Source organism: Nocardia cyriacigeorgica, assembly GCF_010858045.1.
Classification (GTDB): domain Bacteria; phylum Actinomycetota; class Actinomycetes; order Mycobacteriales; family Mycobacteriaceae; genus Nocardia; species Nocardia cyriacigeorgica_E.
The window spans coordinates 113,986-170,871 of record NZ_JAAGVC010000003.1; the positions used below are offsets into that span (position 1 = coordinate 113,986).

The 56,886-nt window shown below is 69.6% G+C and carries 54 protein-coding genes (2 of these 54 cut by a window edge); 30 read left to right on the top strand and 24 right to left on the bottom strand.

What is annotated here, in order from left to right; all coding sequences use genetic code 11:
* Positions 1-395 carry the final stretch of a M56 family metallopeptidase gene (locus GV790_RS31725; protein ID WP_163810753.1) on the top strand. The gene continues 553 nt to the left of window position 1, outside the view, so the window shows 395 of its 948 coding nt (coding positions 554-948); its start codon lies beyond the left edge, outside the window; it ends in the stop codon at positions 393-395.
* Positions 396-518: 123 nt separating this feature from the next.
* The gene (locus tag GV790_RS04440; protein ID WP_163810755.1) at positions 519-1,628 is read left to right on the top strand and encodes a DNA glycosylase AlkZ-like family protein; all 1,110 of its coding nucleotides are present in this window, start codon (positions 519-521) and stop codon (positions 1,626-1,628) included.
* A 16-nt stretch (positions 1,629-1,644) separates the two neighbouring features.
* Here GV790_RS04440 and GV790_RS04445 read toward each other — a convergent pair whose 3' ends face one another.
* Complete coding sequence (locus GV790_RS04445; protein ID WP_163810757.1) at positions 1,645-2,394, bottom strand: TetR/AcrR family transcriptional regulator; 750 nt, start codon at positions 2,392-2,394, stop codon at positions 1,645-1,647.
* Positions 2,395-2,525: 131 nt separating this feature from the next.
* Here GV790_RS04445 and GV790_RS04450 point away from each other — a divergent pair, with 131 nt between their 5' ends.
* The 3 genes from GV790_RS04450 to GV790_RS04460 are packed head-to-tail and all read left to right on the top strand — an operon-like array spanning position 2,526 to position 4,748.
* A complete protein-coding gene (locus GV790_RS04450) occupies positions 2,526-3,470 on the top strand; it encodes an ATP-binding cassette domain-containing protein (RefSeq protein ID WP_175585805.1) in 945 nt (314 codons plus the stop codon).
* Entirely contained in the window at positions 3,467-4,294 is an 828-nt protein-coding gene (locus tag GV790_RS04455; protein ID WP_163810761.1) for an ABC transporter permease, read from the top strand. The genes GV790_RS04450 and GV790_RS04455 overlap by 4 nt, the downstream gene beginning before the upstream one ends.
* A 49-nt stretch (positions 4,295-4,343) precedes the next feature.
* Positions 4,344-4,748 (top strand): NUDIX hydrolase, encoded by a 405-nt coding sequence (locus GV790_RS04460; RefSeq protein ID WP_309138978.1) that lies wholly within the window; start codon positions 4,344-4,346, stop codon positions 4,746-4,748.
* 21 nt (positions 4,749-4,769) lie between these two features.
* On the opposite strand, the gene GV790_RS04465 is transcribed toward GV790_RS04460, so the two are convergent.
* Entirely contained in the window at positions 4,770-4,970 is a 201-nt protein-coding gene (locus GV790_RS04465; protein ID WP_163810763.1) for a hypothetical protein, read from the bottom strand.
* 470 nt (positions 4,971-5,440) lie between these two features.
* Here GV790_RS04465 and GV790_RS04470 point away from each other — a divergent pair, with 470 nt between their 5' ends.
* Genes GV790_RS04470 through GV790_RS04480 form a run of 3 tightly spaced genes read left to right on the top strand, consistent with a single transcriptional unit; the run spans position 5,441 to position 8,469 of the window.
* The gene (locus tag GV790_RS04470) at positions 5,441-7,582 is read left to right on the top strand and encodes a PEP/pyruvate-binding domain-containing protein (RefSeq protein WP_163810765.1); all 2,142 of its coding nucleotides are present in this window, start codon (positions 5,441-5,443) and stop codon (positions 7,580-7,582) included.
* Positions 7,579-8,100: a hypothetical protein gene (locus tag GV790_RS04475; RefSeq protein ID WP_163810767.1), complete on the top strand. Its 522-nt coding sequence runs from the start codon at positions 7,579-7,581 to the stop codon at positions 8,098-8,100. The genes GV790_RS04470 and GV790_RS04475 overlap by 4 nt, the downstream gene beginning before the upstream one ends.
* A 3-nt stretch (positions 8,101-8,103) precedes the next feature.
* On the top strand, positions 8,104-8,469 hold the full coding sequence (locus GV790_RS04480; protein WP_163810769.1) for a hypothetical protein: 366 nt from the start codon (positions 8,104-8,106) through the stop codon (positions 8,467-8,469).
* Positions 8,470-8,763: 294 nt separating this feature from the next.
* Here the strand turns inward: GV790_RS04480 and GV790_RS04485 are convergent, their stop codons facing one another.
* Genes GV790_RS04485 through GV790_RS04500 form a run of 4 tightly spaced genes read right to left on the bottom strand, consistent with a single transcriptional unit; the run spans position 8,764 to position 12,565 of the window.
* Positions 8,764-9,378 carry a GTP-binding protein gene (locus tag GV790_RS04485; RefSeq protein WP_048833441.1) on the bottom strand — a complete coding sequence of 205 codons (615 nt, stop codon included), beginning with the start codon at positions 9,376-9,378 and terminating at the stop codon, positions 8,764-8,766.
* Positions 9,359-9,733 carry a DUF742 domain-containing protein gene (locus GV790_RS04490; protein ID WP_036536933.1) on the bottom strand — a complete coding sequence of 125 codons (375 nt, stop codon included), beginning with the start codon at positions 9,731-9,733 and terminating at the stop codon, positions 9,359-9,361. Before GV790_RS04490 ends, GV790_RS04485 begins: the two co-directional genes overlap by 20 nt.
* Positions 9,734-9,748: 15 nt before the next feature.
* Entirely contained in the window at positions 9,749-10,168 is a 420-nt protein-coding gene (locus GV790_RS04495; protein WP_163810771.1) for a roadblock/LC7 domain-containing protein, read from the bottom strand.
* Positions 10,169-12,565 carry a sensor histidine kinase gene (locus GV790_RS04500; RefSeq protein ID WP_163810773.1) on the bottom strand — a complete coding sequence of 799 codons (2,397 nt, stop codon included), beginning with the start codon at positions 12,563-12,565 and terminating at the stop codon, positions 10,169-10,171. It abuts the gene before it with no gap.
* 197 nt (positions 12,566-12,762) lie between these two features.
* On the opposite strand from GV790_RS04500, the gene GV790_RS04505 reads away from it, so the two are divergent.
* Complete coding sequence (locus tag GV790_RS04505) at positions 12,763-14,316, top strand: succinic semialdehyde dehydrogenase (protein WP_163810775.1); 1,554 nt, start codon at positions 12,763-12,765, stop codon at positions 14,314-14,316.
* A 40-nt stretch (positions 14,317-14,356) separates the two neighbouring features.
* Positions 14,357-14,782, top strand: a complete 426-nt coding sequence (locus tag GV790_RS04510) for an MmcQ/YjbR family DNA-binding protein (RefSeq protein ID WP_163810777.1) — start codon at positions 14,357-14,359, stop codon at positions 14,780-14,782.
* A 5-nt stretch (positions 14,783-14,787) separates the two neighbouring features.
* On the opposite strand, the gene GV790_RS04515 is transcribed toward GV790_RS04510, so the two are convergent.
* Positions 14,788-15,432, bottom strand: a complete 645-nt coding sequence (locus tag GV790_RS04515; protein WP_163810779.1) for a maleylpyruvate isomerase family mycothiol-dependent enzyme — start codon at positions 15,430-15,432, stop codon at positions 14,788-14,790.
* A 122-nt stretch (positions 15,433-15,554) separates the two neighbouring features.
* Here GV790_RS04515 and GV790_RS04520 point away from each other — a divergent pair, with 122 nt between their 5' ends.
* Positions 15,555-15,998, top strand: coding sequence for a MarR family winged helix-turn-helix transcriptional regulator (locus tag GV790_RS04520; protein WP_375139366.1), 444 nt, complete (start codon positions 15,555-15,557; stop codon positions 15,996-15,998).
* A gap of 1 nt (position 15,999) precedes the next feature.
* Here the strand turns inward: GV790_RS04520 and GV790_RS04525 are convergent, their stop codons facing one another.
* The gene (locus GV790_RS04525) at positions 16,000-16,401 is read right to left on the bottom strand and encodes a DUF779 domain-containing protein (protein ID WP_163810781.1); all 402 of its coding nucleotides are present in this window, start codon (positions 16,399-16,401) and stop codon (positions 16,000-16,002) included.
* 150 nt (positions 16,402-16,551) lie between these two features.
* Entirely contained in the window at positions 16,552-17,517 is a 966-nt protein-coding gene (locus tag GV790_RS04530) for a LysR family transcriptional regulator (protein WP_163810783.1), read from the bottom strand.
* Between the two features lie 65 nt (positions 17,518-17,582).
* On the opposite strand from GV790_RS04530, the gene GV790_RS04535 reads away from it, so the two are divergent.
* The 4 genes from GV790_RS04535 (at position 17,583) to GV790_RS04550 (ending at position 22,482) form a co-directional block, all read left to right on the top strand.
* Positions 17,583-17,993, top strand: coding sequence for a DUF5997 family protein (locus GV790_RS04535; protein WP_163810785.1), 411 nt, complete (start codon positions 17,583-17,585; stop codon positions 17,991-17,993).
* 6 nt (positions 17,994-17,999) lie between these two features.
* Positions 18,000-18,734: a TetR/AcrR family transcriptional regulator gene (locus GV790_RS04540; protein WP_163810787.1), complete on the top strand. Its 735-nt coding sequence runs from the start codon at positions 18,000-18,002 to the stop codon at positions 18,732-18,734.
* Between the two features lie 251 nt (positions 18,735-18,985).
* A complete protein-coding gene (locus GV790_RS04545) occupies positions 18,986-20,752 on the top strand; it encodes an ABC transporter ATP-binding protein (RefSeq protein WP_163810789.1) in 1,767 nt (588 codons plus the stop codon).
* On the top strand, positions 20,749-22,482 hold the full coding sequence (locus GV790_RS04550) for an ABC transporter ATP-binding protein (protein ID WP_163810791.1): 1,734 nt from the start codon (positions 20,749-20,751) through the stop codon (positions 22,480-22,482). Before GV790_RS04545 ends, GV790_RS04550 begins: the two co-directional genes overlap by 4 nt.
* A 138-nt stretch (positions 22,483-22,620) precedes the next feature.
* Here GV790_RS04550 and GV790_RS04555 read toward each other — a convergent pair whose 3' ends face one another.
* The 4 genes from GV790_RS04555 to GV790_RS04570 form a co-directional block, all read right to left on the bottom strand.
* The gene (locus GV790_RS04555) at positions 22,621-23,835 is read right to left on the bottom strand and encodes a helix-turn-helix domain-containing protein (protein WP_175585799.1); all 1,215 of its coding nucleotides are present in this window, start codon (positions 23,833-23,835) and stop codon (positions 22,621-22,623) included.
* Between the two features lie 120 nt (positions 23,836-23,955).
* On the bottom strand, positions 23,956-24,276 hold the full coding sequence (locus GV790_RS04560) for a hypothetical protein (protein ID WP_163810794.1): 321 nt from the start codon (positions 24,274-24,276) through the stop codon (positions 23,956-23,958).
* Between the two features lie 85 nt (positions 24,277-24,361).
* On the bottom strand, positions 24,362-25,501 hold the full coding sequence (locus tag GV790_RS04565) for an alkaline phosphatase family protein (RefSeq protein ID WP_175585800.1): 1,140 nt from the start codon (positions 25,499-25,501) through the stop codon (positions 24,362-24,364).
* Positions 25,502-25,546: 45 nt separating this feature from the next.
* Positions 25,547-26,161, bottom strand: a complete 615-nt coding sequence (locus tag GV790_RS04570) for a TetR/AcrR family transcriptional regulator (RefSeq protein ID WP_163810796.1) — start codon at positions 26,159-26,161, stop codon at positions 25,547-25,549.
* A 110-nt stretch (positions 26,162-26,271) separates the two neighbouring features.
* On the opposite strand from GV790_RS04570, the gene GV790_RS04575 reads away from it, so the two are divergent.
* The 3 genes from GV790_RS04575 (at position 26,272) to GV790_RS04585 (ending at position 28,665) form a co-directional block, all read left to right on the top strand.
* Complete coding sequence (locus GV790_RS04575) at positions 26,272-27,333, top strand: SDR family oxidoreductase (RefSeq protein ID WP_163810798.1); 1,062 nt, start codon at positions 26,272-26,274, stop codon at positions 27,331-27,333.
* 11 nt (positions 27,334-27,344) lie between these two features.
* Positions 27,345-27,536, top strand: coding sequence for a hypothetical protein (locus tag GV790_RS04580; RefSeq protein ID WP_163810800.1), 192 nt, complete (start codon positions 27,345-27,347; stop codon positions 27,534-27,536).
* Positions 27,537-27,792: 256 nt separating this feature from the next.
* Complete coding sequence (locus GV790_RS04585) at positions 27,793-28,665, top strand: LLM class F420-dependent oxidoreductase (protein ID WP_163810802.1); 873 nt, start codon at positions 27,793-27,795, stop codon at positions 28,663-28,665.
* Here GV790_RS04585 and GV790_RS04590 read toward each other — a convergent pair whose 3' ends face one another.
* Both GV790_RS04590 and GV790_RS04595 read right to left on the bottom strand, forming a co-directional pair.
* On the bottom strand, positions 28,666-29,244 hold the full coding sequence (locus tag GV790_RS04590) for a class I SAM-dependent methyltransferase (protein WP_163810804.1): 579 nt from the start codon (positions 29,242-29,244) through the stop codon (positions 28,666-28,668).
* A gap of 118 nt (positions 29,245-29,362) precedes the next feature.
* Positions 29,363-30,535 (bottom strand): helix-turn-helix domain-containing protein, encoded by a 1,173-nt coding sequence (locus tag GV790_RS04595; protein WP_163810806.1) that lies wholly within the window; start codon positions 30,533-30,535, stop codon positions 29,363-29,365.
* 197 nt (positions 30,536-30,732) lie between these two features.
* On the opposite strand from GV790_RS04595, the gene GV790_RS04600 reads away from it, so the two are divergent.
* Positions 30,733-31,038, top strand: a complete 306-nt coding sequence (locus tag GV790_RS04600; protein WP_163810808.1) for a hypothetical protein — start codon at positions 30,733-30,735, stop codon at positions 31,036-31,038.
* Between the two features lie 343 nt (positions 31,039-31,381).
* Here the strand turns inward: GV790_RS04600 and GV790_RS04605 are convergent, their stop codons facing one another.
* Together GV790_RS04605 and GV790_RS04610 are read right to left on the bottom strand one after the other, a co-directional pair.
* Positions 31,382-32,011: an HAD family hydrolase gene (locus GV790_RS04605; RefSeq protein WP_163810810.1), complete on the bottom strand. Its 630-nt coding sequence runs from the start codon at positions 32,009-32,011 to the stop codon at positions 31,382-31,384.
* Between the two features lie 96 nt (positions 32,012-32,107).
* Complete coding sequence (locus GV790_RS04610) at positions 32,108-32,962, bottom strand: helix-turn-helix transcriptional regulator (RefSeq protein WP_163810811.1); 855 nt, start codon at positions 32,960-32,962, stop codon at positions 32,108-32,110.
* A 159-nt stretch (positions 32,963-33,121) separates the two neighbouring features.
* Here GV790_RS04610 and GV790_RS04615 point away from each other — a divergent pair, with 159 nt between their 5' ends.
* Positions 33,122-33,847, top strand: a complete 726-nt coding sequence (locus tag GV790_RS04615) for an SDR family NAD(P)-dependent oxidoreductase (RefSeq protein WP_163810813.1) — start codon at positions 33,122-33,124, stop codon at positions 33,845-33,847.
* 324 nt (positions 33,848-34,171) lie between these two features.
* On the opposite strand, the gene GV790_RS04620 is transcribed toward GV790_RS04615, so the two are convergent.
* The 3 genes from GV790_RS04620 to GV790_RS04630 form a co-directional block, all read right to left on the bottom strand.
* A complete protein-coding gene (locus GV790_RS04620) occupies positions 34,172-40,369 on the bottom strand; it encodes a non-ribosomal peptide synthetase (RefSeq protein WP_163810815.1) in 6,198 nt (2,065 codons plus the stop codon).
* Between the two features lie 313 nt (positions 40,370-40,682).
* Positions 40,683-41,828 (bottom strand): LLM class flavin-dependent oxidoreductase, encoded by a 1,146-nt coding sequence (locus GV790_RS04625; protein ID WP_163810817.1) that lies wholly within the window; start codon positions 41,826-41,828, stop codon positions 40,683-40,685.
* Between the two features lie 55 nt (positions 41,829-41,883).
* The gene (locus GV790_RS04630; protein ID WP_375139367.1) at positions 41,884-42,519 is read right to left on the bottom strand and encodes a TetR/AcrR family transcriptional regulator; all 636 of its coding nucleotides are present in this window, start codon (positions 42,517-42,519) and stop codon (positions 41,884-41,886) included.
* Positions 42,520-42,614: 95 nt separating this feature from the next.
* Between GV790_RS04630 and GV790_RS04635 the strand changes: the two genes are divergently transcribed.
* The 3 genes from GV790_RS04635 to GV790_RS04645 all read left to right on the top strand — a co-directional run bounded on the left by GV790_RS04635 (position 42,615) and on the right by GV790_RS04645 (position 46,886).
* Complete coding sequence (locus GV790_RS04635; protein ID WP_163810822.1) at positions 42,615-44,171, top strand: flavin-containing monooxygenase; 1,557 nt, start codon at positions 42,615-42,617, stop codon at positions 44,169-44,171.
* Positions 44,172-44,292: 121 nt separating this feature from the next.
* The gene (locus GV790_RS04640) at positions 44,293-45,666 is read left to right on the top strand and encodes an FAD-dependent oxidoreductase (protein WP_163810824.1); all 1,374 of its coding nucleotides are present in this window, start codon (positions 44,293-44,295) and stop codon (positions 45,664-45,666) included.
* 203 nt (positions 45,667-45,869) lie between these two features.
* On the top strand, positions 45,870-46,886 hold the full coding sequence (locus GV790_RS04645; protein WP_163810826.1) for a PP2C family protein-serine/threonine phosphatase: 1,017 nt from the start codon (positions 45,870-45,872) through the stop codon (positions 46,884-46,886).
* Between the two features lie 27 nt (positions 46,887-46,913).
* Here GV790_RS04645 and GV790_RS04650 read toward each other — a convergent pair whose 3' ends face one another.
* Entirely contained in the window at positions 46,914-47,252 is a 339-nt protein-coding gene (locus tag GV790_RS04650; RefSeq protein ID WP_014351415.1) for a hypothetical protein, read from the bottom strand.
* A 238-nt stretch (positions 47,253-47,490) separates the two neighbouring features.
* On the opposite strand from GV790_RS04650, the gene GV790_RS04655 reads away from it, so the two are divergent.
* The 7 genes from GV790_RS04655 to thpD all read left to right on the top strand — a co-directional run bounded on the left by GV790_RS04655 (position 47,491) and on the right by thpD (position 53,050).
* Complete coding sequence (locus tag GV790_RS04655; RefSeq protein WP_014351414.1) at positions 47,491-47,802, top strand: hypothetical protein; 312 nt, start codon at positions 47,491-47,493, stop codon at positions 47,800-47,802.
* A gap of 155 nt (positions 47,803-47,957) precedes the next feature.
* Entirely contained in the window at positions 47,958-48,668 is a 711-nt protein-coding gene (locus GV790_RS04660) for a response regulator transcription factor (protein WP_163810828.1), read from the top strand.
* Between the two features lie 23 nt (positions 48,669-48,691).
* Positions 48,692-49,750 carry a HAMP domain-containing sensor histidine kinase gene (locus GV790_RS04665; RefSeq protein ID WP_163810830.1) on the top strand — a complete coding sequence of 353 codons (1,059 nt, stop codon included), beginning with the start codon at positions 48,692-48,694 and terminating at the stop codon, positions 49,748-49,750.
* Positions 49,751-49,894: 144 nt separating this feature from the next.
* A complete protein-coding gene (gene ectA / locus GV790_RS04670) occupies positions 49,895-50,494 on the top strand; it encodes a diaminobutyrate acetyltransferase (RefSeq protein WP_163810832.1) in 600 nt (199 codons plus the stop codon).
* Complete coding sequence (gene ectB / locus GV790_RS04675; RefSeq protein WP_163810834.1) at positions 50,494-51,756, top strand: diaminobutyrate--2-oxoglutarate transaminase; 1,263 nt, start codon at positions 50,494-50,496, stop codon at positions 51,754-51,756. Before ectA ends, ectB begins: the two co-directional genes overlap by 1 nt.
* An 11-nt stretch (positions 51,757-51,767) precedes the next feature.
* Positions 51,768-52,163 (top strand): ectoine synthase, encoded by a 396-nt coding sequence (locus tag GV790_RS04680; protein WP_014351408.1) that lies wholly within the window; start codon positions 51,768-51,770, stop codon positions 52,161-52,163.
* A 14-nt stretch (positions 52,164-52,177) separates the two neighbouring features.
* On the top strand, positions 52,178-53,050 hold the full coding sequence (thpD, locus tag GV790_RS04685; RefSeq protein ID WP_175585801.1) for an ectoine hydroxylase: 873 nt from the start codon (positions 52,178-52,180) through the stop codon (positions 53,048-53,050).
* Positions 53,051-53,109: 59 nt separating this feature from the next.
* Here thpD and erm read toward each other — a convergent pair whose 3' ends face one another.
* From erm to GV790_RS04700, 3 genes are all read right to left on the bottom strand, one after another.
* Positions 53,110-53,925 (bottom strand): 23S ribosomal RNA methyltransferase Erm, encoded by an 816-nt coding sequence (gene erm, locus GV790_RS04690; protein ID WP_163810836.1) that lies wholly within the window; start codon positions 53,923-53,925, stop codon positions 53,110-53,112.
* A 276-nt stretch (positions 53,926-54,201) separates the two neighbouring features.
* Positions 54,202-55,137, bottom strand: coding sequence for a tetratricopeptide repeat protein (locus GV790_RS04695; RefSeq protein WP_163810838.1), 936 nt, complete (start codon positions 55,135-55,137; stop codon positions 54,202-54,204).
* A 94-nt stretch (positions 55,138-55,231) separates the two neighbouring features.
* On the bottom strand, positions 55,232-56,886 hold the 3' portion of the coding sequence (locus tag GV790_RS04700) for a serine/threonine-protein kinase (RefSeq protein WP_163810841.1). 595 nt of this gene lie beyond the right edge of the window; only the last 1,655 of its 2,250 coding nucleotides appear in the window; its start codon lies beyond the right edge, outside the window; the stop codon is at positions 55,232-55,234.

Below are 56,886 nucleotides of genomic sequence, written 5' to 3' on the forward strand. Positions count from 1 at the left end.
AGCGCGCGCATCTGTCCGGCAGGCATGGTGTGTTGAGCGCCGCGCTCACCGGTATCGCCGCGATGGCGCCGCGCCTGAGCGTGCTGCGGCAGGGATCGGCCGAGGTCGCGCGGTTGCTGGAAATGTGTGCCGATGACGCCGCCGCACGCGAACACGGACGTGAGCCGCTGCTCGGCGGGCTGCTCGCCATCGTCGACGCCGGCCCGAGCGCCCCGGCCGGTGCGCTGGGCGCCGCGGGTACCGCGGTGCTGGCGCGGGCCGAGCGCTTGGCTTCGCCTGCGGGTGCGGTGCGCCGGGCGACCACCAGGACCGCCTTGCTCGGCGTGATCCTGACGACCGTCGGCGGTCTGGTGACGGCGACAGCCTGCGTGGCGTTGTGCGTGAGCGTGTTCTGAACCGCCGTCGGCAGCGAACCTTCCCGTCCGGCTGCACCATCGGCTGACGACGGTGAGATGTCGGTGCTGCCCGTTAAGGTCTGAGCCAGGCCGGAAGCCGGGCGGTGGGAGAAGGATGAGCGGATGCAGGTGAGCTGGGACCAGGCCTTCGCGTGGCGGTTGCGGCGGCAGTACGTGCGGCCGCGAGCGGCCGTCGGCGTGGTCGGCATCGCGGCGCGACTGTGCGGGCTGCAAGCCCAGGTGGCGTCCTCGGCCGAACTCGCGGCGGCGCTGCGCACGACCACACCGGAAACCGGCGCCGTCGCACGCGCCCTCACCGCGGGCGAGCTGATCAAGACCTGGGCGATGCGGGGCACCCTGCACGCCATGACACCCGATACCGCCGCTGCCTGCCTTACCCTGCTCGCCGCCGCGCGGACCTGGGAGAAGCCGTCCTGGCAGCGCACCTTCGGCGCCACCCCCGCCCAGGTCGCGGCGCTCGCGGACAAGGTCGGCGAACTGCTCGAATCCCAGATCCTCACCCGCGAGGAATTGGTCGAGCAGATCGCCGCCGATCCCGCGTTCGCGGTGCACGAAGCCGAATTGCGTTCGGGCTGGGGCGCCTTGCTCAAACCACTGGCCTGGCAAGGAGTGCTGTGCCACGGTCCGGCACGCGGCACCAAGGTGAGTTTCACCAGCCCGTCCACCCTGCCCGGCTGGCGGCCGGTGACCGACGTCGACGCGGCCGCGCGCACCGCGGTCACGGCCTACCTCGGCGCCTACGGCCCGGCCACCCCCGAAGCGTTCGATGCCTGGCTCAGCCGCGGCGCGCACCGCAAGACCAGGGTGCGCGGCTGGTTCGCCGATCTGGGGGAGGAGCTCACCGAGGTCGACGTCGACGGCCGGCGCGCCTACATCCTGACCGAACACGCCGACGAACTCGCCGCCACCGAACCCGACGATGCGGTGCAATTGCTCGGCGCGTTCGACCAGTACGTGCTCGGACCCGGCACCGGCGACCCGCAACTGCTCCCCGCCGAGCATCGGGCGAAGGTGAGCCGGACCGCCGGCTGGATCGCGCCCATCGTGGTCGCACGCGGCCGGATCGCGGGTACCTGGGAACTCGCCGACGCGGACGAGGTCGTCGTCGCCATGTTCGACGGCGCCGCCGTGCCCCGCGTCGGACTCGCCGAGTCACTTGCCCATCTGGCCGCGGCCACCGGACGGGATCGGCTCACCATCCGGGCGAGCTGACCACCGCTGGAATCGATCAGCCGCGCCCGCGTTCGGCGACCAGGTCCGCCAGCCCGTCCAGGATGCGCCGCAACCCGAACCCGAAGTGATCGAAGTCCTGATCGAAGGCGTTCTCCTCGAGACCGGCCATGATCGGATACCGCCCACTGTTCATCGCTCGTTCCAGCATCGGCAGCTGCGCCTGCCAGAACTCCGCGTCGGTCATGCCGGTGGTGCGCAAGGCCTCCTGCTGGAAGACCTCGGCGCGGGCGGCGCCGACGACGAAGTTGTCGATCATGACGATCACCGAGATCAGTTCGACATCGGTCAATCCCATCGGCTTGATCGCCGACAGCACCACCTCCATGCTCTCCACAGCGCCGGGGCCCATGATCGGGCGCGCCTGGTTGACGTAGAGCAGCCAGGGGTGGCGGCGATACAGCGCCAGCGTCCCGTGGGCGACCTGCTCGAGCGCGGCCCGCCAGCCGTCGGCGGCCGTCACGTCGTGATCGGGACGTTGAACCCGGTCGAGCATGAGGTCGAGCAGCTCGGCCTTGCCCGGCAGATAGCGATACAGCGTCATGGTGCCGGTGCCCAATTCGGTGGCGACCCGCCGCATGGTCACGGCCTCGAGGCCCTCGGCGTCGGCCACCTGCACAGCGGCCTCGACGATGCGGTCCAGGGTCAAACCCGGCTTCGGCCCTCGGCTCGGCCGGGGACCGGTGTCCCACAGCAGTTCGAGCGTGCGGTTGATGTCGCCGCTGCCGCTGGTCTCCGTGCTCGCCATGGTCGTCACCCTATCGCCCGGATCGGGCCCCGAAAATTAACTGGGTACATCGTACTCGTATTAGGGTACGATGTACCCAGTTCCGATTCGTTCTGCTGGGTACGGAGGGTTGTGTGAGCGAATACGCCGTGATGGCCGAGGGTTTGAGGAAGAGATACGGGGACAAGCACGCGCTCGATGGATTCGATCTGACGGTGCGTCGCGGGACCGTGCACGGCTTGCTCGGGCCCAACGGTGCCGGCAAGACCACCGCGGTGCGGATTCTGTCGACGCTGATCCGGCTCGACGGCGGCCGGGCGACGGTGGCCGGACTCGATGTCGCGCGCCACCCGCGCGAGGTGCGCTCCCGGATCGGGCTGACCGGGCAGTACGCGGCCGTCGACGAAGTGTTGACCGGCCGGCAGAACCTGGAGATGTTCGGCAGGCTGTTCCACCTGGGCGCCCGTCGCGCCCGCAGCCGCGCGACCGAACTGCTCGAGCGTTTCGATCTGGTCGAGGCCGCCGATCGCGGGGTCGGCAAGTACAGCGGCGGCATGCGGCGCAGGCTCGACCTGGCCGCGTCGATGATCCTCGCGCCGGATGTGCTGTTCCTCGACGAGCCCACCACCGGTCTCGATCCACGCAGTCGCGGTGAGGTGTGGGAGTCGGTGCGGGCACTCGTCGCCGACGGCACGACCGTGCTGCTGACCACCCAGTATCTCGAGGAGGCCGATAAGCTCGCCTCCCGCATCACCGTGGTCGATGCCGGGCGGGCCATCGCCGACGACACCCCGGACGGGTTGAAGAACACCGTCGGCGCCGACCTCATCGAAGTGGTGGCCGCCGATATCGCCGACCTGCCCGCCGTGGCGAAGGTGGTGGCCAGGGTCTGCGTCGGCGAACCGGACCTCGACGACGCCGAACGCCGCGTGCACGCACCCGTCACCGACCGCGTCGCCGCACTCACCGAGGTGGCGCGCACGCTCCAGGACCAGGGAATCACGGTGGAGGACATCGGTTTACGCAGGCCCAGCCTCGATGATGTGTTCCTGCAGCTGACCGGCCATCGGGCCGCGGCCGAGGAGGTGGCGGCATGAGCGCGACCGCTGATCTCGCGCCTGTGCGCGCTCGCTCGCGCGGCTACTGGGTGGTGGCCGACTGCTGGAACGTGGTGCGCCGCGGGCTCACCCACTACCAGCGTCAGCCGGTGAATATCGCCTGGCAGCTGGGCTTTCCGATCCTGTCGGTGCTGCTCTACGGCTACGTGTTCGGTTCGGCGATGACGGTGCCGGGCGGCGGCGACTATCGCAGCTTCCTGATGCCGGGCATGTTCGCGATGACGATGGCCTTCGGCTTCATCAATACCGCGACCGTGATGGTCTACGACGCCACCAACGGTGTGATCGATCGTTTCCGCTCGATGCCCATGTCGCCGTCGGCGGTGGTGTCGGGTCGCGGTGTCACCGATCTGCTGGTGGCCTGCGCCGAGTTGACCATCCTGATGCTCACCGCGCTGGTCATCGGCTGGCGGCCCGAGGGCGGGATACTCGGCGTGATCGCGGCCTTCCTGCTGCTGCTGTGGCTGCGGTTCGCGCTGATCTGGGTCGGCGTGTGGCTCGGGCTGCTGGTGCCGAACCCGGAGGCCGCGGGCGGGCTGTTCGCGGTCGCCTTCCCGCTGACGATGATCTCCTCGATCTTCGTCGCACCCCAGCTGATGCCGGACTGGCTCGGCGTGATCGCGGCATGGAACCCGATCTCCTCTACCGTGGCCGCCAGCCGGGAACTGTTCGGCACCCCCGTGGGGGCGGGCGATTCCTGGATCGAACAGCGCGCGGTGCTGATGGCGATGGTGTGGCCGATCCTCATCACGGCGATCTTCCTGCCCCTGGCGGTGCGCCGGTTCCAGCGACTCAGCCGCTGAACGACCTGTCGGCCCGGTGTCATCGGCACCGGGCCGATAGGCTGCGACGGTGACCGACGGGCTGGTGACCGAACTCATCGATACGGTGGCGTGGGTGCGCATCGAGGACGGCAAGATCCTGTGCGCACGGCCGCGCGGCAAAGATGTCTTCTATATCCCGGGCGGCAAGCGCGAGCACGGCGAATCCGATCTGCAGACCCTGGTGCGCGAGGTCGCAGAGGAACTGACCGTCGCCCTGCTGCCCGAGACCGCCGTCCACGTCGGGGTGTACGAGGCCGCCGACGGCGCCTTCTCGGTGCGGATGAGCTGCTACACCGCCGAATATCGCGGCACGCCCACCCCGAGCAGTGAGATCGAGGCGCTCGCCTGGTTCGGCTACGGCGACCGTGAGCTGGTGCCGCCGGTGGATCAGCTGTTGTTCGACGAACTGGCCGACGCCGGGCTCCTGCACTGATCTGACGGCGCGCGCCGCCGATCAGCAGAGCGGCGCTTTCGAGCCCACGAGTTCACCGCGGAAGAAGCAGACGATCAACTGCACGAAGTCGCGCGCGTAGGTCGCCGAACCGGAGTCGGCGGAGCCGGTGGGCGCGGCGGTCGCCGCCGGGGCGGCCATGCCCACTCCGGTGGCGAGGGCGGCGGTGACGAGGACTGCGACGCAGGCTCGGGTGAGGACCATGACGGCTCCGTTCGAATCGAGGTGCCGTCAGTATCGGCGGGTCCGCGCGGCGGGGGCAGCCCCGAACTCTCGGGGCGAGGGTGCCGGTGGCGGCGGCGCCTGCGTGAACATGGCGATCGCGAGGGCGTTGCCGATGAATAACGTTGTGTGCGAGCAACTCTGGTGGAGGCCGCGGCATCCTACCCTGGATGGCACGTGAGCTCCAGCCTCGCCGGTCGTGACCTGCGCGACTGCAAAACGAACGTTCCTTCCTTGACGCCGGGGGGCCGGGGCGCAACACTGGAATTCAAGTAAGCGGAGGAATCATCTCCTCTTAGGAGGTCGTTGTGGCCGGACCCCTGGCGTCGATGCCGATTCAGCACTGCGCCGCTCCAGCGCCCCCGCGGTGCGTGCCCGATCCCACGCGGAGCTGACCGCACCGGACGGGCCCGATCGAAACAACGTCGTTTCCATCTCGAAGGGTGCCCCCGATGACCCTCATTACCGCCCCGACCCGCCCCGGCATCGTCACACTCGCCGATCCGCGCGCTCGCGACGCGGACCTGACCGGCGCCAAGGCCGCCGCCCTCGCCGAGGCCGCTGCCATGGGGCTGCCGGTTCTCGACGGGTTCGTGCTGACCACGGCCTGGTCCGAGCCACAGCATTCGCCGGAACTGTTGTGGCGCAAGCTGTCCGATGGCGGTGCCCGACCGCTCGTGGTGCGGTCGTCCTCGGTCGCGGAGGACGGTGCCGAACGATCCATGGCGGGCATGTTCACCTCGGTGCTCGGCGTGCGCGGCTGGCCGCGCTTCCGGGAGGCCGTCGACGAGGTGCTGGCCTCCGCAGGCACCCCCGCGGCCACCGACGCCGCGGGCGGTGCGGCGATGGCGGTGCTGGTGCAGCCGTTCCTGGCGGCGAGCTGGGGCGGAGTGGTATTCACGGCGGACCCGGTCACCGGGCGCACCGACCGGATGATGATCACCGCGGTACGCGGCGGACCGGACGCGGTGGTCAGCGGCGCCGAGGACGGATGGACGGCACTGCTCACCCGATCGGGACGCGTGCGGCGGGTCGTCGCGCACGACGCGCCCGGCCTGCCGGGGTCGGTGCGCCGCAAGGTGATCCGGATGGCGTTGCGCGCCGAGCGCATGTTCGGCGGCCCGCAGGACATCGAATGGGCGGTCGACGCCGCGGGAAACGTCCGACTGCTCCAGGCCCGGCCGATCACGACGCTGCACGGCCGCGTCACCGGCCCGGTGCTCGGCCCCGGCCCGCTGGCCGAAACCTTTCCCGATCCGCTGCGCCCGCTCGAACAGGACCTGTGGCTGACGCCGCTGGCCGAGGGATTGCGGGTGGCCCTGGAACTGACCGGCTCCGCACCGGCGCGCCGCATCCGGGAGTCGCCGGTCGCCACCGCGGTCCTCGGCGTCGCCGTCGCCGACCTGGAACTGCTCGGCGTGGAGCGGCCGCGGCGCCGGCTGCTCGGTGTGCTCGATCCGCGTCCCGGTGCCCGGAAACTGGGTGCCGCGATGCGGGTGGGACGTCTCGCTGCCGCGATGCCCGCACTCGCCCAGCGGATCTGCGAACGGGCGGACACCGATCTCGCCGCGGTACCGCCGCCGACGGAGTTGAGCCGCACCCAACTGCTGGCCGTCCTGGACAACTCCCGCACGGCATTGACCGCGCTGCACGGATACGAGGCACTGGCCGGCATGCTGGCAAGCCCCCGCGAATCCGCTCCCACCGCGGCAGCGATGGCGCTCGCCGCCCTCACCGAGGCGCGGGCCGCGGGCATGGCCGCCGACCGCGTCATCGAGGAATACCCGGTGGTGTTGGCGCTGACCCCGCCACGCATCGGACCCCGCACCGCGCCACCGGATCTCGATCAGGCCTACGCACCGATCACGGAGTTCGACCCCGGTGCCCTGGCGCTGGCGCGGGAAGCCTTGCGGCTACGGGCCCGCTGGGTGCAGGAACTCGGCGCCCGCGCGGCCTGGGAACTGGGCACCCGCCTCGCGGCCGAGGGCGCCCTGGACTCGGTGGAATCGGTGGCCCTGCTCAGCTTCGACGACCTCGTCGCCGTCACCGGCCGCACGCCGCTGCGTCGGGCCGATGCGGGTGAGGGCGCGGCGTATGGCATCGATGCCGGCGAGACCGCAGGTGCCGCGCGCGTGGACGCGCCCGGGCCCCTCGCCGCGGAGGGCGGACAGCCCGCGGCCGATGAATCGCCCACCCGGGCCGTCGTCCAGCTGCCGACGCGGTTCCGGCTCGCCGAGGACGGCTGGCCGGTCCCGGTGGGCGGCGCACCGGAAACCGGCGACTGCGGTGTCGGGGCGGGCGGCGGGTCCGGACGCGGCATCGTCCATATGGGCGACCGGCCGCCGGAGGGTTCGGTGCTGGTGGTGCGGCATCTGGATCCGCGGCTGGCGGTGGTCGTGCCGCGGCTGGCCGGGCTGATCGCCGAAACCGGCAGCCCGCTCAGCCATGTCGCGATCCTGGCGCGCGAGCAGGGTGTGCCGGTGGTGGTCGGCTATCCGGAGGCGACCAGGCGGCTGCCGGACGGCGCGGTCGTCGAACTCGACGGGCGCACCGGCCAGGTGCGGGTGTGCGTGGAACAGGAGGGCCGGGGATGAACGCGCGTGGTCTCGGGATGTTGCTGGCGGTCGCTTCGCTGATCGCCACCGGCACCTATGTTTTCGTGTACCTGTATCGCTGGGAGTGGAATCGGGCGATTCTCACCGCCACGCTGTTCATCGCGGCCGAGATCGCCTTGGTGGCGATGGTGCTGACCAAGCGGTTGCGCGCAATCCAGCGTGAACTCGGTGACGGCGGCGAACGCAGCCGTGCCGACCACGACAGCACGGCCCGCATCGTGCACGCGGCGGTACCGCAATCGCGGGTCGGCTTCGCCTGGCTGGCCCGGCCGGACCGGCTCGGGGTGTTCGTTCCGGTGCTGCTCGCCGGTGGTGTCCTGCTGACCGGAGTGGCGTGGCTGGTCGAGCGTCTCGCCCGGTTGACCGCGGGCCCGGCGGCCGAACGCCGCATCCTCACCGGCCTGGAGCGGCTGCGGCTGCCCGAGGCCGGGTTCCTGACCCCGCCGCCGGATCGTCTGCGGTTGCTGCGCGGGCCGCTGACCGGCGCACGGTGGTGAGCCGTGCGCCGGGTGCTGGTGCTCGCGCTGCTGGCGATCGTCACCGGCGCGGGCCTGTCCGCGATGGCGACGAGCATGAAGTTCGAAACCGACAGCGGGGCAGCGGGTAGCCGCACCATCATCCATTTCGACGCCCGCGCGCGGACCCCGGGTCCCGCTGCGGCGCTGCGATTGTGGGAGGAATGCGCCAGCATCGCCAACCACGTCCGCCTGGTCGCGGGTCCATCCAACGACGGCACCCGCTGGACCGTTGTCCTCGAACCGGCCCTCGGCCCGCATACCGAACGCCGCCTCACCGGCTGCCTCGACGACCTCACCGTCGACGGTATCCGCGGCCATCACCTCGCCACCGAACGCCACACCAACTGACCTTGCGCCGCACCGGTGTTCGCGCGAACTCCCCGTTCTGACCGTGCCGTCTGCCCGCGGCGGGCTGCCCGCTGCGGACGAGCCGTCGCCCGGAGCTCAGTGCGGGCCGAACCGCTGCGGGCGGTCGTGTGCGGGCCGAGTCCCGCTGCGGGCTGAGCCGCTGCGGGCCGCCTTGCGCGGGCCGAACCGCCGCGGGCTTCCCTCCGCGATCCGAACCGCCGCAGTCTGCCCGGCGACGGGCCGATCTGCCGCACCGCGCTGCCGCGGCGCACCGCCTGCCCTCCCGGGCGGCGGTCAGGTGGTGACGTGGGCTCGGGTGGCCCGGTCGATGAGGTGTTCGATCAGGCTGAGCAGGACGTTCTTCGACGAGACGCGGTCACGGGCGTCGCACAGCATCACCGGGGTCTCCGGGTCGAGGTCCAGGGCGTCGCGGACCTCGTCGGTGGTGTAGCGGGGTGCGCCGTCGAAACAGTTGACGCCCACCAGGAACGGTAGTTTGCGGCGTTCGAAGTAGTCGATCGCGGCGAAGGAGTTGCCGAGCCTGCGGGTGTCGGCGAGCACCACCGCGCCCAGCGCGCCGCGGGCCAGCTCATCCCACAGGAACCAGAACCGGTCCTGTCCCGGCGTACCGAACAGGTACAGCACGAGATCGCTGTCGATGGTGATCCGGCCGAAATCCAGTGCCACCGTGGTGGTGGTCTTGGATTCGACACCGGACAGGTCATCGACCCCGGCGCTCATCTCGGTGATCATCTCTTCGGTGCGCAGCGGCGTGATCTCGCTCAGGGCGGAGACGAGTGTCGTTTTGCCGACACCGAATCCGCCCGCGATGAGAACCTTCACCGAGGCAGCCAGATGCGGCACCCCGTTCGGGTCGAGCCGGGCAGGGTCAAATTTTTCGGATTCCATCCAGTACCGCTCGCAATACGTTGAGGTCGCCGGGCCCGGCCTCCGGTTGCACCGGAGCCCGGAAGATCAGGTGCCCGTCACCGATCAGATCTCCGACGAGAATCTTGGTCACTGCCAGTGGCAGTTTCAAGGTGGCCGCCACCTCTGCCACCGATCGCGGCTGCACACACTCCGCGACGATCTGCGCGTATTCGGGTTCGACACGCCGCATGGTCGGTGCGGGACGCGCCGCGACGACCGCGGTGAGCATGTCCAGATCGTGTGCGGCGCCCATCGTGCGCCCACGCGTCACCGCATAGGGCCGCACCAGCGGACCCGCCGCCTCGTCGAACCACGGCTCACCCATACGCGTCATAACGAACCCACCACATCACGCCTGGGATTCGACCTCGGCGGCGCCATTGCGGGCGGTGGTCGACAGGTAATTGCCCACCCGCTGCACGGTCAGGTTCATCTCATAGGCCACCATGCCCAGATTCGCTGTCTCCGAGGCCTGCAGAGCCAGGCAGGCGTTATCGCCCGCGGAGGTCACGAACAGCACGGCGCGGTCGAGTTCGATGACGGCCTGACGCACCCCGCCGCCGTCGAACCGGCTGCCCGCGCTGCGGGCCAGACCGTAGAGCGTGGAGGACATGGCGGCGAAATGCTCGCCGTCCTCACGGGCGATCCCGTCGGAATGACCGAGCAGCAAACCGTCGGTGGACAGGACGACCGCGTACCGGACGCCGGCCAGCCGCTCGACCAGATCGTCGAGCAGCCAGTTGAGATCACTTGCGGGGGAAGTGGACACTTAGCCTTCCTGTTCCTTCGGGGTCGAGCTCGGCGGCGCCGGCGCGACGGAATCGTCGGCGGGCAGCGGCTTGCGACCTTGTCTGGTGCCGTTCTCGATGGCCGACATCAGATCTCGGGCCTGTTCGGCGGTGCGAGGTCGCTGCGAGGCGGGCTGCGGGGTGACCGGCTGCGCCAATTGCGGTGCGAGACTAGTCTGCCGATTCCGCCGGGGTAAAGCGGGACGACCGTCGGCGGTGCGCTCCACCGGCTCGGCCGGCCGCAGTGCGGGCGTGGGCGCGGACGGTGGGTCGGCCAGCAGGGTCGCGGTCGGTGCGGGCGCCGATTCCACGGCGCGCGTTACCGGCTCGCTCGCCGCGGGCAACGCCGGTCGACGTTGCGGCTTGGTCACCGGCTCGCTGGGCGCGGCGCCGGTCTCGCCCGGCAGCAGCAGCTTCGACGGCACCAGCACGATCGCCCGCACCCCGCCGTAATCGGATTCGCTCAACCGCACCGAGATGTCGTGGCGTGCGGCCAGCTGGCCGACCACGAACAGCCCGAGCCGGGAATCGGCCGACAAGGTGGCCACGCCGAAATCGGGTGGATCGGCGAGCATCTCGTTGACCCGCGCCAGTTCGTCGGCATTCATTCCCATGCCCTGGTCGCTGATCTCCACGACCAGCCCCTTGCCGACGATATTGCCGGTCACCTCCACCCGCGATTGCGGCGGCGAGAACGAGGTGGCGTTGTCGACCAATTCGGCCAGCAGATGCACCAGGTCGGCGACTCCGTTGCCGGCGATCCGCGATTGCGGCAGGGTGCCGAGGCGCACCCGGGTGTAGTCGAGGGTTTCCCCGATCGCGCTGCGCACCAGGTCGATCAGCGGCACCGGGTTGCGCCAGCGACGGCCCGGCTCACCGCCGCCGAGGATGATCAGGTTCTCGGCGTTGCGGCGTTCGCGGGTGGCGAGATGGTCGAGGCGGAACAGGGTGTCCAGCATGGCCGGATCCTCTTCGCGCTGTTCGGCCGCGTCGAGGATCTCCAGCTGGCGGTGTACGACGATCTGGCTGCGGTGGGCGATATTGAGGAACACCGCGCGCACACCCTCGCGGGTGCGGGCCTCGGTGACGGCGGCGGTGACCGCGGCGGCATGCGCGTGCTCGAAGGCCGTTGCCACCGCGCCGACCTCGTCGCGGCCGAAGTCCAGGCGCGGCGCTTCGGCCACCGGATCGACCTGCTCGCCGGCGCGCAGGCGAGCGAGCATGCCGGGCAGGCTTTCGTCGGCCAGCGCCAAGGTCTGATCGCGCAATCGCTTCAGCCTGCGGATGAACCGGTTCGCCAGCACCAGCGAGACCAGGAAGGCGCCGATGCTGATGAGCAGCACGGTGACGCCGAGAGCCAGAGAGGCGGCCGCGGACTCGGTGGCCGAATCTCGGGACATCTGCTGGGCGTGCCGGTTGTGCATGTCCCAGATATCGAGCAGCGCGTTGTTGACCTCGGCCTCCGCGTCCCGCCATTGCTCGATCGTGGCGGGCAGTGGCGCTGGTTCGTCCTCGGCCGTGGTACGGGTGCCGGTGCGGCCGGAGGCGGTCTCCCCGGAGGATGTCTGCGACGGCTCGGTGGCCTCGGGCCGGTCGAAGGTGCGCTGAGTGAGCGCCTGCTCGGTCGACGCGAGCACCTGCCAGGCCGGGCTCGCCAGCACGGCCTGCAGCTTGTCTCGGAAGGCCGGTTCGAGATCGGCGGCCAGCGGGGGCAGCGTGGTGCGATGGGTGCCTGCCTGGGCGATGAACTCCTCCGGCAGCGCGACCACACCCGAGCCGTTCACCAGCGCCGCCTCGGCCAGCGCGTTACTGCGCGAGACGGCTTCGAGGCCGTAGATGAGCCGGGTCGACAACGCCAGCTGCACGACCACGGCCGGGTCCGGCGCCGACCGCTGCGCCATCTGCGTGCCGATGGTGAGCACATCGAAGACCCGGGTGTAGAAGGTGTAGGCGTCCGGCGTCGGCAGAGCCCTGGCGTCGGCGGCATCGCGCACCATGGCCAGCTGCTGACCGAGAGTGACGAAGCCGCCGACATCGGCGCCCACGGTCTCGGGTGAGAGCTCCTGGAGCGGAATCGACGCCTCGATCAACGCCTGAAACGCCGCGTCGACCCGGGGCCGGATGGACGCCAGGCCCGCGGCCGCGGTGGGATCTCCGGCCAGGTGGGTGAGGGTGAGCCGCCGTTCCTGCTGCACCGCGTCCAGCAGCTGACGGGTCGGGTCGATGGCCGCCTGCATGGCCTCGGCCCACTGTTTGCCGTGATTGCCCCGGTCGACCAGGTACCCCGCTGCACCAACGCCGACTACCAGCAGAGTCAGGCTGGGAATGAGGGCGATCGCCAGTATCCGTGCCCGGACACCGAGCCTCGCTCTGAACATCGGCACAACATAAACGCCATCGTGACCGAATCGGTATTCGGGTCCCGTTGAGCGGGACCGGATTTGACATGGCAGCGGCCGGTCCGGCCGGCGTCGCGCCCGGGCGGTTCTGCGCGATTGTGACACCGGGCACCATGGCGCCTCCGGTGTGGGTAGATTGTGTGTACCGACGAGTAACCCACATCGAGGAGGCACTGATGCCCGCGCCGGAAGCCGACGTCTTCGCCCGACTGAGCGCCCTCGCGGCGATCGACGGCGCCGAGGCACGCCCCACCAGAACCATCACCGAGGTGTTCACCGGACGTCCGCTCGGCACGGTGCCGGTCGGCACCGCCGACGACGTCGCCGACGCGTTCACCAGAGCCAGGGCCGCCCAGGCGCATTGGGCCGCCCGCCCGGCCGCCGAACGCGCCGCCGTCTTCGAGCGCTACCGGGCGCTGATCGTCGACGAGCGCGAATACCTGATGGACGTCATCCAGGCCGAGACCGGTAAGGCGCGCTGGGCGGCCCAGGAAGAGGTCATGGGCCTGATGCTGGCCGCCCGCTACTTCTCCCGGGTCGCGCCGGGGCTGCTGGAACCGCACAAGGTGCCCGGCGCGTTCCCGGTGCTCAACCGCGCCCAGGTGCGCACCCAGCCCAAGGGCGTCGTCGGTGTGGTCGCGCCCTGGAACTATCCGATGCTGCTGTCCATCGGTGATTCGATTCCGGCGCTGCTGGCGGGTAACGCGGTGGTGGTCAAGCCGGACAGCCAGACCCCGTTCTCCTCGCTGGCCGGTGCCGAGCTGCTCTACCGTGCGGGTCTGCCGCGTGATCTGCTGGCCGTGGTGACCGGACCGGGCACCGTGGTCGGCACCGCGATCGTCGACTCCTGCGACTACCTGATGTTCACCGGCTCCTCGGCCACCGGGCAGACCCTGGCCCAGCAGTGCGGTAAGCGGCTGATCGGATTCTCCGCCGAACTCGGCGGCAAGAACCCGATGATCGTCACCCGCGGGGCGAACCTGGACAAGGTGGCCAAGGCGGCGGTGCGTGCCTGTTTCTCCAACGCCGGCCAGCTGTGCATCTCGATCGAACGGATCTACGTCGAGCGGTCGATCGCCGAGGAGTTCACCACCAAGTTCGTGGCCGCGACCGAGGCGGCGAAACTCGGTGTGGCCTACGACTTCTCCACCGATATCGGTTCGCTGATCTCCGAATCGCAGCTGGAGACGGTGTCCAAGCATGTCGCCGATGCGACGTCCAAGGGCGCGAAGGTGCTCACCGGCGGTAAGGCCCGTCCCGACCTCGGGCCGCTGTTCTTCGAACCGACGGTGCTCGCCGAGGTCACCGACGAGATGGAATGCGGGCGCAACGAGACCTTCGGCCCGCTGGTCTCGATCTACCCGGTGGATTCCGTCGACGAGGCGGTACGGCTGGCCAACGACACCGAGTACGGCCTCAATGCCAGCGTGTGGGCGGCGAGTCCGTCCGAGGGCGAGCAGATCGCGCAGCGGCTGCGCGCGGGCACCGTCTGCGTCGACGAGGGTTACGCGCCGGCCTGGGGGACCACCGGTGCGCCGATGGGCGGCATGGGGATTTCCGGTGTCGGCCGCAGGCACGGCGCCGACGGGCTGCTGAAGTTCACCGAACCGCAGACCGTCGTGGTCACTCGGTTCATGAACCTCGACCCGCCGCCGATGCTGTCGCAGGACAAGTGGCAGCGGTTCCTGATGACCATCGCCCGCAACCTGCGGTTCCTGCCAGGACGCTGAACCGTCGACTCGGTATGCCGCCCGGGCCTACCCTGGCGGCATGCCGAGTCGATCACGGCCCGCGCACCTGGCCGACGTGCACGAACTGGCCTCCGCGATGCCGCATGTGACACGCGTGGACGGTCCGCACGGCAATGCCGTCTACCAGGTGGGCGGCAAATCGTTCGTGTTCTTCCGCACCCCGCGTCCCGACGCCGTCGACCCGGAGACCGGGGAGAAGTACGACGACGTGATCATGTTCTGGGTGCCGTCGGAAGGCGACAAACTGGCGCTGGTGCAGGATCGCACCACTCCGTTCTTCACCACCCCGCATTTCGACGGCCACCCCTCGGTGCTGGTGCGGGCGGCGCACCTGAACCAGCTCACTCGGCAGGAACTCGCCGAGATCATCGAAGACGCCTGGCTCTGCCGCGCGTCGGCGCGCCGGGCCCGGTTGTGGCTGGAGGAACATCCCGCCCCGCCCTGAGCGGATCAGACGCGTTGATCCCAGCGGGCGGCGATCTCCGCGACGCCCGCGCCCGCGAGCTGGTCGAGCGCGGCAGGGCGGCCGGTGATCACGAGCAGCAGTGCGACGATGGGTCCCTCGACCGGACTGCCGCGGCCCGCCGACCATGCGATATCGGTGGCGCTGAGCCGAAGCCCCTGGAGCCGGCGCCGCTTCCAGACCGGCCAGCCGACCGAATACGCGCGGGTCGCCGCCGCGGCGGCGGCCTCGACGGGGACCGGGATCGGCCGGCCCAGCGGCAGGGAAATGTCCTGGCCGTGCACGATGACGTCGAAGAGCACGTTGCGGTAGTTGGTGACCATCGGCAGGTCTCGGCACGCGGCCGTATCGCCGATTTCGGCGACCAGTTCGGCGGTCGGGCGGCGGGCGTGCGCGCGCGCCATGGTGTCGACGAGCGCGTTGTAATCGCCGCGGGCGCGGGAGAATTCGCGCATGATCGCCCACAGTGAGAGTGGCTGCGTGGTCATCGCGACGTGGGCCGCCACGTCACGGATCCGCCAGCCCGCGCACAGTGACGGGGTATCCCATTCGGCGGGGGTGAGCTCGCCGAGCAGGGCGGCAATGGCGCGGCGCTGCTGCTCGATCACCTGCCAGCTCTGTTCGCGATCCATGGCCATCACCTGCTCGGACGAGGAGTCGCCGACGGCGCGGCGAGTCCGTAGAATTAATCAGGATCTCTGACTATTTTAGTCAGTGACTCTGACCTGTTGCAAGAGCGTGGAAGGGGGCAGGCGTGGAGCGTTCCGCCGATGAACCGCCGCTCGGGCTGCTGCTGTACCTGCCGTATCGGTCGATGGAGAACCGGGTCTTCGCGGCCCTGGCCGAGGCCGGGTACGCCGACATCACCCTGGCTCAGGCGCGGATCGTGCAGCGCATCGGCCCCGACGGCACCCGGCTCACCGAACTCGCCGAGCAGGCGCAGGTCACCAAGCAGACCGCGGGCTTCCTGGTCGATCAACTCGAGCGCGCGGGCTACGTGGAACGGGTGCCGGATCCCACCGACGGTCGCGCACGCCTGGTGCGTCTGTCGGCGCGTGGTCGGCGCGCGACCGCTGTGGCCAACGCGGTCGCCGCCGAGGTCGAGCACGAATGGAGCCGGCATCTCGGACCACGAGCGACGGCACAGCTGCGTCGTGCGCTCACCCGGTTACGGGATATCACCGACCCTTACCGCTGAATCAGCGCAGCCGGTCCGCACCTGTTCGGGGTGGGGGAGCGGCCGCGGCGGCGGCCGCCTCGTCGGCATCCAGGGGCCGCACGTGCAGCACGAACCGTGCTCCCTCGGCCGACTCCAGCGAGGCGGTGGCCGCGGCGCCGGTATCCGGCCCGACGTCGATGGTGAGGTGATCGCGGGCGTATCGGGCGTAGTTGTCGCCGCTCATCCAGAATTCGGTGTGCCAGGGCAGGCGGGCCACCAGCACATCACCGTCGTCCGGCTGAAAATCGCGGGTGCGCAGGCAGATCGGGGTCGCCGCGCCCGAACTCAGCAGCAACGTCACCGGGCCGTGCTCGTCGATCACGTGCCGCAACACCGAGCGCGCCGCCTCGGTGGCATCGCCGCGGACACTGCGGTCCGGCATCAGCGTGCGGGGGCCGGGGCGTCGGTCGTGGCGGTCTCGGCTTCGGGTTCGAACCAGCACATCGCTGCTCCTCGTGGCTGCTGCGGACATCCTCGATGCCGGAAACTATGGAGGGCAAAGGTTGGTGTCACGTTGGTGCCGTCGACGGGTCTAGCGCCCACGCCGCCGGACGGGTTTCTTGGCACCTGTGCGCGCGCCGGTCGATCGTTGCTTCGCGGCGGCCGTGTTTTTGCCCGGCTTCCTACCGGCGGCCGGCTTCTTGCCGGTGCGCGGTGCCGAGTCGGTCTTATCGGATGAGGGCGACCGCGAACTGCGCGGCGAGCGGCCGCGGACCACGCCGATGAACTCTTCGACCAGCTCCGTGGTCTGCTCCGACGGCCACGCCAACGCGATTCCGGTGTCGGGTGCGTCGGTCACCGTCCGGTACACCACGTCGCGGCGGGCGTGCAGCCGGGCGATCGAATGCGGCACGATCGCCACGCCGACACCGGCGGCGACCAGTTCGATACTGCCTGCGGCGCGGTCGAGATCGCTGGTGTCCTGGCGGTGTTCCTCGGCCAGATCGGCGAGGGTGACCTCGGTGAACACCGAGATCGGATGCTCCTTCGGCACCACGACCACGGGCAGCTCGCGGTAGAGCGGGATCGCGCTCAGGCTCGCGTCGTCGAGGGGGAGCCGGACGAAGCACATATCGACCCGGCCTTCCCGCAGGGCGGTGAGTTGATCGGCCTGCGCGATGGGTTCCAGGTCCAGCGGGATCTCGGGGAACCGTTCGGCCCAGATCCGCTGCCACTTCGACACCGTCACACCGGGCACGAAACCCACCCGCAGCCCGGTGATCTCGACCGGTGCGTCGCCGGCGTGCTCGGCCTCGGCCGCGGCGATGAATTCCTCGGCCTCGGCCAGGAGCCGGGAGCCGTCATCGGTGAGCTGGGTGGGACCGGCGCCCGGCACGAACAGCTTGGTGCCCAGCTCGTTCTCCAACTCGATCACGGTCCGGCTGAGCTGCTGGCGCGAAATGTGCAGCGCCTTCGCCGCCCGTGCGAAATGCAGTTCCCGCGCGACCGCGACGAACCAGCGCAGACGCACGATATCGGTCGAAGCGAAGCGGCTCATTCGTATCAGCGTATGCGCACGGCCCGCCGCCACCTGCCCGCGGCCGGGCCCAGTACGCTGTATCGGTGAGCCCGGACAAGAAACCGCAGACCATGAAGCCGTTGACGGCGGCGAACAAACTCGGCATCTACCTTCCGGCGGCTCCCGAGGAATTCCGCAACACCCCGATTTCCCGAGCCGAGCTCGACAAGCTGCGCACCGACCCGCCGCAGTGGCTGACCGACCTGCGCCGCACCGGCCCCTTCCCGCGCGATATCACCGCGCGCAAGCTCGGCGTCTCCAACAGCGGCCTGGCCCGCGCCGAAGTCTCCGACGCGCTGACCGCCGACGAGATCGCCGCCCTGCTCGCCGATCCGCCGGAATGGCTGATCCGCGAACGCGAGAACTACGCCGCCGTGCAGGCCGAGAACGCTCGCATCAAGGCCAAGGAAGCCGAACGCCGCGAAGCCACCAACCGCCCGGCCAAGAACCGCTAGCGCCACGTGGCTCGACGCGCCTACCGGACCGGCCTGACCCCCGCGGCCATCACCGACGCCGCCGTCGCGCTGACCGCCGAGCGCGGCCTCGACGGCTGGACCATGCGGGACCTCACCGCCCGCCTGGACACCTCGCTATCGGTGATCTACCACCACATCGGCGATCGCGAACGGGTCTGCGCCGCGGTCGTGGACAAGGTCTACGCCGATATGCGCCTGCCGCTCGACGACACCGACTGGCGGACTCTGCTGCACCGGGTGCTCACCGCGATGATCGACCAGCTGGCCGATTACCCCGGCGTCGCCGCATGGCTGTTGCGCAACGGACCGCAGACCGAACGACTCGTGCCCGTCCTCGACGCCGGGGTGTCGCGCATGCTCGACGCCGGCTGGGGCGAGGAAGCCGCCACCGCCTACTCGATCGCGTTCAACACCTGCCTCGGCCTGATCGCCCTCGACGACCAGCGCGCCCGCGACCCCGACGGCGGCGGATTGACCGGCCTGTACCGGCTGCTGGAAACCCATCCCGAGGCCGGGCCGGGCGCCGAGCGGATGCGCCGGATGGTCGCCGAATTCGCCGCGGCCGACGACGCCGAACGCGCCAGGGTCCGGCGTGAATACGGCCGATATGCGCTCGAACGCCTGCTCGATGGACTGGAGCTCCGGTTGCACGCTCTGCGGGCCTCGGCGGGGATGGACCAGCCGCCGGGCGACGACCAGCGCTCGGGCGCAGGCGACTAGGGTTCGGCCGCCGCCGAGCAGGGGTCGGCGGCCGCTGACGAGCGGTCGGATGTCGCAGATCAGCGCCGATGCCGAGCTGTGAACGGGTCCTCCAAAGGCGCGCATGCGGGCCGAGCGGCGCCCGCGCACGAGGGAGTGGCGGTGGGACGCCCCACCCTGCCGCGCCGCGACGTCCAGCAGACCTCTTGCACGCTGCGTCCTCTCCGCTACACTCCAAATTAGAACACTGATCTAATTCCCTCGGGGGTGTCATGAGAACTGCGGTATCGGAGCAGTCCGCGGCCGCGGCGCCGTCGGGGACCGGCGGCGGGCTCGGTGCGGTGCTCGCGCCCGTGCGTGGCCGGCTGGCGGTGGCCGCCGTCCTGCAACTGGTCGGTGCGCTGGCGGCGTTGGCGCCCTATCTCGCCGTGGTCGGGATCGCGCGCGAACTGCTGGCGGAGGCGCCCGCCGATCGGGGCGTGGTGTGGGGGTGGGTGGCCGTCGCAGGGCTCGGATTCGTGGTGCGGACCAGCTGCGCGGCCGCCGCCTACACCCTCAGCCATCGCGCCGACGCCGACGTTGCCGCCGGGCTGCGTCGCGCCATGGTCGACCGGCTCGGCCGGGTTCCGCTCGGCTGGTTCACCGCGCGCAGCTCCGGGCAGGTGAAGCGGGCGCTCACCGACGACGTCACCGCCATCCATCATCTGGTCGCGCATGCGATCAACGACCTGGTAGCCGCGGTGGTCACGCCCCTGGTGGCGCTGGTCTACCTGTTCGTCCTGGACTGGCGATTGGCGCTGGTGTGCCTGGTTCCGCTGCTCGCCTGGTTCGTGCTGACGGCGTTGATGTCGCGTGACGAGGCGGCCAGGATGGCGCGCTGGAACGCCGAACTCGAGAAGGTCGACGCCGCCGTGATCGAATACGTCGACGGCATCGCGGTGGTGAAGGCATTCGGCCAAGCCGACCGCGCCCAGGACCGATACCGGCGCGCCGGCGACGAGCTGGCCCGCTTCCTCGGCGAGTGGATCGGCCCGATGCACCGGCTGGAAGCGGTGTCCTCGGTGCTGATCTCACCGCCGGTGCTGCTGGCGGTCGCGTTGTGCGGCGGCGTATGGCTCGGGACCGAACCGGCCGAGCTCATCGCCTTCACGATGCTCGTGGTCGGCCTCGGCGCGCCCGTGCTGGCCATCGGATTCGGCGCGCTGGCCATGCAGGTGGCGCGGGCCGCGGCCGACCGGATCGCCGGGGTGCTGACCACTCCCGAACTTCCGCGCGCCGCAGCGCTTTCGGTGCCCGACGGCACGCGGGTCGAGTTCGAACGGGTCCGGTTCTCCTACGACGGGCGCGGCCACGCCCTCGATGGCATCGATCTCACGCTGACCCCTGGCAGCGTCACCGCCCTGGTCGGCGCCTCCGGATCCGGGAAATCGACGCTGGCCCGGCTGCTGCCACGGTTCTGGGATGTCGACGAGGGGTCGGTGCGCATCGGCGGCGTCGACGTTCGCGATATCGCCGAAGACGATTTGTACCGGCGAGTGGGGTTCGTCTTCCAGGAGACGTCACTGCTGCGCACCTCGATCCGGGACAATATCGCGCTCGGCCGCCCCGACGCGGACGCCGCCACCATCGAAGCGGCGGGTAGGGCGGCGGCCATGCACGATCGGATCATGGCACTGCCGCGCGGCTACGACAGCGAGGTCGGAGTCGACGCCCAACTATCCGGCGGTGAGGCGCAGCGCATCGCGATCGCCCGCGCGATCGTGGCCGACGCGCCGGTGCTGGTGCTGGACGAGGCCACCGCGTTCGCCGATCCGGAATCGGAAGCGGCGGTGCAGGATGCGCTGTCGCGGCTGATCGCGGGCCGGACCCTGCTGGTGATCGCGCATCGCCTGCACACCATCCGCGGCGCCGATCGCATCGTGGTGCTCGCCCGCGGCCGGATCGTCGAAACCGGACGCCATGACGAACTACTCGCCGCCGGCGGCGAATACGCGCGGATGTGGGCCGCCCAGACACTGCCGAAGGAGAACGCCCGATGATCGGCAAACTCTATGGTCTGGTCGATCCCGCCGATCGGCCCCGCTTCCGGCGCTGGACCGCCGCGATGATCGCGTTCGCCGTCGTGCAGGGCCTGTGCGTGCTGCTGCTGGTACCGGTGTTGCGTCCCCTGCTGGCCGGCGATCCGGGCGCGGCGACCCCGTGGCTCACCGCCCTGGTGGCCACCACCGTCGCGGCGAGCGCGGTGTACTACGTGCAGGCGATGCTCGGCCAGCACATCGGTGACGACCTGCTGCTCGGCCTGCACCACCGGGTCGCCGATCAGCTGGCCCGGATGCCGCTGGGCTGGTTCGACATCGACCGCACCGGCCGGCTCACCCATGCCATGTCGCAGGGCACGACCAACATCATCGCCGTCCCCGCGCACCTCATGCAGCCGGTGATCGCCGCGGTGACCACACCGGTGGTGGTGGCCGTCGGCATGGTCGTGTTCGATCCGCGCCTGGCGGTGGCGCTGCTCATCGCCGGACTGGTGCTGCTCGTCACGCACGCCCGGGCGCGGGAGGCGATCGCGCGCAGTTTCGGCGCCATCGACGACGCCGAGGTCGAAGCGGCGGCCAGGGTCGTCGAATTCGCCCAGCGCCAGCCGGTGCTGCGGGCGTTCGGGCAGACCGGCACCGGCAACCGGTTGCTGGCCGACGCGCTGACCGGGCAGCGGCGCGCCTACGGGGCGATGAACCGCAAAGCCGTGACCGCGCTGGTGACGTTCTCGACCGCCGTGCAGGCGGCATTCGTCGCGCTCATCGCGGTGGGTGTCGTTCTCGCCCTCGGTGGTTCGCTCGATGCCGCCGAACTGATCGCGCTGCTGGTGCTCATCACGCGCTTCGCCGGACCGTTGATCGAACTGGTCGACCATTCCGCCGCCCTGCGGATCGCGTCGGAAAGCATCGACCGCATCGATGAGGTGCTGTCGGTGCCCGCGCTGCCGGAGGGCTCGGTGCGGCGCGCGCCGCGGCCGGGCGAGATCGCCCTGCGCGGTGTCGGATTCGGATACCGGGACCGGCCGGTGCTGCGGGAGGTGGAGTTCACCGCCGAACCCGGGACGCTGACCGCGATCGTCGGCCCCTCGGGTTCGGGAAAGACCACCCTGTTGCGGCTGGTGGCTCGATTCTGGGAAGCCGACACCGGAGCGGTCCGCGTGGGCGGCGTCGATGTCCGGCACTGGGCCACCGAGGCGCTGATGGACCAGCTCGCCATGGTGTTCCAGGACGTGTACCTGTTCGACGACACCATCGAGGCGAACATCCGCATCGGCAGGCCCGAGGCCGGTGCCGACGAGATCCGGGCGGCGGCGCGGGCGGCCCGGGTCGACGAGATCGTCGACCGGCTGCCCGACGGCTGGCACACCCGCGTCGGCGAAGGCGGGGTGAGCCTGTCCGGTGGTGAACGACAGCGGGTGTCGATCGCCAGGGCGCTGGTGAAGAACGCGCCGATCGTGCTGTTCGACGAGGCGACAGCGGCGCTGGACCCGGAGAACGAGGCAGCGATCACCGACGCCCTGCGCACCCTCGCCGCCGACCGCACCCTGCTCGTGGTCGCCCACCGCCTGCACACCATCGCCACCGCCGATCAGATCCTCGTGCTCGACGAGGGCCGCATCGTCCAGCGCGGCACCCACACGGAACTGATCGACCAGCCCGGTAAGTACGCCGAATTCTGGGCCGAACGCGAGCGCGCCCAGGGGTGGAGATTGACGGGAGCCGAAGCCTGACCCGGGCCCCCGGCTCGGTCACGATCCGTTGAGCCGGTATTCCGGTGCGGTGGTGGCGGTCTCGCCCGCGTCGATCGGCGGCAGGTCGGGTAGCGGGGCTGTGCGGCCAGAGGGCGGTGTGCGAGCAGGGTGCGCGGATCAGCCGCGGAGCGCGGTGTGCAGACGCGCCGTGACGACCGCTCGCCGCACATCACCTGGCGGCAGCAGCCGCAGCGCGTGCTCGTGCACTTCGACGTCATCGGGCACCCGCTCCCCGAAGGTGACGGCGTGATCGGCGCGCTCACCGGCCAGCACGGCATTGCGGACGCCGACTTCCAGATGCGCGCGCCACTGTGCGATCCCGGGCGTATCCGAACCCGGCAGCAGCGCACCCCGATACAGCCACACGGCCGAGGTGGTGTCGCCCGCGGCGATGGCGGCCAGCAGATCGACCGCGTCGCAGGAGATCGGGCCGGTGAGCAGATAACGGCGGTTGCCGATATGACCGCCGGTGGCGCGGCGCAGATGGGAGACCTCCGCCTTGAGGGTGGCGGCGGTGATGGGACGATCGCCGTACAGGGCGGCGTGCAGTTGATCGGGGGTGAAGCCGTCGGGCTCGAGGGCGAGCAGGGTCAGGATCTCCAGCTGACGCGGGCGCAGCGCAATCGTGCACCCGTCGCGGGTCAGGCGTGCTTCACCCAGGCATTCCAGCCGCAATCCGGCCGGCGGCGGCGGTTGCGCGCTACGCAGCATGGTCTCCACCGCGGTCACCAAGGCGCGTACCGACGACATGACCAGCGGATGCGACCGGTCCCAGGAGCTCGACAGGTCGAGCGCACCGACCTGTCTGCCGTCGGGGGCGTGGATCGGGGCGGAATAACACACCCAGCCGTGCAGGGCCGCCACCAGATGTTCGGCGCAGAACACGGTGCTCGGGGCGTCGGTCAGCAGCGACATCGAGACCGCGTTGGTGCCCATGTGCGCCTCGTCCCAGCAGCCGCCCGGCGCGAAATTGACCTGCTCGGCGCGCCGGCGCACCGCGCGATCACCACCGGACCACAGGATCGCGCCGGAGGCGTCGGTGACCGCGGCCAGGTATCCGGCGTCGACGGCGACGTCGTTGAGCGCGCCGGACAGCTCGGTGATCGGCACCCGCAGCGGCGAGCGGGCCCACCGCTCACCGATATCGTCGAGGCCGGGCGCGCCGGTGCACCCCGGGTCGACCGTGCCGAGCGAGCGCCGCCACGATTGCGCGACCTCGGTGCGTAGCAGGGTATTCGGGGACCGGGCGGCAGCGCCAGGGGCGGTGGCCACGCGTTCCCATTCCTTTTCGAGATCGGTGCGCTGCTGGGTCAGGGTGCGAAACCGTGCCACACGCAGTCCTTCTCGTCGTCCGGGCGCCGATCGGGCCTCGACCGGCCTGCTTGCGCGTCCTATCCTCGCGCAGCCGAACCCGCTCGCGGGACGCTTTGCCGCACAACGCTCACCGCTGCGTCATTTGTTGATGAAAATGCCCGCCACGTCGGCGTTCTTGATCGGGGTCTCGGCATTGCGCTGGAAGCTGCACAGCAGATCGACCTGGATGATCGTGGCATCGACGGCGGTGCCGGCCGGTTCGTGGTCGATGTTGTTGAGCTGCTTGATGAACTTGGTGACCGTCATCCGCTTGGTGTCGGGGTCCTGCTGCACGTACTCCCGGCACGGGGTGTCGCCGCCACGGTTGAGGGCGCGTTCGACGTCGTCGCAGCCGGCCAGCACCAGCGCGGCGGCCGCGGCGGTGCAGGCGAGGCCGACCCGTGCGATGGTGGCGTTCATGTGATCCTCCTGGTCGGCGGGCCGAGCCACCTCGCCCGGCCGTCGGCTACAGCCTAGGCGGCCCGGCCGACACGGCGTCGCAGGCTCAGCTGGTGAACACGCGGAGTGGGACGTTCATCTCGGCCGGGGTGAGCGAGCCATGATGGCCGGGCAGCGCCGATTGCAGTGGTTCGGCGTGCGTGCGCACCACCCCGCCGGTATCGCGGGCCACCACCACCAGATCCCCGATCCGCTCATGCACCTGCGGCGATACCGTCGGCCCGAACCAGCCGCAGTCGATGACCTCCGCGCGGGTGAGCACCTGGAATCCGGCGCCGAGGCGTTCCCGCCAGGCCGACATCACGTCGTCGGTGGCGCCGTCGGTGGTGTAGACGTGGCGTGCGCGCGGTTCTCCGCCGAGCCGGTGCACGCCCTCGCGCAAGCCGGGTTCGGCATCGAAATCGATCGTGTCGCCGAGTTCCACCATGCCGTGGTCGGCGGTGACGATGAGCGCCGAACCCGCGGGCATGCGTGCGGCGATATCGGCGGCGATCCGGTCCACGTGCGCCAGCTCGAGCAGCCAGGATTGCGAGGACGGCCCGCGCACATGCCCGGTGGTGTCGAGTTCGCCGTGGTAGGCGTAGACCAGCGAACGCGGCTCCGCCAGCGCCTCGACCACGCCCGCCACCAGATCGCCCACCGAGAAGTTGGGCCGGAACGCGCAACCGCGCAGCACCGCGCGAGTCAGCCCGGAGCCCGCCTGGTAGCGCGGTGCCACCTGCGTCACGGTGAGACCGTGCGCGGCGGCCCGCTCGAAGACCGTTGCGCCGGGCTGGAATTGCTCGGGCACGAGCTGTTCGAGCAGATCGCCCTTGTGCTGGGCGCCGAACAGCCGCCAGCCCAGCGGATCGAACAACCGGTCCTGCCCCGGCACCCGCAACAGATAACCGACGATGCCGTGCTCACCGGGCGGCACGCCCGCGCCGAGGGAACTGACACTGGTCGCCGTCGTGGTCGGGAATCCGGCCGTCAGCACGGCGGGGGCAAGGCCGGACAGAAACGGCGCCACCTCGGCGTGCTCGGCCAGTGCCTCCGCGCCGAGACCGTCGATCAGCAGCACACACACCCGGTCCACCCCGAGCTCGAGCCCGAGGCGATCGTGCTCGCCGGGGACCCCGAAACCGGCCAGGACGGAGGGAAACAGATCGGACAGGGAACCCGTTCCATAACGGGGCGCGACGAACACGTGCTCAGGATGCGGGCCGGGGCGCGCCGACGCAAGCCGGTTGTTTCAGGAGCCGGGAGCGATCAGGGCGTTGACGTTGCGCATGATGTCGGCGACCAGTTCGGGCGCGGTGGTGCCCATCAGCGCGCTGCGCTTCTCCAGCTGCCCGTCCAGCCACAGCGAGGCGAGGCCGTGCGCGAGGCCCCAGAGCGTCACCGCGAGCGTGTCGGCCTTGTCCGCGGGGAGCTCGCCCGCGCCGACGCACTCGGCGACCGCGTCGGCGAGCACGGCGAAGGCGGCCTCACCCGCGGCCCTGGTCTCGGGGTGTTTGTCGGGTTGGGACAGCTCCGGCCGGAACATCAGCCGGAAGTAACCGGGATTGTCCCGGGCGAAGCGCACATAGGCGTCGGCGATGGCGGTCAATCCGGCCAGTGGGGTAGGCGCCGCGTCCCTGGCGGCGGCCACGTCGCTGCCGAGCTTCCGGAATCCCTCGGTCGCCAGATCGGCCAGCAGCGCGGCCCGGTCGGCGAAATGGTGGTAGGGCGCACCGGAACTCACCCCCGCCTCACGGGCCACCCGGCGCAGGCTCACCGCCGCGATGCCCTCGGTCTCGATCAACCGCAGGCAGGCCGCGAGCAAGGCCTCACGCAGGGCGCCGTGGTGATACGAGGTCCGGGTCACCGTCCGAGCGTATGCGAATGGCACTGGACAAACCAATCTGGGCAGTGTTTAGATTATCTGAGCGCCGCTTAGATGCGTCGCGTCCTTCCTTCTCTCGATGGGTTGTCATCATGGGCACACGAGTACTTGTCACCGGCGCCACCGGCTTCATCGCCGGGCACGTCATCGCCGAATTGTTGAACCACGGATACGCGGTGCGCGGCACCGTGCGCAGCCTCACCGACGCGCGCAAGCGCGAGCACCTGGTCGAACTCGCCGAGCGGGCCGGTGGCGAGATCGAGTTCGCCGCCGCCGATCTCGACCACGACGAGGGCTGGGCCGCGGCCGTCTCCGGTTGCGACTACGTCCTGCACGTCGCCTCACCGTTCCCCTCCGCACCGCCGGACGACGAACAGGAAATGATCGACACCGCTGTGAACGGCACACTGCGGGTGTTGCGGGCGGCCGCCGCCGCGGGCACCGTGCGACGGGTCGTGCTGACCTCCTCGATCGCCGCCATCGCGCACGGTCACCGCACCGACGCGGTGCGCACCGAGGCCGACTGGACCGTCGTGGAGCGCAGTCCCGCCTATCAGAAGAGCAAGACCCTCGCCGAGCGCGCGGCCTGGGATTTCGCCGCCGGGAACCCCGAGGGTCCCGAGCTGACGGTCGTTAATCCGGGCATGGTCCTCGGCCCGGCGCTGTCGACGGCGACGAGCACCTCCCACGAACCGGTGCGGATGCTGTTGGGCCGACAGGTCCCCGGCTCGCCACGGGTGGGGTGGGCGACGGTCGACGTGCGGGATCTCGCGGTCGCGCACCGGCTGGCCATGGAAACGCCCGAGGCGGCGGGCAAACGTTATATCTGTGCGGGCGAACATCTCTGGATGCGTGATCTCGGACGCCTGCTGGCCGAGGAATTCGGCCCGCGTGGCTTCCGGGTGCCGACCCGTCAACTGCCCGATCTGCTGGTGCGCGCCATCGCGGTGGTGGACAAGACCGTGCGGCTCACGGTTCCGTCGCTGGGGCAGGTCGATCGCCTCAGTGCCGAACGCGCCCGACGTGAACTCGGCTGGACCATGCGCCCGGTCCGCGAGTCGGTGCGCGACACCGCTGAGAGCCTGCTGCGGCTCGGCATGGTGCCGATGCAATCGGGTGCCCGCTCGAGTGCGGCCGAACCTGCTCACACGTAAGGAGTCCGCTCATGATCACCGCAACGTTGATCGTCGCGATGCTCGGATTGCTTCGTCGGCTGCGCCGGCGGGAGGGGAGTAGCGCGGACACCGATACCGGTGCCGCGCGGCGGGTCTCCGCATGGTGGCGCTCGGGCCGGGTCGCCGCGTCGGCGGCGGCGTTGTCGGGCGCGAGCGTGGCCGCCGCCTGCGTCGCCTGCTGATCGCGGTTCGCGCACCCGGCGTCCTGCGTCCGCCCGCGCCGTCCTGTGCAGAGGGGCGGCGCGGGCGGGCTGCGAGGCGGGCGACGCTGCGCCGATATGGGGACCGCCGGCGGCGGCTGACGCGATCCGGCCGTTCACCGTCAGCAGATTCGCGCCGGCTCAGCCGGGTGCGGTTGCCGCGTCGGAAGATATTGCGGCGAACGACTCGGGCCTCCCAGTTCCGGGCGCACACCGACGGTCCTGGTACACAAGAGCAGTGAGCACACAGCGTGAGTTCCGGTTCGGTGTGAACATGGTGGTCCCGGAGTCGAGGCAGGCGTGGGTCGCCAAATGCCGCCGCGCCGAAGCACAGGGCTACGACGTGGTCGGGGTGGCCGATCATCTCGGGCTGCCCGCGCCGTTCCCGACGATCGTGCTCGCCGCCGAAGCCACCGAGCGGGTCCGGCTCAACACGTTCGTCCTGAACACTCCCTTCTACAACCCGGTGCTGCTGGCCCGCGAGGTGGCCGGCGTGGATCAGTTCACCGACGGGCGCGTCGAACTCGGGCTCGGCGCGGGCTATGTGCAGGCCGAGTTCGAGGCGGCGGGCATCCCGTTCGGCACCGGTGGTCAGCGGGTTGCCCACCTCGAGAACACCGTCGCCACGCTGCGGAAGCTGTTCGCGGATTCCGAGTATCAGCCGCGGCCGGTGCAGCCGGGTGGGCCGCCGCTGCTCATCGCGGGCTGGGGCGACCGGCTGTTGAAGCTGGCCGCCACCCAGGCCGACATCGTCGGCTTCACCGGTGCGGCGTCCGGGGGAGGTGGGGCACTCACGCTCGCCGGCGTGGAAGCCACTACCGAGCGAGTCCGGTACGTGCGAGAGCTGCTGGGGGAGCGCGCCGATGGAGTCGAACTCAACATCTTGGTACAGGCGGTGGTGCCGCCCAGCGAACGCGCCGCCCTGCTGGACGAATACGGGCACGTCCTGCCCGGCGACGCACCCGACGAGCTGCCGACCCTGCTGTTCGGGACCCCGGCCGAGATGGCGCAGCGGCTGCGCGAACGGCGCGAACAGTACGGCATCTCCTACATCACGGTGCTCGAACCGTACATGGACGCGTTCGCCCCGGTGATCGAACAGCTGCGCTGATCACGAGGGTTTACGCCACAGCAGGGTGTAACGCCACATCAGTCTGCGCCGGATCCGCGCGCCCGGCAGCACGTCGGCGGCCGCCGCGCGGATCTCCGGCAGCGTGTCCTCCGGATCGCGGCAGGTGAAACCCGGCCCCCGGCTGCCGCCGTGGCGTTTATCGATGGCCCAGATCGCGGGCAGCAGCGGAAGATACGCGGCGTCCGCGCCGATACTCATCTTCCACAGCCCGACCACGGCCAGCGTGCCGCCCGGCGCGACCAGATCGCGCAGCGCGGTGAGCCCTTCGACCAGCGGCACATGATGCAGCGTCGCCACCGCCGTCACGACATCGAAGGTCTGGTCCAGCTCCCGGAAATCCGCCTGCGCGAGACGAACATTCGCCGGAACCGCCGCCTCGGCGATGATCCCACCGTCCACATCGACACCGAGCACCGATTCGCAGCGATCGGCGAGCTTCGCCGCCAGCAGCCCGTCGCCACACCCCACATCGAGCGCGGTACGAGCGGACTCCGACACCTGCGCGATCAGCCACGGATGGTAATGCGTGTTGTGATTCCAGTACGGATCGGCGCTCACGCCCCCACACTACGTCCCCCGAGCCGCCGCTCCCCCCAGCCATTGTTTCGACCTCGCACAGGGTGTGGCGAGAACTGGGGTGCCACAACTTGTGCGAAGTCCTCCGAACCTGTGCGAACTACAGACTGGCCCCGAGCCAGTGCGCGAAACCGAGGAGGTTGTCGGACCGGCGGCGCTGGGCGGAGGCGATGGCGTAGACGGTCTCGCGGACCGAGGGGTGCAGGCGGGTTTGCTGAGGAGCGGCGGCGCGGGCGGTGTAGAGCGCTCGGAGGGCTTTGTCCGGCTGGCCGACCAGCACCCAGGCGCGCGCCACGTCTTGCCAGTGGTGGCCTGCGCGCGGAGGCGCAATGCCGGCGGGCAGTTCGAGTGCCGAACCTTGGCGCGCGGCCCTGTCCGGATCGCCCGATTCCAGCGCGACGGCGCAGGAGTGAATGCCGACATTGGCCGGACCGAACAGGGTCCCGTAGAGGTCCGATTCTCCGCGCATCCGTGGAGCCAGCACCTGCGCATGCCGGAGATGGTCGGCGGCGACATCGGGTCGGATGCCGCGCGCGGCGACGATCGCCCCGCACAGATGCCCGTATCCGCGGACAGCATTCGCGGCCTGCGTATCGCCCTCGATCATGTCGAGGGCCTGCTCGACGAGCGGCATGCCGACGTCGTTCGCGTTGTGGTACATCAGGATACGGGCGCGCTTGATCTTCGCCTGCGCGGCGTAGAGCGGGTCGTCGGCTTGCGCGGCTGCCCATTCCAGCCGATCGAGCACGGAGGGCGCCAGATTCGTGAAGCCGAAACGCCTGCACAGGCGCTCAGTGGTCACGTGCGCGGCGCACAGCAGCGACAACACGGGGCCGCGCTCGCCGTCGGGCGCGGCGTGTAGCGCGCCGTACAACTGCCGTAGCAGCACCGGAATTCGCGCGAGCGCCCAGCGCCCCTTGTCGTTGCGGTAGGCCAGGTCGATCGCGGCCATCTCGGCCGCGAGCTCGGGCAGCGGCGCGGGCTCGATCGGCCGGACATACGGCCCTTCAGCGAGTACCGAACGGAGCTCGGCAAGTCCTTCGAGAGGCCCGTCTTCCTCGATGAGCTCGTAGTACGGAGTCCCGGTCAGGTATTCGGGTTCGACACCGAGCACGCCCGCGACAGCCGCAACGAAGCCCGGCGAGGCTGGTTCACGATTTTGTTCGACGGCCCGAACCATCGACACGCTGTAGCGCGCTCGTTGTGCGAGCTGAACTTGTTTGAGGCCCGCGAGCTTACGCAGGCCGGCGATCCGATCACCGGTAGTTGTCACCGCGCCCCTCCATCGGTGGGGAGTTCAGGTCGTTCCCTGTCGAGCGTACCGATGCGGGCGCGACCGGACGGCCGCACTGTTACTCGACTGGTACTCCCCGAAGCCACCGGTAGCGAATGTATTCCAGGCCCCGCCGCCGGGCTGTCGGCAGACCTCGGCGGCGGGAGCAGTCCAACATTCGACCGAGGGGGCAGGCGATGCGTGACCAACCAACGGCATTCGGGTGGATCGACCCGGAGATCACCACCGCACCGGAGTGGGATTCCGCGCAGATGCAGCGATTGGCGCGGCGGCTCGGCTACATCCTGGTGTGGGGGAGGGAAGGCTCTCACCTACCGCTCGTCGAGCAAGTGCGTGCGGCCGAGGTGGATGCGGTGATCCTGCCCGCGCCGCACCACGTCGATCCGTTGTCCCTCGACGCGATCATGCATCTGTGCGATGTCGAAACAGTGTGCCCGCGGCTGTCGTTCGCCCGCTGGACCGTGATCGGGCCGGCGTGGTGAGCGTCGCGGTCGGCTTCGGCATCGCCATCGGGTTGCCGCTCGCGGTGATCGCGGCCGCGGTGTGGTGGCCGCCGGCGCGCGATCGGCGTTCCGACGATGACGACGACGAGTGAGTCAGGTCGATGACCAGCGGTATCACTCCCGAAACAGCCCATCGGGTACCCGTGAGGTCACTTAGATGGTAGGGGCTGCACCCGCTGGCGGTGGTCCGGGCGAGTAGCACCGGCGAGCTCGCGGGGACCTGCGCTGGGCACCCGGCGGTGGCCGCCTTTCGCGATGGGGCCGGTCGAGCGAAACGCTGGCGGCACGCGGTGTGTGCTCGTTCGGTGTGTGCTCGTTCCGTTCAGGGATGTCTCGGCGTGGTCGATGCGCCCGCGAACTCCACCAGCCAGCCCGGGAACTCCGTCAGATCGTCCAGCACGATGCCGGCGCCCGCGGCGCGGAGCTCCGCGGCGGTGCACGGCCCGGTGGCGACGCCCACCCCGAACGCACCGGCCGCGCGGGCGCCACGCATATCACCGGCGTGGTCACCGACGAAAATCTGCGCACCATGCTCCCGCAAGGCCACCGCCTTACCGTCGGACCACAGATCCCCGGCGACGATGTCGATCGGCCACCCGAGATGACGGATGTGCAGCTCGGCATGCGGCTGATGTTTCCCGGTCACGACGAGCACGCGCCCACCGCCCTCGGCCACCGCACCAATCGCCGCATCGGCTCCGGCCATGGCCGCAATATCGGCGATGACCTCGGGGTAGAGCCCGCGGTACCGCTTCACCAGCGCCGGAATCAGCGCCTCTGGCGCACCGGCGTCGGCCAGGATCATCGCCATCGGCGGCCCGAGCCGCTCGGCCAGCTCACTACCATGCAATTCCAGCCCGTACTCCGCGGCCACGACATCGATCGCCCGCGCGACACCGGGCCGCGAGTCGATCAGGGTCATATCCAGGTCGAAGCCGACAGTCCAGGTCACCACTCGACCCTATCCACCGCGACCGGGTCGGCCCGCGCCCGGCCACCATCGTCGGCCACGCGCCCTCCAGCAGTGGGCGCACCCGGCAGGCCGAGGTCAGGCTCGGAGGTGCGTGAACTCCTCGGTCCCGGTGACCCGCAGCAGCTCGAGCGCCCCGGCCTCGGGGGTGCCGGGGGCCGCCGAATACACGACGACGGTCTGGTCGCTGTCGGGCACCAGCAGGGTGTCGCAGTCCAAAGTGAGGCGTCCGAGGTCGGGATGAACGATGGTCTTGCGGCTGTTGCGGAGGTGGCCGGCACGGCGTTCGCCCCAGAGGTGTTCGAAGTGCGGGCTACCGGTGCGCAGTTCGGTGATCAGGCGTTCGAGCGCGGGGTCGGATGGGTAGCGGGCGCGGGCGGCGTGCAGGCTGGCCACCCAGGTGGTGGTGATGGTGTCGATGTCTTCGGGGGGCAGGACCACCCGGTTGGGTCCGGTGCCGAGGAAGGCCTGCCAGATGATGTTGCGGCGCGCCGGTGGCCAGCGGGAGAAATCGCCGAGCAGCGCCGCTGCCATCGGATTCCAGGCCAGCACATCGCTTTTGGCCGAGAGCACGAGCGCCGGTAGGTCCGCCATCCGGTCCAGCACCAGGCGCAGCACGCTCGCGCGCACCACCATCGCGATCCGGTCGGCGCCGGGCGGTTCGCTGCCCGCGAGCCGGAACAGCAGATCGCGATCGTCGTCGCTGAGCCGCAGCGCCCGCGCCAGCGCCGCCAGCACCGACGGGGAGGGCCGCGGTCCACGCCCCTGTTCGAGCCGGACCACATAATCGACGCTCATCCCGGCCAGCTGCGCGACCTCTTCCCGGCGCAGCCCCGACACCTGTCGGCGTGCGCCGGCGGGCAGCCCGACGTCTTCGGGACGGATCCGGGCGCGGGCCTGGCGCAGCAGTGCCGCGAGTTCGGAGCGATCCATCCATCGATCATCCCGCAGCGGACCGGGCATCGGGTGGTACTGCTGATCCCTGCCTACCGGCGCTGATTCGAAGGCGCACGACGTACGCCGGGGTGGTACCGCCGCTCCCAGGATCGAGCGGTCCTGCCCGCGACGCCGGCCGCGAATCACGCTGGAGGCATGAACGCGACGACGAAGACAACAGCCCTGGTCACCGGGGCGAACAAGGGGCTTGGCCGCGAAACCGTACGGCGGCTGGCCGAACTGGGGTGGCGAGTGTTCCTCGGCGCCCGTGACACCGAACGCGGACAGGCCGCCGCAGCCGAATTCACCGCGGCGGGCCACGATGTCGGCTTCGTTCCGCTGGATGTCACCTCCGCCGCATCGATCGCCGCGGCGGCGAAGTCGGTCGCCGAGCAGACCCCGCACTTGGATGTGCTGATCAACAATGCCGGTATCGGCGGACCGTGGGTCGGCCCCGCCGACACCGTCGCCGCCGATGTGCGAGAGGTCTTCGAGACCAATGTCTTCGGGCCGATCGAGGTCACCCATGCGTTCCTGCCGCTGCTGCGTGCCTCGGCCCAGCCGCGCATCGTCATGGTGTCCAGCGGCATGGGCTCGCTGGCCATCACCTCCGACCCGGCCCGGCTGGAATCGACCATGCCCGGACTCGGTTACACGGCGTCCAAAACCGCCCTCAACATGATCACCTCCCAGTACGCCCGAGCCCTGCCCGGCATCCAGGTGAACGCCGCTGACCCCGGCTACACCGCCACCGACCTGAACGGCAACAGCGGGCACCAGACCGTCACCGAGGGCACCGACGCCATCGTCCGGCTGGCCACCCTCGGCCCGGACGGTCCGACCGGCGGGTACTTCGACCGCGAGGGACCACTGCCCTGGTAGTCGATCGTTGGAACCCCACGCAGGGATGCCGGTGGGGGACCAGAAGCGATCGCGCGATTCGGGCCCATCCGGCGCTGCCGGACGGACCCGATCCATGCAGCAGCGAAACCGCTTGGGGGAGTGGTGATTCACGTGGAACCGCGGATGCACCGCGTGCCAGTGCCCATCTTCGATCCCCTCGTGCAGGCTGTGCAAGCATGCATCGACTGCCAAAATCTGGCGGTGTCGGGACCGCGAGATCACCGTTCGCGCAGGTGAGCTCAGGTGGCGGGCCCCGTCACGGCGACCGAAGCCGGTAAACCCGCGAGTTCGTCACCGTGCACCTCAAACCGGCGTCTCGACGCGATCAGGCAGGTAGCCGGTAGCCATGAACGTCTCGACGAACGTGTCGATCACCGACCGATCGACCGTCGTGCACCTGATCCCGGTGCGCGCCAATGCCGCGACGGTGTGCTGATCGCGGTAATCGAGGTGCCGGGTCGGGCCGAGCCCGCTGGATCGCAGCAGTGCCGCACGGACCAGGGATTGGTCCCCGGCGGCTGCGCGCAGCGCCGATTCGCGTTCCAGAGCGTCGAGCACGGTCGACAGGTCGGTGGTCGAGATCGGCACCCCGTGATCACGCAGACTGTCGAAGATGTCGGCGAGGGCCACCGGCGTCTTGTTCACCAGGTGATAGACGTGCCGGGAGGGAGCATCCAGCGAGATCGCGACGATAGCGCCGACCACATAGTCCACTGGGACCAGCGAGACCGTCGCATCCGCGACCTCGGGTGCCATGCCCAACACCGCCGCCGCGCGTACCAGGCTCCACAGCGAGTCCGATTCGTTGTTGATGCCATGGGCTGCCGAACCGCACACGGTGCTCGGGCGGAAGATGGTCGCGGGGACGCCGCGTGCGATCGCCTGCCGAATCAGTTCCTCGGCAGCCCATTTCGAAGCGATATAGCCGCTGTCGGGCAGTTCGCCTGCGCGCAGGCGGATCGTCTCGTCGATGACATCGCTCGGAGCGGTCGCCGAGACCGCGGTGCCGATGGTCGACACGAAGTGCGTCGGCTTCACCCGTCCGGTGGTGGCCAGGCGCAATATCCACCGGGTACCTTCCACATTCGCCGCCCGCAGCCGGCTGTACGGTTCGACGTGGTTGACCCGCGCACCGTTGTGGTAGATCACGTCCACGTCCGCGGCGAGCCGGTCGAACTCGGCCTCGGTGAGACCGAGCATCGGGGCGGCGAGATCGCCGGGCACCGCGACGATGCGATCGGCGAAGGCGTGCTCCCACAGCCGGTAGCGCTGCAGCGCCGATCTGATCCTGGCCGCGGCATCGTCGCGGTCACGGGCGCGAACCAGGCAGCGGACGGTGGCTTCGGTGCGGTCGAGCAGTTCCCGCAACAGATGCGCACCCAGATAGCCGGTCGCGCCCGTCACGAGGATGGTGCGGACCGGGCCCGGACGCACCGAACTGCGGCCGGCCGCATCGATATCGTCGTCGAGGACGGCGTCCACGGTGGGCGTGGGTATCGGTGTGGGCTCGGCGTTTCCTTCCAGCAGCGCGGCGAGGCCGCCGACCGTCGGGGTGGACAGCAGCGCCGACATCGGAACTCTGCGATCGATGCGGGCCGACAACCGTTGGTGCAGAGTGAATGCCAGCAGCGATGAGCCACCGAGTTCGTAGAAATCGTCGTCCACGCCGAGCGCATCGAGGCCGAGCACCTCCCGGAAAACCTCAGCGATCTGCTCTTCGAGCGGTGTCCGTGGCCGGGCGTAGGTGGTCACGGCGAGCACCGGCTCGGGCAGCGCCGCACGATCGAGTTTGCCGCTGGAATTCGTCGGCAACGCATCGAGCACCGTGATCGCGGCGGGAACCATATACATCGGCAGCCGTTGCGCCACCTGGCTGCGCAACGAACCGGGGTCGATGGCGGTGCCGGCCGCCGCGACGACGTAGGCGACGAGACGATCACCTGCGTCGGAGGGGCGCATGGTGACGACGGCTTGTGCTACCGCGGGCTCGGCGAGCAACGCCGTTTCGATCTCACCCAGCTCGATCCGCTGGCCGCGCAGCTTGACCTGGAAGTCGGTGCGGCCGAGGTACTCCAGCCGTCCGCCCGCGTTCCAGCGCACCAGATCCCCGGTCCGGTACATGCGCGCACCGGGTTCGCCGAGCGGGTGCGCGACGAATCGGCCGGCGGTGAGCTGAGCGGCCGCGTGATACCCGCGGGCGAGTTGTCCACCGGCCAAGTAGAGCTCACCCGTCACACCGACCGGCACCGGCCGAAGCCGCCCATCGAGCACGAGGACGTGACTGTTCCACTGCGGAACACCGATCGGAACCTGCGCGCCCACCAGGTCGGCCGAGGTGAGCTGATGTTCGGTGATGCTGACCGCCGCTTCCGTCGGCCCGTACAGGTTGTGCAGTTCGGCGTGGCAGCGGGCGGCGAAGGCGCGTGCGGTTTCCGGGGGCAAGGCTTCGCCGATGACGAACACCGCGCGAAGTGTGGCGAGGTCGGCCGGCTCGGCGTGCGCTGCGAACACCGTCAGCATGGACGGGACGAAGTCGGTGAGCGTGCAGCGATGCCGCGCGATCAGACGGCACAGCGCCGCCGGGTCACGATGGTCCTCGGGTCCAGCGAGCACGAGCTCGGCGCCCGCCCACAGCGGCAGGAAGTACCCCCACAACGACACGTCGAACGTCGCGGGAGTCTTCTGAAGATAACTGTCGGTGCGGTCGATGCGGTACCGATCGGTCATCCACGCGAGCTGATTGACGATGGCCGTGTGGCTGATGACCACGCCCTTGGGGAGGCCGGTGGAGCCGGAGGTGTAGATGACGTACGCGGGTTGCTCACCGTGCGTGCCGGCCACGCGCTCGGCATCGGAGATCGGCGCCGCGCTCAGCGACGACAACTCCAGCCGGTCGACGGCGTACGCGGCCACACCGTCCGGTGCGGCGAAGTCGTCGGCAGACGTGGTCAACACGCAACGCGGTGACGCGGATTCGAGCACATGCCCGATCCGCTCGGCCGGATGTCCGGGGTCGATGGGTACCCAGGCCGCGCCCGCCTCGACGATCGCGCAGAACGCCACCACCTGGTCGATCGAGCGGCGCATCGCCACGGCGACGATGTCCTCCGGCCCGACACCGTGGCCGATCAACCAGCGCGCCAGCCGGTGCGTCCGGTCGTGGAGCTGCCGGTAGGTCACCGATTCCGTACCGCAGATCACGGCCACGGCATCCGGTGTCTGCCGCGCCCGTTGCCAGATGGGAGCCGTCAACCGGTGCGTGCCGACCGGGCGCGCGTCGCCGGAGGACCACTCGCGCAGGGAAAGCCGGTCGGCGGGGCCGATGATGTCGAGCTCGCTCACCGGCGTCCCTGGACGGTCGGCGATCTGCTGCAGCAGATGCAGGTAGGTGTCGAGGAACCGTCGAACGGTCGACTCGTCGAAGAGATCTGTCGCATAGGTGAAGCGAACCGCGATGGGGCCGGGGCTTCCGTCGTCCGCCCGGGTGTCGACCACTGCGATGTGCAAATCTGTTTTCGACGTTCGCGTATCCACCTCGAAAGCGGAGAACTGGACCTCCGACAGCTCGAGTTCGGCTTCGGCGAAGTTCTGGAAGGCGAATCCCACTTGATAGAGGGGATGGCGACCGGGCGACCGGTTGGGGCCGACGGCGTCGACGACCTGTTCGAACGGCACATCCGAATGCGCGAAGTTGACCAGGTCGCGTTCACGGGTGCGGTCCAGCAATGCCGTGAATCGTTCGCCGGGATCGATGCGGGTACGCGAGACGGTGGTATTGACGAACATCCCCACCACGTCATCGAGCGCGGACTCGCCGCGGTTGGTCATCGGCACGCCGATCGCGATATCGGTCGACCCGGACAGCCGTGCCAGCATCACCGCCAGGGCGGTGCGCATCACCATGAAGACGGTCGCGCGATGCTTGCGCGCGACGGTGACCAAGCCGCGGTGCAGTTCGGCGTCGGCGATGCGCTGCACAGCCGAACCTTTCAATGACGCCACCGCCGGTCGTGGACGGTCCATCGGCAGATCGAGGCCCTCGGGCAGGCCGTCGAGCTCCGCTGTCCAGTACGACAGTTGCCGTGCCAGCAGTGAATCGGGATCCTCCCGTGCGCCGAGCAGATCCTGATGCCACAACGCGTAATCGGCGTACTGGACCGGCAGTGGGCGCCACGCCGGAGCCGTGCCCGCGCAGCGTGCGGCGTAGGCCGCGGTGATGTCGCGCGCGAGCGGCGCCAACGACGATCCGTCGGCACAAATGTGGTGCATGGCGCACACGAGGATGTATCCGTCGTCGGCGCGCAGCAATGCGACCCGAACCGGCACCTCGGCGGCGACATCGAAGCCGCGCCACAGCAATTGGTGGACTCGTTCGGAGACCTCTGCCGATGACGCGGCGGCCGCGACGGCGGTGACCGGAAGACCGATTTCGGCCGCACCCGGGTCGAGCACCTGCTGGAACGGTCCCGCCGCGTCGGCGGGATACCTGGTCCGCAGCGATTCGTGGCGGGCCAGGACATCGGCGAATGCCGCCCGCAACGCCGAGACATCCAGCTCGCCGGAGAGGGCGAGGGCGAAGCCCAGATTGTCGACCGCCGAGTCGGTGTCGAACTGGTTGCGCAGCCAGAACCGCACTTGCGCCGGCGACAGCGGCACGCGCTGCGGGCGGGCCGCGGCGCGCAACGGTGGACGAGACACGTCGAACACCTGGGTGCGCAACGCTTTCGCCAAGCTCGCCACCGTCGGGTGGTCGAACAGCAGCCGCGGCGGAATCCTGGTACCCCAGATATCGGTCAACACCGCGGTGACCTGGGTGGCCAGCAGCGAATTGCCGCCGGCGGTGAAGAAGTCCGTTTCGGCTCCGATGCGCCGGCCGAGCACCCTGGCGAAGGCGTCGGCCACCAGATCCTCGCCCACACCGGAAGGAGCGCGATAGCCGGAGGCGGCAGTCGCGTCCGCGCGCAATGCCGCTCGGTCGGCCTTGCCGGAAGGCGTCGTCGGAATCGTGTTGACCAGGTGGATCGCGTTCGGCAACAGATGCCGCGGCAACAGCTCGGTCAAGGCATCCGACAGTTGTGCCGCCTCGAGCGTACGGCCAGGTTCCGGCTGCACGAACGCCGCCAGGATCGTCTCACCGGACGCCGAGCGGAAATCGACGGTCACCGCGGTCCGGACTCCGTCCAGCCGGGTCAGCGTCGCGTCGATCTCACCCAACTCGATGCGTGCGCCGCGCACCTGGATCTGGTCGTCGACCCGGCTGAGATACTCGAATTCGCTCTCGGCTGTTCGTCGCACGAGATCACCGGTGCGGTACATCCGTTCGCCCGGCGCGCCGTAGGGATCCGGGACGAATCGCTGCGCCGTCAGACCGCGACGCTCGTGGTAGCCGCGCGCGACCGACGGACCGGAGACGTACAGCTCGCCGATCTGGCCTTCGCCCACCAGTCGTAGTCGTGAGTCCAGGGCATAGCAGCGGGTGCGGCCGATCGCCGACCCGATGCTCACGGGTCGGCCAGGGAGCAGCGGATCACTCATGGTCGCGACGACCGTGGTCTCGGTGGGGCCGTACGCGTTGTAGAACTGCCGGCCCGCATCCGCCCACTCGCGGACCAGACCTGCCGGGCACGGCTCACCGCCTACGACGACGACCCGCAGCGACTCCAGCCCCGCGGGGTCGAGGGAGGCCAGGACGGAGGGCGTCAGGAACGCGTGCGTGACGCCGGTCGTGGCGATGAGGCTTGCCAGTTCGTTGCCGCCGATGATCGACGGGGACGCGATCACCATGGTGGCACTCGATCCCACAGCGAGCAGGAGCTCGAGGATGGAGGCGTCGAAGCTCGGCGAGGCGAAGTGCAGTGTGCGAGCGTCGGCGGTGACGCGGTACCGCTGGGTGAGCTCCGCGCACAGCTCGGCGAGCCCGCTGTGGGAGACCTCGACGCCCTTGGGTTGCCCGGTGGATCCGGAGGTGTAGATGACATACGCGATATTGGCGGCGCCGAGGCGAGTGGGCCGGTCCTGATAGGACACAGCGGCGGTGGACTGGGCCGCGATCTCGGCCATTGCCGAGGCGTCGTCGAGGACCACCCAGGCGATATCGGCCGGGAGTTGGTCGTGCGCCGAACGATCGGTGATTCCCAGCACGGCGCCGCAGTCGTCGAGGAGATAGTCGATGCGATGGGCGGGGTAGCTCGCGTCGACCGGCACGAAGGCGGCGCCGGTCTTGGCCACGGCCCACACCGCGATGATCGACTCGACCGAGCGCGACAGAACTATCGCGACCGTCGACTCCGGGCCGGCTCCCCGGGACAACAGCATGCGAGCCAGCCGGGTGGATTGTTCGTCCACGTCGCGGTAGCGAAGAGCGACGTCTCCGCTCACCACGGCGATGCCGTCGGGGTCCCGCTCGACCGCCGTGGTCAACAGCGTGGCGAGGGTGCGCGACGATCCAGCCGAGCGGCGACGTGTTCGTGGATGCGGGCTGGTCGGGGTGCTACTGCTCAAGTTCATGTCCTGTCAAGCGCCGTGGAGCTGGCTCATGCTAGGACGGTTGCTGCGGCGTTACCGTGGGTGGGAAATGAGCAGTGGCAGCCGGCTGCGCCGACCCGCGTGCACACGGTGCGTCGTTGCGTGTGCTGCCGGAATCGGGGGTGGACGCACCCGCGAAATCGCTGGCCCCCCTGGTGAAATGGGGTGAGGTCGCCGGGGATCGTGGTGGCATTTCGCCGGATTCGGTCTCCCCGCGGTGCGGATCGACCAGCCGTCGATACGAGACGGCAGTCGGTGCACATCTGCACCGACTGCCGTTCCCGGCCCCTCAGCTACTGGCCGAGGCCGCGAAAGGTGTCCCGGTGGACGCGAATTCGCGCCGGTTCGGATGCCGCCACAGCCCCTTGCGTTCCAGGATCGGCAGCACCCCTTCGCCGAACCAGTACGCCTCTTCCAGGTGCGGATACCCGGACAGGATGAAGTGGTCGATGCCGAGCCTGGCGTATTCGGCGATCCGCTCGGCCACTTCGGCGTGGGAGCCGACCAGTGCGGTGCCCGCACCGCCGCGCACCAGTCCGACACCGGCCCAGAGATTGGGCGCGATCTCGAGCCGGTCGGTGCGCCCGCCGTGCAGTTCGAGCATCCGCCGCTGCCCCTCGGACTCACTGCGCGCGAGATTGGCCTGCACCCGTTCGACGTCGGCCGGATCGATGCCGGCGAGCAGCCGATCGGCCTCGGCCCAGGCTTCCTCGGACGTATCGCGGCTGATGACGTGGATGCGCAGCCCGAAATCGAGCCTGCGTCCCCGCTCGGCGGCCAGCCCGCGGATCCACTCGAGCTTGCGGCTCACCGCCAGCAGCGGCTCACCCCAGGTGAGATAGGTGTCGGCATACCGGGCGGCCACCGGGCCCGCCGGTGCGGAGGAGCCGCCGAAGAAGATCGGCGGCACCGGGTCGGGACGATTGTTCAGGAGCGCTTCGCGCACCTGGATGTGCTCGCCGTCGAAGCTCACCGGCTCGGCCGAGGTCCACAATTGCCGGACGACATCGAGGAATTCGCCGGTTCGGGCATAGCGCTGGGTCTTGTCGAGGAAATCGCCGTAGGCCTGCTGCTCATGCGGTTCGCCGCCGGTCACCACGTTCAGCAGCAGCCGTCCACGCGAATGGCGCTGGAAAGTGCCCGCCATCTGCGCGGCCAGGGTGGGGCTGATCAACCCGGGCCGGAACGCGACCAGGAACTTCAAGGTCTCGGTGGTCTCGACCAGCATGGCGGTCGTCAGCCAGGCGTCCTCGCACCACGCGCCGGTCGGGGTCAGCACAGCTTCGAAGCCGTTGTCCTCGGCGGCGGCGCCGATCTGATTCAGATAGCGCAGGCTGGCCGGCCGGTCACCGGACATGGCGGTACCGTGACCGCCCGCGATGAGACCGCGGGAGTCGCCGTAGGTGGGCAGGAACCAATGAAACGACAGGCTCATCCGCTCATCGTCGAATGCGGGCAGCGCCGCGTCACGGGTTGCAACCAGCGCGGTTTTAATCCGGCTGCACGACGCTCACATAGGCGGCCAGGAACCCGAACAGGCCCGCACTGTGCTCGATGATCTGCTCGGCATCGAAGTCCAGTTCGCCGTCCAGCCAGCGCCGCAGCACCTCGAACAGGCCACCGACGGCCAGCGTCGATCCCAGATGTGCCACCGCGATGGTGGATTCGGCCAGATGCAGGTAGCGCCGGGCATGGGCGAGCACCAAGTCGGTGAACCGGGTCATGATCTCGCTGCGCAGCTCGCGCATGACCGGTTCGGCCGCGGATTCGATGAACAGGATCCGCGCCATCACCGGATCGTCGGCGATCATCCGGACGAACGCACCGACCGTCGCCCTGGCCACTTCATCCGGTGCGGCCCCATCGGCGGGTGCGGCCAGTTCCACCTCGCGGCGCAGGATGGATTCCAACTCCACCGCCACCGCGCGCAGCAGCGCGTCGCGGTCGCTGAAGTGCTGGTAGAAGTACCGCGAGGTCAGCTTGGCCTCCGCGCAGACGGCCGTGACCGTGGTCTCGGCGGCGCCGCGGGTGCCCAGCAGCAGGGTGGCGGCCTCGATCAACCGGGCGCGACGTTGATCGTGTCGCTGCTCGGCGGTCAGGCCCCCGTAGACGCGTGCTGGACTCACGGCCGACATTCTGTCATGATTCCAGGCATCTGACTAAGTGTAAAGTCAGATGGAACCCGGACGAAGGCGTCCGGGTGCGACCAGACGAGGAACTCATGACGCGGCATGTCGACGTATTGATCATCGGCGCTGGCCTGTCCGGAATCGGCGCGGCCTGCCATCTGGCCAAGGAGCAGACCGGACGCAGCTTCGCCATCCTGGAGCGGCGCACCGCCATCGGCGGCACCTGGGATCTGTTCCGCTACCCGGGCATCCGCTCCGATTCGGACATGTTCACCTTCGGCTACGGCTTCCGGCCCTGGACCGGGACCAAGGTGCTGGCCGATGGACCGAGCATCCGCCGCTACGTCGAGGAGACCGCCGCCGAATACGGCGTCACCGAGCACATCCGCTTCGGCCGCAAGATGGTGAAGGCGAGCTGGTCCAGCGAGGCCGGCCAGTGGACGGTCGAAGCGCTCAACGAGGAAACCGGCGAGACCGAGATCCACACCAGCAATTTCCTCATCGGCTGCACCGGCTACTACGACTACGACAAGGGCTACCAGCCCACCTTCCCCGGTCAGGAACGCTTCGGCGGCCGGCTGGTGCACCCGCAGCACTGGCCCGAGGACCTGGACTACACGGGCAAGCGCGTGGTCGTCATCGGCTCCGGCGCCACCGCGATCACGCTGATCCCGGCCATGGCACCCGATGCCGAGCACGTCACGATGCTCCAGCGCTCGCCCACCTACATCGCGGCCATCCCCAGCGACGACCCGGTCTCGGTCGGATTCAACGCCGCCCGCATTCCCGCCGCGCTGACCTACAAGCTGGGCCGCGCCCGCAATATCGCCCTGCAGCGCGCCACCTACGAGCTGTCGCGCAAGCAGCCCGACGTGGCCCGCAAACTGCTGCTGTCGGCGGTGCGTCTCGCGGTCGGCCCGAATGTCGACATGCGCCACTTCACGCCGAAGTACAACCCGTGGGATCAGCGGCTGTGCGTGGTGCCCAACGGCGACCTGTTCAAGGTGCTGAAGTCGGGTGAGGCCTCGATCGTCACCGACACCATCGAGACCTTCACCGAGACCGGCATCAAACTCTCCTCGGGCGAGGAGCTGCCCGCCGACATCATCATCAGCGCCACCGGCCTCAACGTGCAGATGCTCGGCGGCGCGGCCCTCGAGGTCGACGGCGAACCGGTGGCCACCCGGGATCGCGTGCTCTACAAGGGTGCCCTGCTCGAGGGCGTGCCCAACGCGATGGTCGTGCTCGGTTACACCAACGCCTCCTGGACGCTGAAGGCCGATCTCGCCGCCGAGTACTTCTGCAAGCTGCTGAACTACATGCGCGACAAGGGCTTCACCCAGGTCGTTCCGCGCGCTGATGAGGCCGATCGGTCCACTGATTCGCTCATGGGCGGTGCCCTGACCTCGGGCTACATCCAGCGCGGCGACGGCGTCATGCCGCGCCAGGGTGCGCGCGGGCCGTGGAAGGTGATCAACAACTACTACCGCGACCGCGCCTACCTGCGGAACAGCCCCGTCGAGGACGACGCGCTCGAATTCACCGACGCCTCGGGCGGCACGGTGACCGGTCTGCGGCCGTCCAGCCCGCGCGGTGTGCTCGGCAAGGCCGCCGAACGGCTGCCGCTGATCGGTACGCGCACGGCCTGATTCGATATCCGGCGCCGGTCGCGTCCTGCGGGAGGCGGCCGGCGCCGTCGTGCGCGCGCACCATCCACCGGTGGCACGCCGAATGCCGTCGACGGCAGCGCCCGCTCGGTAGCGTGGCCGTATGAGCGAGCGACTGGTGATCATCGGCGGTGACGCGGCGGGCATGTCGGCCGCCTCGCAGGCGCGCCGGATGCGCGGGCCGGGCGAGTTGTCGATCGTCGTGTTCGAGCGCGGGCATTTCGCCTCCTACTCCGCCTGCGGCATTCCGTATTGGGTGGGCGGCCATGTCACCGATCGCGACGCGTTGATCGCGCGCACGCCGCAGGAGCATCGGGCCCGCGATATCGATCTGCGCATGCGCACCGAGGTGGTCGACATCGATATCGATCGGCGCCGGGTGCGCGCACGTGAGCTGGATTCGGGCGCCGAATCCTGGACCGACTACGACAAACTCGTCCTCGCCACCGGCGCCCGCCCCATTCGCCCGCCGCTACCGGGCATCGACGCCGAGGGCGTGCACGGCGTGCAGACCCTCGACGACGGCCAGGCGCTCATCGATACCCTCGAACGCGCCGAGAGCAGGCGCGCGGTCGTGGTCGGCGCCGGCTACATCGGGGTCGAGATGGCCGAGGCGCTGATCAACCGCGGCTTCGAGGTCACCCTGATCAACCGCGGTCCCGAGCCGATGTCGACGCTGGATCCGGACATGGGCGCGCTGGTGCGCACCGCGATGGGCGGCATGGGCGTCAAGGTCGTCGGCAACGCCGAGGTCACCGCCATCGGCACCGATGCCGCAGGCCGCGCGCGCTCGGTCGTCACCGCACAGGCCGAATATCCCGCCGACGTGGTGGTTCTCGGCATCGGCGTGCGGCCGGAGACCACCCTCGCCGAGGCCGCGGGACTGCCGCTGGGCGAACACGGCGGCCTGCTGACCGATCTGTCCATGCGGGTGCGCGGCCGTGACGACATCTGGGCCGGCGGCGACTGCGTCGAGGTGCTCGACCTGGTCTCCGGCGTCGACCGGCACATCGCCCTCGGCACCCACGCCAACAAACACGGCCAGATCATCGGCGCCAATATCGGCGGCGGCTACGCGACCTTCCCCGGCGTGGTCGGCACCGCGGTGAGCAAGGTCTGCGATCTCGAGGTGGCGCGCACCGGACTGCGGGAGAAGGACGCTCGCGCCATCGGCCTGCAATACGTGAGCGTCACCATCGAATCGACCAGCCGCTCCGGCTATTTCCCCGGTGCCGAACCGATGACGGTGAAGATGCTCGCCGAACGCCGCACCGGCCGGCTGCTCGGTGTGCAGATCGTCGGCCGGGAGGGTGCGGGCAAACGCGTCGATATCGCCGCGGTCGCGCTCACGGCCGGGCTGACCGTCGAGCAGATGACGGCGCTGGATCTCGGATACGCGCCGCCGTTCTCGCCGGTCTGGGACCCGGTACTGGTGGCAGCGCGCAAGGCCGTCACAGCCGTGCGCGAGCGCGGCTGATCCGCCCGGAATACCGCGCGGACCCATCGTGGCGATCTGTGGGCACACCCGGTCACCGCTCCCGTACTATCGTCGATCGACAACCATGATCAGAAGGGGGGCGCGGTGCAGCCTGGGGAATCGGTGAACAGCCGCAGGGACAGCAGGGGTTTACCACTGCGTGGACGACGTGCCGGTGGCGCGGCGCGCGCGGCGGTGCGCAGGTGAGCCCGGAAGCCGGTGCGGGCCTGGGCAGCTCGGAGTTTCTGACCACCCCGATCCCCGCGCCCGCGCAGACCCCCGAGGCGGGCGGAGGTGCGGAGCCGGTGCGGCGCGTCGCCTTACCGCACGCGGAGGCCGCGGCCGAGCCGGACCCGCGACCGGCCCATCCCGGTCGCGCCCATGTGCCCGGCCCGCCGGACCGGTTCGAGGCCGACCTCGGCGCCGTCGCGCTGGTGACCGATCGCGGTGTGGCACACGCACGTAACGAGGACGCGGTGGCTGCGGGCGTGGGTGTGCCCGCGCCCGGCCGTGCGCCCGCCACGGTGGCCGTGGTGTGTGATGGCGTGTCGTCGTCACCGAATCCGCAAGCCGCGTCCGGCACCGCCGCACGCACCGGCGTCGACGCCTGCCTGGCCGCGCTGGCCGAGGGCAGACCCGACGACGAAGCGGCCACCGCGGGCCTGGCCGCCGCCGTGGCCGCGGTCCGCGCTATCGCCGCGATCGACGGCGACTCACCCTCGTGCACCTACGTCGGCGCCATCGTGCACGACGACGGCGCAGGCAACGCCACGATCACCGTCGCCAACGTCGGCGACAGCCGGGCCTACTGGCTGGTCCCCGGTGACACCGACCACGACGCCGAACCCGCCTCCCGGCGGCTCACCTTCGACGACTCCTGGGCCCAGGCCCTCGTCGACGCCGGTGCCATGGACGAAGCCGCCGCCATGAACGACCCGCGCGCGCATACCTTGCTGCGCTGGCTCGGCGCCGACTACGACCAGCAACCGTGGTCGACCCGCAGCGTGCAGAGCTTCCGGTGCGCCGGCCCCGGCGTGCTGCTGCTGTGCAGCGACGGACTGTGGAACTATCTGCCCGATCCGGTCGCGCTGGCCGCGATAGCCACGGCGAAGCCGCCCGCCCTCGCGGCCAGGGATCTGGCCGATTACGCGGTGGCGTGCGGCGGCGGCGACAACATCACCGTGGCGCTGGTACCGGTGGGCGGTCCTGGCCCCACCTGAGCCGGCCCGGCGCACGGCGGCAAACGGTCAGTGACCCTGCTGGTCGGTGAGCTTGTGCCCGTGCATCGCCTTCACCCGGCGATGTTCGAGCGCGATAACGGCCACACCGCCGATCAGCAGGACGGCCGCGGCGATACCGCCGACGATCGCCCAGCCCTCATAGCCGTAGCCCGCCGCGGTCAAGGTCAGCGCGACGGCCACCAACCCGAGCGCGCACATCACGATGCCCGGCCAGTTGCGCACGTCCTCCATCGCCTCGCCCGCATGCGCGCGGGTGGTTCGGGTGTCGTCCGGGAAATGATGTTCGGGAACGTGCGGGGAGTCCCGGTGGAAACCCCTGGTCGAATCGTCGGGCCCGGCTGCCATCGCGTTCTCCTTCCGGTCGATGATCCGGGGTGAGTGTCCGGATGGTGACACTGGCCGAGTACCCCGGGTTCGCCGAAACAATCGAGACGCCCGCCACCAGGGCATCGGCGGACAGCTGCCTGTCCGGTGGTTTGTCGCCGAACGGGCACGGGTATCAAGTCGGCGAGCCGGTGCGATCGTCTCGACGGTTCGCTCATCGGTGACCGCTACGCACGCACCTACCGCGAGGAGGTTCGTCATGAACGGTGGCCCATCGGCCGGTCCGGGACAGACCATGGTCACCACAAACCACGACGTCATCCGTCGCTGGGCCGAGAGGCGCGGCGCCAACCCGGCCACCATGCCCGGCAGCGACTACAACGGACGCGTCGAAGTGTTGCGGTTCGACTTCCCGCGCTACGGCGGCGCGGGATTGCTGCCCGTCGACTGGGACGACTGGTTCGCCACCTTCGACGCACGTCAGCTGTGCTTCCGCTACCAGGAACGACGCCCCGACGGCAGCCCCAGCAACTTCTTCCGGCTGGAGCGTCCCGACCGACCAGTTCGGTGAGCGATCTCACTCGAGGTTTAGCAATCGGGCATACAGGGCACTACTGTTACCGGAAAGTTGCTCGAGAAAAGCTGAAAAGCGGAACATCGCGTCGGTCTGGGGATGCGAACCTCCGCGCCGCGATGCGCTCCGCGTATCTGCAAAGGATTTGAATATTGAGCGCGAGCCTGATGATCGTGGAAGACGACGACAGGGTCCGAGGCGCACTGCGCCTGGCCATGGAGGACGAGGGCTACGACGTCGAAGAAGCCGAGGAGGCCGAGGACGCGCTCAACCATCTGCGCAGCAACGGCGTACCCGATGTGATGATCGTCGATCTGATGCTGGGCGGCATGGACGGGTTCACCTGCATCCGTGAGATCCGCCGCGATCACGACGTGCCCATCATCGTGGTCAGCGCCCGTGACGACACCCATGACGTGGTGGCGGCGCTGGAGGCCGGCGCCGACGACTTCGTCACCAAGCCCTTCGAGATCAAGGAGATCACCGCCCGGATGCGGGCGCTGCGTCGCCGCGCCCAGCTCTCGGCCGAGCGGGAAGCGCCGGTCGAAGTGGTGCTGGACGCCGATCCCGACGCGCCGCTGATCCTCGCCCCCGACGGTGGCGCGGTCCGCCGCGGCGACGAGGAGATCGCGCTGACGCTGACCGAGTTCCGCCTGCTGTGCGAGCTGGCCGAGGTGCCCGGCCGGGTGCTGAGCCGATCGGTGCTGCTCGAGCGGGTCTGGGACCGTGGTTTCTTCGGTGACGAGCGCATCGTCGATGTGCATATGCGCCGGTTGCGCACCAAGATCGAACGCGATCCGTCCGACCCCCGGATCGTGGTCACCGTGCGTGGCCTCGGTTACCGGCTCGACGTGCAACGCTGAGCGGGCCGCCCATCTCAGCGTCGATGACGAACGCCGAACGCGTCCGCACCCGGCTCGACCCTGGCGTGTGGAGCCTCCGCGGCCGGGTCACCATCGCCTTCGCGGCGACCTCGGGCCTGATGTCGCTCGCCCTGGTGCTGCTGGTCTTCGCCCGGTTGGGCGACGACGGCGTCACCCTCGGCGAGCGGGTCGTCAACCGCCCGGTGCTGGTGATCTGCTGCGCGCTGGTGGCCGCGATGCTCGGCGCCGCGGTCGGGATCTGGGTCGGGCGCCGCGTACTGCGACCACTGCGTGATGTCGCCGAGGCGGCAGCCAAGATCGCCTCCGGTGATCTCGGCATCCGCCTGCCCGACACCCACGACCAGGACCTGGCCAGCACCGTGGACTCGTTCAACCGGATGGTCGATTCGCTGCAACGGCGCATCGACCGCGAACACCGGCTGTTCGGCGACGTCAGCCATGAGCTGCGGACCCCGCTGACCACCCTCACCGCCAGCGTGGAGGTGTTGAACAGGCACCGCGACGATCTGCCCGAACGTTCGCGCAGGGCCTTGGCCCTGGTCACCGCCGAGGTCGATCACCTGCGACGGCTGCTCGACGACCTTCTGGCGCTGGCACGGGTCGAGGCGGGCATGCATCACGGTGACGCCGACCCGCTGTCGGTGGCCGAGCTGCTCACCCACACCCTGCGCGACAGCAGGCACCCGGTGGAGCTGCTGACGGTCACCGAGGACGTCATCGTCCGCGGCCGCAAACTCGAACTCGAGCGCGCGGTGGTGAACCTGCTGGAGAACGCCGATCGGCACGGCGGGGGAGTGGTCGCGGTCACCGTGCACCGCGAGGGCGGCGACGCGGTCATTGCCGTCGATGACGCGGGCCCCGGCGTGCCACCGGCCGACCGCGATCGCATCTTCGAACGGTTCGCCACCGCGCGCACCAGCCGCCGCAAGGCCGACGGCGGTACCGGTATCGGACTGGCACTGGTGGCCGAAACGGTCGCCACCCACAAGGGCACGGTGGCATGCGGCGCCCGCCCCGGCGGCGGCGCCCGATTCACCATTCGCTTGCCCGCCATCGAGTGAATTGAAACGTGAGGTATATCCCGAAATTGCGGAGTTCATGAACGGCGTCACACGGCCGTAACACAATCGTAAAGTCCTCGACCAGGTCAGCTCAAAGTTCATTCGTAAGCCTGGGAAAGTACTGAACATCGACCTCGGAGTTGTATGTCAACGCAAGCTTTGCCCACACAGACCGACGACCCAGCGCGCGTCGATTCCGCGGCGACCCGTTCCGGATCGCACCGGCAGCCCGCCGGCGCCCCGGTTCTGCGGACCCCGGAAATTCGCGACGGGGCGCGCATGTGGGGTATCGCGAAGGATTCGCAGGTGCTGGACACCAATTCCAGCTACGCGTATCTGCTGTGGTGCCGCGATTTCGCCGCCACCTCGGTGGTCGCCGAGGTGGACGGGCGGGTCGTCGGCTTCGTGATCGGGTATCTGCGCCCGGAGTCCCCGCGTACCGTGTTCGTCTGGCAGGTCGCCGTCGATCATGATCAGCGTGGCCGCGGACTCGGCGTCGCGATGCTGGATCGCTTGGTGGACAACCTGATCGACGCCGACGGACACGGCGTCGACGCCCTGGAGACGACCGTCTCACCGGACAACCCGGCCTCCATCGCGATGTTCGCCGCACTGGCGCGGCGCCGCGGCGCGGAGATGACCAAGACCGAGTTGTTCACTCCCGGCGATTTTCCCGACAGCCATATCGCCGAGGACCTGTACCGAATCGCACCGATCGCCCGTAAAACTGAAAGGGATCTATGATGATCACCGCTGACACGACGATCTTCGACGCACTGGAATCGAATGTGCGTGGCTACTGCCGCTCCTGGCCCACGGTTTTCGAAACCGCGAAAGGTGCCTGGCTGCGTGACGAAGAAGGCAAGGATTTTCTCGATTTCTTCGCCGGCGCCGGCGCCCTGAACTACGGGCACAACAATCCCATCCTCAAGAAAGCCCTGATCGATTACATCGCCTCCGACGGCGTGACCCACGGGCTCGATATGTCCACCGTCGCCAAGCGGAAACTGCTGGAAACCGTGCGTGACACGCTGCTGGCTCCGCGCGGACTGGACTACAAGGTGCAGTTCCCCGGACCGACGGGCGCCAATGCCGTCGAGGCCGCGTTGAAGCTGGCCCGCAAGGTCACCGGCCGCCAGACCGTGCTCAGCTTCACCAACGCTTTCCACGGCATGACCCTCGGCGCGCTGTCGGTGACCGGTAACGCCGCCAAGCGCGCGGGTGCGGGCGTGCCGCTCAACCACGCCACCCCCATGCCCTACGACGGCTACTTCGACGGCACCACCGCCGATTTCCAGTGGATGGAGCGGGTGCTCGACGACTCGTCCTCGGGCTTCGACCGGCCCGCGGCGGTCATCGTGGAGACCGTGCAGGGCGAAGGCGGCGTGAATCTGGCGCGGGCGGAGTGGCTGCGGCACCTGGCCAGCCTGTGTGAGGCGCGCGGCATCCTGCTCATCGTCGACGATGTGCAGATGGGTTGCGGGCGCACCGGCCCGTTCTTCTCCTTCGAATCGGCGGGCATCACCCCCGATATCGTCACGCTGTCCAAGTCGATCGGCGGTTACGGCCTGCCGATGGCGCTGGTGCTGTTCAAGCCCGAACACGACGTCTGGGCCCCCGGCGAGCACAACGGCACCTTCCGCGGCAACAACCCCTCTTTCGTGACCGCCCAGGTGGCGCTGGAGCACTACTGGTCCGATGGCGCGCTGCAAGCCGCCACCGAGGCCAAGGGCGAGCAGATTGCCCAGGCCTTCGGCGCGATCAGCGAGGGCCTGCCGGGCATTTCGACACGCGGCCGTGGCCTCGTGCACGGCCTGGTCTTCGACGACGCCTCGCAGGCGGGCAAGGTCTGCCAGGTCGCCTTCGAACGCGGTCTGCTGGCCGAGACCTCCGGCGCCTCCGACGAGGTCGTGAAGCTCCTGCCCCCCTTGACCATCACCGAGGACGAGCTCGACCATGGATTGCAGATCTTGACCGGCGCAGTCCACACCGTCTGCGGCGCCTGAGGAGGCCAACCATGATCGTGCGTACCACCGAAGAAATCACCGGAACCGACCGTGATGTGGCCGGCACCGGCTGGCGCAGCAAGCGGATCGTGCTCGGCGGCGACCGGGTGGGGTTCTCCTTCCACGAGACCACCATCGAGGCAGGCACCACCCACGTCTTCCACTACCAGAACCACGTCGAAGCGGTCTGGCTGGTCGAGGGCGAGGGCACGCTGACCGATCTGACCAACAATCAGACCTACGAACTGGGCCCCGGTTCGATGTATCTGCTCGACGGCCATGAAAAGCACCAGCTCGAGGTGCGTACCCGGATGCGCATGATGTGCGTGTTCAATCCGCCGGTCACCGGGCAGGAGGTTCACGACGAGAACGGCGTCTATCCGTTGGTCGCCGTTCCGGCCAGCTGAGAAAGGACGCGACGTTGGCACATAATCGGATCGATCACTACCCGACCCGCACCCCGGAACCGGCGCCGCACCTCGAGCGCCACGACGCGACGGTGTGGGGTCGAATCGAGGCACCCGAGCTCGCCGGATTCGACACCGACGGGTACACGATCCTGGACCAGTTGATCTCCCCGGAGGAAGTCGCGCGCTTCGCCCGGGAGATCGACCGGCTCGCCGGCGATCCCGCACTGCGCGGCGACGAGCGGGTGATCGTGGAGAAATCCTCGAATCAGGTGCGGTCGGTGTTCGAGGTGCACCGGCTCAGTTCCGCGATCGCGGAACTGGCGGCCGAGCCGCGGGTCGCGGGCCTGGCCCGGCAGATCCTCGGGTCGGAGGTCTACCTGCATCAGAGCCGGGTGAACTACCTGCCCGGCTTTGGCGGGACGGGCTTCTACTGGCACTCCGATTTCGAGACCTGGCACGCCGAAGACGGCATGCCGTCACCGCGTGCGGTCAGCATCTCCATCGCGCTGACCGACAACTACCCGTTCAACGGCAGCCTGATGGTGATGCCGGGTTCGCACCGCACCTTCGTGCCGTGCCAAGGTGCGACACCGGCCGACCACTATCGGGAATCGTTGCGGGAGCAGCAGATCGGGGTCCCGTCCCAGGCCGATATCGAAGACTTGGCGCACAAGTACGGTATCGCGCAGTTCACCGGGCGGGCCGGGTCGGCGCTGGTGTTCGATTCGAACATCATGCACGGGTCGGCCAACAACATCACGCCGTTCCCACGTTCGAACATCTTCCTGGTGTTCAACAGCGTGGAGAACACCCTGGAGGAGCCGTTCGCGGCTCCGGCGCGGCGCCCGACCTACATCGCCAGCCGCGATTTCACGCCGATCTGAGCCAACGGTCGCGTCCTGACGGCGGCGGGAAGGCGATCCCTTCCCGCCGCCGCCGCGTGTCAGCGCGGGTGTGCGGGCAGCCGGCGCAACTGCTGGTACAGGGTGATCCAGCTGTCCGGGTGCACCAGCCCGACCGGTTCGTCGGTCTCGATTCCCGCCGCGGCGCAGGCCTTGCGGACCGCGGTGGCGGGGTAGCGCCGGCGTAGCGAGGCCGCCAGCGATCCGCCGACGCCGGAGAAGCCGAGTTCGACCATCGTGCGATAGCCGGCGGTTTCCGGTCGGGTCAGCAGCGGCTGCGGGCGCCGCGCGAGGCGCAGCACCGCGGCATCGACCCGGGGGACCGGCTCGAAGCTGCTGCGACGGACGTGCGGGCCGAGCGTCATCGTCGTCGCGGGCCAGTGAGCGACGGTGAGCTTGCTCCACCGGCCGTAATCGCCGGAGTGCTTACGCGCGAACTCCCGTTGGGTGAGCAGCGTCGCCGAGGTGAGCCGCTCGGCGTCCAGGCACCAGCGCAGGATGTCGGTGCTGATGCCGAACGGAATATTGGCGACCACCGCGAACGGCCGATCCGGTGCGCTCGCGCGGCGGAAGTCGTTGTGGATCACCCGGATTCGCGGATCGCCCGCGTATCGGGCATGCAGCCGTCGCGCGTAATAGCGGTCCTTTTCGTAGGCGATCACTCGATACCCGTGATCGAGCAGCTGACGGGTCAGCATGCCGTCACCGGCGCCGATCTCGAGCACCGTATCGCCTGCGCGGACGCGGGCCGCGCGGACGACGGCCTGCGCGGCCCGCGCGTCGACGAGAAAATTCTGCGACAGCTGCTTGCGCGTGCTGGTGCCCCTGGCATGCGAGGGGAAACGTGTGCGGGACATGGGAGTCCTCCGAATGGAGTGGACGAATCGGAACGCGTGATTCGCCCGGACCCATGCCAGGGCACGTGGAGACGACGGTTACCAGAACCGCGGGTGAGTGTTCGCTGGGATCGGCGGTCTGGTCAGCGCGCGATGCGGTGCACCGGCAGAGCCCGGGCCACCGTGCGCAGGCGGATGAAGTACACGGCCGCGCACGCCGCGTGCCGACATGTGATGCCACTCATGACGCCCACCGTAGACGGGCGTTCCATGCCACGTCCACCGAATTCCCGGCGTTCACACCGCGCGCCGGGACAGCGATTCCGCGACGGTCTTCGCGGTGATCGCACGGGTGCGCCACAACTGAGCCTCGGTGCTGGCGCCGCGCCGTTGCAGCAGTTCGGCCAGCCCCGCCATCGCGCGCACGCCCCGTTGCTCGGCGGCGATGCGCCAGTACCGTTCGGCCTCGTCGAACTCACCCTGGCGGTACCGCACCACGCCGAGGTCATAGGCGGCCGGTCCGTGCCCGCCCGCCGCCGCCTGCGACCACAGCTCGCACGCCTGCTCCTCCTCGCCACGGGCGAACATGGCGACGCCGAGGTCGTAGAGCGCGCTGCGATAGTCGCGTTCGCCGGGCGCATCGGCCTCGGCGTTCGGTGCGGATGTGCGGCTCTTCGCGCCGCCGACGGCCGGCAGCGGAGTGGTGTCGGCGGGTGCGGCGCTCACCTCGACGACCAGGTCGGCGAAATGCGGTGGGCCCGCACCCAGGCTGCACCACAACACGATGCGCCCGCCCGCCGCGCGCTCGACGACGATGCCGTAATTGCCGGACCAGGACCTGGCGGCACCGTCGGTATCGCGCCAGACCGGCGTCAGCGAATACAGGGCGCCCCGGCGCGCGGCCGACAACTCGACGGTGATGCCGCGTTCGAGGGCGTCGCGCCAGACGTCGACCCCCGCCAGCGTGCGCCGGTCGACGCCGACATAGCCGTCGACCATGGACAGCCCGACGCCGAGCCCGCGCACGCCCGGCGGCGGGGTCGCCGACAGCAAGGTCAGCGTGAGGGTGGTGGCCGAACCGGTGAGCTGTTCGGTGTACATCGGATACACCATGCTGCCCTGCCAGCTGATCGGGTCGGCGCTGCGATACCGGGCGGCCAGGGGTAGTTCGGGTCCGGCGAGTGAGGGTGTGCCGGTCGCCGGTGCGACCGTCGACGTAACCGGTTCGATCATGCCTAGCCCCGCCTTTCCCCGATACCCGATCACCGCGCTCGACCCCGCGCGGCGGCTATACCGTACTCGCCGACGCCCACGATTTCGCGGCGTTTCAGTGCGTGACGATGCGTTCGAGTGCCGCCAGATCCCGCTCCAGCATCCGGAACAACCAGTACACGCCGACGAAGGCCAGCGCCCCGCCGAAACACAGCACCCGCAGCGGCACGATCACCGCGTCGATATCGGCGGACGGGATGAAGGTCACCCCGGCGGCGCCGAGCAGCGGCACCGCGGCGGCGACGGTCAGGAAGTAGGTGCTGCGCCGGTCCAGCGCGCGCAGCTGCCTGCTGTCGTCGGCGCCGAGCCCGCCCAACGGGAGGAACGCCGGATACAGGCAGCGCACCGCGTAGAAACTCACCAGGAAGTACGGGTATGCCATGGCGATGGCGCCGCAGACGATCTGGGTGAGGAAGAAATGCGCCGACGATTCGGCGCTGATCCGACTGCCCGACAGCTGCACCGAGACCGGCACCGCGATACCGGTGATCACCCACAGCACGAAGCAGGTGAGCACATTGCGGCTGGCCAATTGCAGCGTGTCCGAGCGGGCCCGCGCCAGCGCCGCCGCGTCGTAGACCTTGCCGTGGCGCAACCCGTACATGATCAGCCACAGATGCATCACCAGCGCGATGGTCACGATCGCCCCGATCAGGAAGCCGACGCCGTAGCTGGTCCAGGCGACACGATCGAAGGTGCGTTGCGCGTCCGCGTCGAGTTTGCTGATGATCAGGGTCCGGTTGTGGTTGTAGCTGTAGAGGATCGCCAGCAGGTTGGGCACCGCGATCGCCAGCGCCATGATCGGATGCACCCAGCTGCGGGCCCGTAACCGAGCGCTGCCCGGAGGCGGGTCCACCAGATCGCGGGCGCGCGCGTCCAGGCAGACCTGCAATTGCTGGGCCATATCGGCGCCGCGTTCCCAGCGTGCGGCCGGATCCGGCTCGAGTGCGCGCACCAACGCGCGTCGCAGGGCAGCGGGCGTGCCGGGCGGCAGGTCCTGGTAGGGCAGGTCCTGTGGGCTGTGCGCGCGCCGGTCCAGCATGGAGTCGAGGGCGGTGCGATCGCCGCCGACGGCGTTCTCCTCGCCGAACGGTTTGCGCCCGGTGAGCAATTCCCACAGCACCACGGCCAGCGAGTACAGGTCGCTGCGGGTGTCGAGGTCGGCGGCGGCGGTGGGCCGGTCCGGATGCACCACCGACAGCTGTTCGGGCGACATGTAGGCCAGCGAGCCGCCGAAGTAGGCGACCGGACTGTCACCGGAGACATTGCCGCTGAAGCTGATATTGAAATCGGCCAGCTTCGGCACACCCTCCGCGGTGAGCAGCACATTGGCCGGTTTGACGTCGCGGTGCAGCACACCGACCCCGCCGGCGTAGTCCAGCGCCTGGGCGAGCCTGCGCCCCAGCCAGGCCACCGTCTCCGGCCAGGACAGCTTCGCGAGTTCGGCACGCACGGGTGATTCGGCAGGCTGGATCTCGCCATTGCCCGCGAGCACGGCGTCGATGACATCGAGCAGCAGCTGCCCGCTGCGCTGCGCCGCCGGTGTGTTGCGTACCCGCTCCAGCACGGTGAGCAGGGTGCCGCCGGGCACGTACTGCATGTAGAGCAGTCGCAAGCCCGGACCGTCGATCACGCGCTGATCGAAGACACGCACGATGTAGTCGTGGTCGAGCTGGGCCAGCGTCTGCGGCTCGGTGCCCTTGTCGCGGG

Bases quoted from the DNA above. Each gene is read 5' to 3' on its own strand.
- GV790_RS04510 (WP_163810777.1), top strand. From the start codon at position 14,357: ATGCCGAGTCGATCACGGCCCGCGCACCTGGCCGACGTGCACGAACTG.
- GV790_RS04550 (WP_163810791.1), top strand. From the start codon at position 20,749: ATGATCGGCAAACTCTATGGTCTGGTCGATCCCGCCGATCGGCCCCGC.
- GV790_RS04530 (WP_163810783.1), bottom strand. From the start codon at position 17,517: ATGAGCCGCTTCGCTTCGACCGATATCGTGCGTCTGCGCTGGTTCGTC.
- GV790_RS04500 (WP_163810773.1), bottom strand. From the start codon at position 12,565: ATGTTCAGAGCGAGGCTCGGTGTCCGGGCACGGATACTGGCGATCGCC.
- GV790_RS04560 (WP_163810794.1), bottom strand. From the start codon at position 24,276: ATGAACGCCACCATCGCACGGGTCGGCCTCGCCTGCACCGCCGCGGCC.
- GV790_RS04640 (WP_163810824.1), top strand. From the start codon at position 44,293: ATGAGCGAGCGACTGGTGATCATCGGCGGTGACGCGGCGGGCATGTCG.
- GV790_RS04440 (WP_163810755.1), top strand. From the start codon at position 519: ATGCAGGTGAGCTGGGACCAGGCCTTCGCGTGGCGGTTGCGGCGGCAG.
- GV790_RS04515 (WP_163810779.1), bottom strand. From the start codon at position 15,432: ATGGATCGCGAACAGAGCTGGCAGGTGATCGAGCAGCAGCGCCGCGCC.
- GV790_RS04575 (WP_163810798.1), top strand. From the start codon at position 26,272: ATGGGCACACGAGTACTTGTCACCGGCGCCACCGGCTTCATCGCCGGG.
- GV790_RS04525 (WP_163810781.1), bottom strand. From the start codon at position 16,401: ATGCCGGACCGCAGTGTCCGCGGCGATGCCACCGAGGCGGCGCGCTCG.
- erm (WP_163810836.1), bottom strand. From the start codon at position 53,925: ATGTCCCGCACACGTTTCCCCTCGCATGCCAGGGGCACCAGCACGCGC.
- GV790_RS04445 (WP_163810757.1), bottom strand. From the start codon at position 2,394: ATGGCGAGCACGGAGACCAGCGGCAGCGGCGACATCAACCGCACGCTC.
- GV790_RS04665 (WP_163810830.1), top strand. From the start codon at position 48,692: ATGACGAACGCCGAACGCGTCCGCACCCGGCTCGACCCTGGCGTGTGG.
- ectA (WP_163810832.1), top strand. From the start codon at position 49,895: ATGTCAACGCAAGCTTTGCCCACACAGACCGACGACCCAGCGCGCGTC.
- GV790_RS04680 (WP_014351408.1), top strand. From the start codon at position 51,768: ATGATCGTGCGTACCACCGAAGAAATCACCGGAACCGACCGTGATGTG.
- GV790_RS04505 (WP_163810775.1), top strand. From the start codon at position 12,763: ATGCCCGCGCCGGAAGCCGACGTCTTCGCCCGACTGAGCGCCCTCGCG.
- GV790_RS04625 (WP_163810817.1), bottom strand. From the start codon at position 41,828: ATGAGCCTGTCGTTTCATTGGTTCCTGCCCACCTACGGCGACTCCCGC.
- GV790_RS04655 (WP_014351414.1), top strand. From the start codon at position 47,491: ATGAACGGTGGCCCATCGGCCGGTCCGGGACAGACCATGGTCACCACA.
- GV790_RS04490 (WP_036536933.1), bottom strand. From the start codon at position 9,733: ATGACGCGTATGGGTGAGCCGTGGTTCGACGAGGCGGCGGGTCCGCTG.
- GV790_RS04615 (WP_163810813.1), top strand. From the start codon at position 33,122: ATGAACGCGACGACGAAGACAACAGCCCTGGTCACCGGGGCGAACAAG.
- GV790_RS04635 (WP_163810822.1), top strand. From the start codon at position 42,615: ATGACGCGGCATGTCGACGTATTGATCATCGGCGCTGGCCTGTCCGGA.
- GV790_RS04475 (WP_163810767.1), top strand. From the start codon at position 7,579: ATGAACGCGCGTGGTCTCGGGATGTTGCTGGCGGTCGCTTCGCTGATC.
- ectB (WP_163810834.1), top strand. From the start codon at position 50,494: ATGATCACCGCTGACACGACGATCTTCGACGCACTGGAATCGAATGTG.
- GV790_RS04465 (WP_163810763.1), bottom strand. From the start codon at position 4,970: ATGGTCCTCACCCGAGCCTGCGTCGCAGTCCTCGTCACCGCCGCCCTC.
- GV790_RS04610 (WP_163810811.1), bottom strand. From the start codon at position 32,962: ATGGATCGCTCCGAACTCGCGGCACTGCTGCGCCAGGCCCGCGCCCGG.
- GV790_RS04485 (WP_048833441.1), bottom strand. From the start codon at position 9,378: ATGGAATCCGAAAAATTTGACCCTGCCCGGCTCGACCCGAACGGGGTG.
- GV790_RS04545 (WP_163810789.1), top strand. From the start codon at position 18,986: ATGAGAACTGCGGTATCGGAGCAGTCCGCGGCCGCGGCGCCGTCGGGG.
- GV790_RS04455 (WP_163810761.1), top strand. From the start codon at position 3,467: ATGAGCGCGACCGCTGATCTCGCGCCTGTGCGCGCTCGCTCGCGCGGC.
- GV790_RS04650 (WP_014351415.1), bottom strand. From the start codon at position 47,252: ATGGCAGCCGGGCCCGACGATTCGACCAGGGGTTTCCACCGGGACTCC.
- GV790_RS04695 (WP_163810838.1), bottom strand. From the start codon at position 55,137: ATGATCGAACCGGTTACGTCGACGGTCGCACCGGCGACCGGCACACCC.
- GV790_RS04450 (WP_175585805.1), top strand. From the start codon at position 2,526: ATGGCCGAGGGTTTGAGGAAGAGATACGGGGACAAGCACGCGCTCGAT.
- GV790_RS04600 (WP_163810808.1), top strand. From the start codon at position 30,733: ATGCGTGACCAACCAACGGCATTCGGGTGGATCGACCCGGAGATCACC.
- GV790_RS04580 (WP_163810800.1), top strand. From the start codon at position 27,345: ATGATCACCGCAACGTTGATCGTCGCGATGCTCGGATTGCTTCGTCGG.
- GV790_RS04470 (WP_163810765.1), top strand. From the start codon at position 5,441: ATGACCCTCATTACCGCCCCGACCCGCCCCGGCATCGTCACACTCGCC.